Below are 56,617 nucleotides of genomic sequence, written 5' to 3'. Positions count from 1 at the left end.
GAGTGGCTGGAGTTGTCGGTGCCGGGGCGGGCAATCCGAATAAGTTGAGATGAAGGAGCCTGCGTCATAAACCAGCCATGTGTGATGAACCGTACAAAAGTACCGATTTGCGTATATTGCTCCCTTACTCCCAGAATCGACCTGCTATGAAAAAAACAATTACGCTTCTCTTTAGTCTCGTTGTGGCTACTGTCCAGGCGCAAAACGCCGACTCGGTTGCCATCCGATCTATTTACAACGAAACCCTGGCCCACGGCAAATCCTACGAATGGCTGCGGCACCTGACCAAACAGATTGGCCCCCGCCTGAGTGGCTCGACCGGGGCGCAGAAAGCCGTCGACTGGACCAAACAGCTGATGGAGCAGCAGGGTTTTGATCGGGTATTTTTGCAGGAAGTGATGGTGCCGCACTGGGTACGGGGCGCTAAAGAAGAAGCCTACTTCCGCATCGGGTCAAAGAAAACAACGGTTCCCATTGCTGCGCTGGGTGGCTCGGTCGCTACCAGCCCCAAGGGAGTCGAAGCGGGGGTTATTGAGGTCAAAAGCTTCCCCGAACTGCGGGCGCTCGGCCCTGAAAAGGTCAAAGGCAAGATCGTGTTCTTCAACCGGCCCATGGATCCGACCAAAATCAACACTTTCGAAGCCTACAGCGGGGCGGTTGAGCAACGCGCTAACGGGGCTACCGAAGCGGCCAAACTGGGCGCGGTGGGTGCTATTGTACGGTCGATGGCCAGCAACGCCGACGATAGCCCCCATACGGGCGGTATGCGCTACGCAACCGGTGTTCCCCTGATTCCGACGGCGGCCATCAGCACCAACGGGGCCGACCTGCTCAGTAAATCGCTCAAAGAAAACCCGGGTCTGACGTTCTATTTCAAACAGAACTGCGAGTCGCTGCCCGATGCCAAATCCTATAACGTGGTGGGCGAACTGCGCGGTAGCGAGAAACCCGACGAAATCATCGTCGTGGGCGGCCACCTCGACTCCTGGGACCTGGCCGAAGGGGCGCATGACGACGGTTCGGGCTGCGTACAGGCCATTGAAGTGCTGCGGGTAATGAAAGCGCTGGGCTACAAACCAAAGCGGACAATCCGGGCGGTTATGTTCATGAACGAAGAGAACGGGCTGCGGGGCGGTGTCAAGTACGCCGATCTGGCGAAGCAGAACAACGAAAAGCATATAGCGGCCGTCGAGTCCGACAATGGTGGCTTTACCCCGCGCGGATTCGGTATTGTCGGTACGCCCGCCCAGCGCGCCAAAGTAGACCCCTGGAAACCGCTGCTGGCTCCCTATGGCCTGGCCGAGATTGGCGCCGGTAGCGGTGGTGCCGACATTGGCCCGCTGGCGCAGCTCGGTACGGTGTTGTTCGGCTTTAAGCCCGACTCACAGCGCTACTTCGATTATCACCACGCGTCGGTCGATACCTTCGAAACCGTCAGTAAGCGGGAGCTGGAGCTGGGCGCTGCTTCGATGGCGGCTCTTGTATACCTGCTCGATACGCACGGCCTGTAGGCACAGATACCCTGCTTAGCCTAACCCCTGAAACGTCTTGCTGTAGACGTTTCAGGGGTTTTTGTTGCCAGATAAACAGCCGTTTTCGGGGGTGAGCCGTGTATCGAAGACATGGCAACGGGTTGTCAGGTGTTTTCGTTGCGGCTGGTTCTGATACCCCGGTCCCAGCGGGGCCAGATGTAAGATCAGGCGGATATTTTCTAGTGACATACCGCCCCTACCGGGACTTGATGGGGTAAATCAGGTGATTCGTGGGCGAATAACAAACCCCGGCGGGGTGAGCTGTTCGTAGAAACGCTGGGTGCTCTCCACCGATAAAGCCCCGTAGGGTCGTAATACGCTCCTGTAGAATTCTCGCAGGGAAAATCTCCCGATTGATGAAAGGCCGTGACTAGTTAAAATTTGCCTAAAATCAATATAATGTATTGTAGAAATGTTTATAATTAGATATATGTTTTGAAAAATTTTATGTAGACAGAATAATGTTAAAATTGCTTTTTGTAGCATTGTAGACCGGTAAGGTTTCACGCGCTGGCTGATCCTGCCACGCCATGCCTTTATCATACTGATACGCTCAGCCATACTTTTCTGTCTTTCCCTATGCGTCGACTTCTCCTGGTTCACATCCTCATTTCCTTGCTGGTTAGCGTTCATCGTCCGGCGTCTGCTCAGTCGGTTCCTGACCAGCCAGCATCTGCAACCATGGCCGCTTCGGTCATGAAAGCCATGCAATGGCGGCTGGTTGGCCCTTTTCGGGGTGGTCGATCGGTAGCCGTGGCGGGGCATCCGACCGAGCGGCTGGTGGCCTACATGGGTACAACAGGCGGTGGCGTCTGGAAAACCGAAAATGGCGGCATCACCTGGCAGAACATATCCGACGGTTTCTTTCGGATGGGGTCGGTGGGGGCCATTGCGGTAGCCCCGTCAAACCCGAATATCATATACGTTGGTATGGGCGAGCATACGCTGCGGGGCAACCTGGCGCCCGGCGATGGCGTGTATAAGTCGACCGACGCGGGCAAAACCTGGACCCATGTCGGCCTGACCGATACCCAGCACATCGGCTCGGTACTGATCGACCCGACCAACCCCGACATCGTCTACGTAGCCGCGCTCGGCCACGCCTTCGGACCCAACGAAGAGCGGGGCGTTTTCCGCACCCAGGATGGTGGCAAAACCTGGAAAAAGGTACTTTACAAAAACCCCAATGTAGGCGCCATCGACCTGACCATCGACCCCACCAATCCGAAAACCCTGTATGCGTCCACCTTCGAGTTTCGGCGGTTTCCATGGGGTGTTCGCAGCGCGGGGCCGGGGGCCGGTATTCATAAGTCGACCGATGGTGGCACCACCTGGACCGACATTACCCGCAATACCGGCTTACCGACCGGCACGAACCGGGGCCGTATCGGGCTGGCGCTGTCGCCCTCGAAACCGAACCGGATCTGGGCTATTATCGAAGCGGAAAACGAACAGACCGGCGTTTACCGGACCGACGATGCCGGCGCGACCTGGCAGCTGGTCAGCCAGTTTGCCGATCTGTTTCAGCGGCCCTGGTACTACCACCACCTGACCGCCGACCCGAAAAACAGCGAAACGATCTGGGTGCTAAATATCAATATGTGGAAGTCGACCGATGGCGGCAAGTCGTACAAACGCGTCGATACACCTCATGGCGACAACCACCAGCTCTGGATCGACCCGACCGATACCAACCGGATGGTACAGGCTAACGACGGGGGCGGCACGCTGACCTACGACGGCGGCAAATCCTGGTCGACCATCTATAACCAGCCCACGGCCCAGATGTACCACGTCATTACGGACAACAAATTTCCGTACCGTATCTACGGCGCCCAGCAGGATAACTCCACCATTTCGATCCCCAGCCGGTCCGACTACGGCGCCATCTACCCGGATCAGAACTACGATGTGGGCGGGGGCGAATCGGGTTATATAGCGTTTGACAAAAACGACCCCACCGTAATTTTTGCGGCTAACCACCACTGGCTGACCCGGCTCAACCTGAAAACCAACCAGCTCAAAGACGTGTCAGTCATACCGGACGATATGTACGGCTACGGCTCGGCCGATCTGGCCTACCGCTTTCAGTGGACCTACCCCGTTATGGTGTCGCCCCATAATCCGAAAGTGCTATATGCTACTTCGCAGTACGTACACCGCTCAACCGATCAGGGCGCGAGCTGGCAGGTGATCAGCCCCAACCTGTCCCGCTCCGACCCGGCCACCCTCGAAAAAACGCCCACACTCGACGATCAGTCGATCGGTAAGGACTGGGGCCCTATCAAGCGCGATAATACCGGGGTCGAGTGGTACGGGACCATTTTCGCCATGGCCGAGTCGCCGGTGAAGCCCGGGGTGCTATGGACAGGGTCAGACGATGGCTACGTGCAACTGTCGCTCGATAATGGCAAAAGCTGGAAAAACGTCACCCCCCGCGACATGCCCGCCTTTGCCCGGATCAGCATCATCGACGCGTCGCCCCACAGTCCGGGAACCGCCTACGTTGCCGCCCTCAAATACAAACAGGATGACTACCGGCCTTATCTCTACAAAACCAGCGATTACGGAAAAACCTGGACCAAAATCACGCAGGGCATTCCCGACGATGATTATATGCGGGTGATCCGCGAAGATCCTCGGCGCAAGGGCCTCCTCTACGCCGGGGGCGAAAAGGGGCTGTATGTCTCATTCAACGATGGCGGCAACTGGCAGTCGATGCAGCTCAATCTGCCGCTGGTTCCGATCCATGATCTGGCCATTCAAGATAACGATCTGGTAGCGGCTACCCACGGCCGGTCGTTCTGGATTCTGGACGACCTGACGCCCCTGCACCAGCTCACCGATGCGGTACGGAAGTCGGCTGTGCATCTGTTCAAACCCCGCCCAACCGTCCGGTTCAAGGCTGGTATGGACCCGGCCATAAAACCCGTACCGAATGGCGATACGGAGCTGGGCAAAAATCCGCCCAATGGCGTCCGCGTTGTTTATTACCTGGCTGAGACGCCTAAAACCCCGATTTCGCTGACTTTTCTGGACGCCAGCGGGCAGGTGATCAAGTCGTTCAGGAGCAGCGCGGCCGTTGCTACAGCGCCCCGGTCAGCATCGGCAACGGGTCGCAAAGATTCGGCGGGGGTGGCTGAGATGCGGCAGCCTGCACCCCCCGCCCGGCGGGAAATCAGTTTGCCGGCTTCGGCTGGCGGCAATGCCTTTGTTTGGGAAGACATGCGCTATCCCGATCCCATCGCGCTCCCTAACTCGGTTACCCACGGTCGGGCGCGGGGGCCGCTGGCCATGCCGGGCACCTATAAAGTACAGCTAACGGTCGACGGTAAAACCTACACCCAGGATTTTGAGATTGTAAAAGACCCCCGCATTGAAACAACCCCCGAGGAGTTCAGGCAGCAGTTCGATCTGCTCATCAAGATTCGGGAGCGGCTCAACGAACTTCGGAAAGGGGTCTTGTCGATCCGGCAGATGCGGCAGCAACTCGACAGCACCTACCAGTCGACGAATGATCAGGCGGTGAAAGAACTCAAAGACCAGCTGCTCCGGATCGAAGACGAGCTCTACCAGTCTAAAGCGAAAGCCACCCAGGATCTGACCAATCACCCCGTTCGGCTGAATACCAAATTCACCGCGCTGGGCGGTTTCGTGGAGTCCGACGATTCGAAGCCGACTCAGCAGCAGGGCGAGCAGTACAACGCGCTGTCGAAGAGCCTGGCCGAGCAGCTCAAAAAGCTGGACACGCTGAAACCGGCCATCCAGCGCAAACTCCGGCCAACGGGATAATCCGGCAGCGGCTACGACCGGCAGACTCTACAGTCCCGGTATCTGTACCCGACCGGGCCGCCGTTACGGGATAGTGAAGGACATTGCCAAACTAGAAGAAGCGACAGTATGATTATTCTTATTTTATCTATAAATGCAGATTTATAGTTTGTGAAAATTCATAATGAAGCTGTTTTATTTTGTTTAAAGCCTTGATAGTCTTGGTTTTATTCTGTATTTAGCTATGGCTTTAACAGGGCATCTTTTGTCTTCACTTTCAGTAACATGTACGTATGGATCGTCGGCATTTTTTGTACGCAGCAGGCCTGGGTTCGGTAGCCATGACCTCCGGTTGCGTGCCCAGCGCCAGAAAGTCGCAACCCCCCGTATTTCAGGTGCCCAGGCTGAGGCTTTCCCGAGACCGGATTGTCAAGGAAACCGTCGGGCTGCGGCCGTTCCGGGCGTCGGGGCCCCGGATCGAAAAAGAGATGCTGGGCAACAAAACCATTGTTCACAATTACGGCCATGGCGGCAGTGGCTGGTCGCTCTCGTGGGGAACGGGCCATCTGGCCCGGGAGCTGGTGCTGGTAACGGGCGTGAAAAAAGTAGCGCTGCTGGGTAGCGGCACGGTCGGACTGGCCACGGCCCGGCTGTTGCAGGAAAAAGGGTGCGAAGTCACAATCTATACCAAAGACCTGCCCCCCAACGTCACGAGCAGCTTAGCCACAGGAACCTGGTCACCGGCTTCGCGCGTGTGTGATCCTAAGGTGGCGACGGCCGCGTTTCGGCAGCAGTGGGAAGCGGCTACCCGCTACTCGTTCCGGACCTTTCAGTTTTTGCTCGGCATGAACGACATCGCGGCCTGGGTCGATGAATACAACGTCAGCCATCAGCCACCAACGGGCCAGTCCGACCCGTCGCTGGGGGGAGAGGTGTTTCATCTCGACGGGCTGGTGCCGGAACGGCAAACGCTGAGTCGCCGGCAGCATCCGTTCGGCGCTCCGTATGTCACGTGGCGCTCAAACATGATGTTCAACATCCCGAGTTACCTGCACTATCAGCTGAGTACGTTCATGATGCTGGGGGGTAAGCTGACCATTCGGGAGATCAAAACCCTCGAGGATATCGACGCCCTGCCCGAGACCTGCGTGGTCAACTGCATGGGGCTGGGTGCCAAAGCTATTTTCAACGATGAGGAGCTGACCCCCGTATCGGGCCAGCTGGCGTGTTTGATCCCGCAGAGCGAAGTAACCTACAAACTGAACGTGCCGGGGGCTAACATCATCTCCCGCAAAGATGGAATCTACCTGGGCGGCAATGGGCTGGTAGGCAACTGGGACACAACCCCAAAACGGGAGTATACCGAAAAATGGGTCGATGTTATTCAACAGGTCATGAACGAAATGCGCCACGCATGAAAAAAAGCATTACTTCACTGGGCATCTGCCTGTTTCTGCTGGTTGGTCAGCTACGGGCTCAGTCGGCGGAGGCCAAACTCAAAAGCCTGGGTATCGAGCTGGCTCCGCCTGCCAAATCACTGGCCAATTACATCAAAGCGGTACGCACCGGCAATCTGGTATTTCTCTCGGGCCACGTCTCGAACCGGCCCGACGGCACGGGCATAACGGGCAAACTCGGTAAAGACCTGGCCACGGAACAGGGCTACGAAGCCGCCAAACTGTGCGCCATCGCGCTGCTGTCGTCGCTCAAAGCCGAGATAGGCGACCTCGGCAAGGTAAAGCGGGTGGTCAAAGTGCTCGGCATGGTGAATTCGACCCCCGAGTTTACCGATCAGCCTAAAGTGGTCAACGGCTGCTCCGATCTGCTGGTAGCCGTATTTGGGGAGAAAGGCAAACACGCCCGCTCGGCGGTAGGCCTGGCTGCGTTGCCGTCTAATTATGCCGTGGAGATCGAAATGGTGGTCGAAATCGAGTAGGGGACCGACGCTACCGAGCAGCCTACCACCATCAGCCGACGGGTCGTTCTCAACTAAGCCAGCCGGGCCGTTGTCACCCGCCTGACCAAAAAAAGTAAGTCTGTCCGTACCGTGCAAGGCCGACCCCGCTCCGGGTCGGCTTTTTCGCGCAGGTCTGAGCCCGGAAGCCTACAGCTGCTTGTCAATTACTTTTCCGACCTCCTCATACGCGCCCGGCAAGGGGGCGTTTCGTTTCACGATCTTACCGACGCGGTTGATGACCGTTGCCGACAGGCTATCATCGGGGCGCAGCCGTTCCATCAGCTCGGGCAGTTGTTCGCCCGTCAGCAGCAGGTGATCACCGGCGAGGTTGTGTTTGGTCGAAAACTCGATCCAGAGACTGGGGTCGGTGCCGGGCACCGGAACGTAAACCAGGGCGAGATCGCGGCTGCGGTACCTGGCTCGCAACCGCTGGGCGTCGAGGGCGGCCTGCTGGCCGGCTTCTTCGGTGGCGGTAGTCATCAGTACGTACACGACTTTGCCCCGGTTAGTGCCGACAATCCGATCGAAGAGCGCGCCACCGGCCGGGAGGTCGTTTTTGGTGACGAACACCCCGGGCGACAACTCCGTACCGTCCAGCTTATCCCCGGCTTTCCGGAACGCCTGTACCGCTGCCCGGATACGAACGCTGTCTTTTACCTCCAGTGCATACAGTTCATCGAGTGATTGGCCCAGCTGGGGGTCGGTAATCTGCGGGCGGGCGTAGGCGTAGAGCAGCTTCGCAAAGTCGAGCGTGAGGGTAGGAAGCGAATAGGCCAGCCAGTACGCCGTCAGGTAGCTGACCGACGCGCTGTCGAACTGCGATTTGCTGCGCCGGATCATCGTTTCGTAGGTAGCCAGCCGCTGAATGGTATCGCTGCTTCGCTTCACCAGATCCTGAAAGAAGCGCAGGTCCGAGGCTTTGGCGCTGTTAGTGGTCTGGTAGCTCTGGAGCCGGGTTCGTTCGGTCTGGGTCAGGTTCCGGCCGTACCGGAGCAGCAGCGACGCCAGGGCATCGACGGGTAGTCCGTTGGTCGTCCGGCCCGTGCTGAGCGAGGTAGCATAGGTGCCAAAGCGGTTCATGGCCGTGGCCCGGGCGGCTGTCAGCAGCTGATCGTCGGGGGGGCGCAGGGAGTCATTCAGCGACTTGGCCAGGGTGGCTTCTTCGTAGCCGGCCTTATCGTACAGGAACGAGGCCGCGTTGTACCGATTGCTCCAGCCCACCCAGCGGGTCAGCAGCGGAAACGGTTTCTCTTTGGTCGAGAACGCCCGGAACGGAGCCTGAAAAGCCGTGGCTACCTGGCGGTATACGGCTTCGTCCTGTTTGCCGCTTACCTGTTCGCTGAGCTTGGCAGGGTTGGGCTTCCCACTAAAAGAGGCTTCAAAGGCTTTAAACCGGGCAAACTGCTGGTTCACCTGCGCATTGACGCCCCCAAACCGGAACGGAACATCGGCCGTGAAGAGCGAGTCGGCATTAAGTTCGATACTGAGGGTGCCGGGAGCGGCCAGGAAAGCAGTGGAGATTCGGCCGTAGGTAAAATACAGTTCTTCCTGCGGATAAATCAGTGGCAGCGACACTCGAAACGTACCGTCGACATTGAGCGGAGCCGGGCGTACCAGCTCGCGGCTGGCCTGCAAAATATTGTTGCGGCTGACCAGCACCGTGGGTGATTCGCGGTAGAGCTGCGCCGACAGGTTTCGGACGCGCCCGGTTACAATGACAGAGTCGACGGCCGTGCGCGCGGGCTGCGCGACGGTGAGCGATGAACTGAGGAGAACAAGCAGGCAGACGGTGCGCATACAACAACGAACAAATAGGGATTCCGGCATGATCGGTTCCGGAATCACGAATATCGAAGGAACGCGCGGATGCTCAACTACTGTACCCGATATTGGCCTACTTTGTTTGTATACCGTGGTACTGATCTTCTTCCCGATAGTCGGTCCGGAGCGGATGCCCAACCCAGTCGGCCGGGAGCAGAATCCGGCGCAGGTCGGGGTGATCGGTAAAGCGGATGCCCACCAGGTCGAAGGCTTCGCGCTCGTGCCAGTCGGCGGTACGCCAGAGATGGGCCAGGCTCGGCACCGCCGGCAGGGGCTGCGTTGTGCGCGGGACCACAACTTTCAGCATCAGATTATGCTCGAACGGAATAGACGTCAGGTTGTAAATAACCTCCATCGTACCGGCTTCGGGGCCATTATCGATGGCCGTAACGCAGGCCAGCAGGTCGAAGAAAAGCCGGTCGTCGTCGCGCAGAAACTGGCCGATCGCCACCAGCTGCTCAACCGGAACGGTAAGGTATGGCTGTGGGTTGGTAGTATTGGCCACAACGGCTTCGGGGCCGAAACGGGTCTGGAGCAGGCTGACGATAGCAGTAAAATTCACGTTAGCGGGGTTTGATCGACAAAATAAGCACCTCGTCGAATGGTTTGAAGCCGGCAAAGCCACACAACACCTCTTTTTTTCGCCCCGTTGGCTGAAACCGAACGGTGGCGTCGAGCTTAGCGACGGCGTACGAATACACAAGATACTGCTTAACCAGCGCCAGCGATGAGTCACTGACGGCATACTGGTCGGTGGTCGATGCGTTTCGTTTGATCGATAGCAACAGGCCGCATCCGTCAACAGCCGCCTGGTCAGACAGGGTTCCATCGGCTTCCTGAACAGGGCCGAGCAAGGGGTCGGGCTGGACCGCCAGCTGGCTCGATTCACTACAGGCCCCCAAACCGATCAGCAGGAAGAACACAAGCGCTTTTTTCATGATCCGTTTCGTTTCTGGATAGACCCGTTTCGACCGCCGATCGTTGGACCGGGATGCTACATCACGCCAGCCAGGCCAGCCACTGCATCCAGTTCTGCACCCAGAACAGAAATTTAGCGGCAAACTTGGCCGCCGGGGCCGATGCGGGTTCGAGCGTGAGGCTGTTGTTGTTCAGGTTGAGATCCATGTAGAGCTTCTGCTTCGGATCGACCGTGGCCCAGACTATGTCGGCATCTTCGTAGAGGGTAAAGGTACGCTGGCGGGCTTTCCCATCCCAGAACAGCAGCACCTCTTTACCCGTGTCGAGATGCACACGAACGTCTACCGGCATCTGGCCATCGCCCTGGCGCTGTACCGTGATGCGCTGCTGCCGCCTGCGGCCTTTCTGCGACGAGGCCGGGCTGTTTCGGATGCTCGCCAGTGCGTAGTCGATAACCTTGTCGCCGTAGAGGACCTGGTCGAAAAACCAGTTCATATCGGGACCGTATTTGCCGCCGAGCCGTTTCGGTACGACCTCGTTTACGATGTCGATAAAACTGCGGGCATTGGGGTGCCTGAACCGCCAGCGAACGAAGTAAGTGCGCATGATCTCATCCATAACGGGACGGCCAACGAGCCCTTCGAGGGTCCGGAGCCAGGTGGCGGTTTTGGTATAGGTCAGCACGCCATACTGCCCGTCGGGGAGCTGCCATGTGTTGCCGAACGAAGAGCCGAGGGCGGGGTTTTCCTGGTGTACGTAGCTGCTGCGCGAACTTTCGAGGTCGCCCATCCGGAAGCCGAACAGATCGACCTGCGCGCTGCGGGGGCCGTAGGTTTCGTCCATGATGCGGCCTTCGTAATACTGGTTGAACCCCTCGTCGAGCCAGGCTTCTTCGAACTCGTTGCTGGCCAGCAGCTGCATAAAGTACTGATGACCGAACTCGTGAACCGTTACCATCTCGGGCGCGCGAATGCCCTCGGGCAGGCCCCAGACGGTGCCGGCCGTAATAAACGTGGGGTACTCCATACCGCCCGAGCCGCTGGCGTGCAGGGGCGGGTCAACAATGGTCAGGTTCGGAAACGGGTAGGGGCCGAGGTATCTGTCGAAGTAGGAGAGGGCCGCTTTGGCCGCGTCGAGGTGCCGCTGGGCCTGGTTCAGGTGCTCGGGCTGCATCAGGAGCTCGATCGCCACGGCACCCCCCGACGGTCGCTTCCAGGTATCCTCGATCACCTGGAAATGCGGAGAGGCTGTCCAGGCAAAATCAACAACATCTTCGGCATGGTACCGGAGGGTCTTGGTGCCATTGCTGTGTATTTTTTCGGACTGATACAGGCCCGTGGCGCTGACCCAGTACGCTTTCGGAGCGGTGATGTTCACGTCGTATACGCCGTAGTCGGCATAAAACTCGGAGTGCGCATGAAACTGGTGGCAGTTCCACTGGCCGGTTTTGGCGTAGCGGGTGCCGGCCGGTTCGTACACGCCGATCTTCGGAAACCACTGGCCCACCAGAAAATAGTCGCGGCTGAATCCGGTACGGGCAAAAATCTTGGGGAGTTTGGCCTTGAAAACAATATCGAGCACGATCGTCTGGCCGGGTCCGACGGGCTGGCTGAGCGGCACCCGAATCACGGTTCGGTCGTCTTTGTTGAGGGTACCGGCGGCTTCATCGTCGGGCTGGATGAACTGATAGGCCAGGGTTTCGCCCCCGCGCACTTTCATGGACGTGATATCGATAGACCCGTACGGATCAACGGCCGCGTTCCGGTCCATCTGGTCGCCCCGAAGCTGGCCGCCCGATTCGCGCATGAAGGTGCTCTTCTCATTCCGGAATGCGTTCAGATACAGATGGAAACGCAGCTCCCGGATCAGGTCGCTGGATGGGTTTGTCCAGCTGAGGGTTTCGCGGCCGTTCAGGGTCTTACGGGCCGGGTCGAGCGTAACGTCGATCTGATAATTGGCGAGCCGCGGACTCAGCGGAACCGGAAAAATAGGTTTCGGCGGCTGGGCGTAGCTGGTCAGAACCAGGGCCAGGAAAAACAGCACGAGAGACGATCGGATCATGGGTAAACAGGCGGGCAAACCGGTTGCCGAATACGCATTCGGAGTGGTGCTGAGTCAAATATAAAGACTTTCTGCCCCGAATCCGCCAACCAACCGGAGGGAGGCCGGTTTCATAGAAACAGACCGCGCTTAGGCGTCTGTTTCTGATTATGACCCACTCGCCGGCTACGCCCCGCACCTTCAGTAACCCGTTACTTGCCTATGGACCCGACCCCTGGGTTATCTGTCACGACGGGTTTTATTATTACATGCATTCGATCGAAACCAACCTGACGATCTGGAAAACGACCGACCTCACCCAGCTCGCCAGGGCCGAACAGAAGATCGTCTGGACGGCTCCCGAAACCGGACCCTGTTCCCGCAATATCTGGTCGCCGGAGCTGCACTTCATCAACGGGGTCTGGTATATTTATTTCAGCGCCGACGATGAACGCGGTATCAACGAACGACAGCGCATGTTCGTGCTGGTCAACGAAACGGCCGACCCCTTCTCCGACCACTGGCACCTGGCGGGCGAGCTGCGTCTGCCCGACGATAAATGGGCCATCGACGGTACCGCCTTCACCTATCGCGGTCAGCTCTATTTCACCTGGTCGGGCTGGGCCGGTGATGACAACACCCGGCAGGATATTTACCTGTGTCGGCTGAAAGACCCGCTGACCGCCGACGGGGAGCGGGTTGTTCTGTCGGAGCCGGTGCTGGACTGGGAACGGCATAACTACGATCCGGACCCGGAAAATCCCCGCAATCATATATTTATCAACGAAGGCCCCGCCCCGCTGCTGCACGGCGACCGCCTGTTTCTGATCTATTCGGCCAGTGGCTGCTGGACCGACCAGTATTGCCTGGGTATGCTGACCGCCCCGACCGATACCGACCTGATGACACCTGGCAGCTGGGTGAAAAATCCACGGCCGGTTTTTCAGACATCGGTAGAAAATCAGGTATATGCACCAGGGCACAACAGTTTTTTTCGAACAGCCGACGGAAGCGACTGGTTACTTTATCATGCCAACCCGCGACCCGGACTGGGCTGTGAAAACGAGCGGTCGCCCCGGTTGCAACCCGTACACTGGCAACCGGACGGCACGCCCCATTTTGGTACGCCGGTGGCCGAAGGGGTTCCGATTACGTGGCGGCAGTAGCTGCGGATGATACCCGTTGGCCCGCAAATGTCCGGCTGGTTCTATGGTCATTGTGGGTGATTTCCCGTCCTTTGCGGCACGATTAACTGACTACAACGAATTGGGCATGAATGTCTCTTCTTTCCAGTCGCCTGACAAGCTGTTAGGCGAGCTGTTTCGCGCTGTGCAACTGGGCCGTGTTTTTTCTGATTCCAAAACCTTTGTCGACTGTGTTCCCAAACAGAGCCCGGCCGAGTTGGTGGCCCTGTACCAGGCTGACAAGGATAAAGAGGGGTTCGATCTGCACGCCTTTGTTCATGAGCATTTTGTGGTGCCTGAACCGGTAGCCAGTAATTACGTAAGCGACACATCGGGCACTACCCTCGCTCATATCAACGAGTTGTGGGATCGGCTGACCCGCCCTGCCGACGCGCCCGTATCGGGTAGCTCGCGGGTGCCGCTGCCGCGTCCGTACGTAGTGCCGGGCGGTCGTTTCCGCGAAATATTTTACTGGGATACGTATTTTACCATGCTGGGTCTGCGGGAGTCGGGCCGGGCCGATCTGATCCGCGACATGCTCGACAATTTCGCTCATCTGATCGACCTGTTCGGGTTCATTCCGAATGGCAACCGGTCTTATTTTCTGAGTCGGTCGCAGCCGCCCTATTTCGCGCTGATGGTTCGGCTGCTGGCCGATATGACGGGTCCCGAGGTGCTGATAACCTACCTGCCGCAGCTCCGAAAAGAGCATGATTTCTGGATGGATGGGTGCCAGACCGAACCCCGCGCCCTGACGCTTCGGGTGGTTCCTATGCCCGACGGTGGCTGGCTCAACCGGTATTGGGACAATACCCCCGCGCCCCGTCCTGAAGCGTACCGGCAGGAGGTCGCGCTACTCCCCGATGCCGAACAGCTTGGTATCCACTCCGACAGGCTCTACACCCACATCCGGGCAGCCTGCGAGTCAGGCTGGGATTTCAGCAGCCGCTGGTTTTCGCATCGCAATACGCTGGTCACCACCCGCACCGCCGATCTCATTCCGGTCGATCTGAACTGCCTGCTCTACGATCTGGAAACCACCCTGCGCGATGCGTATGTACAGGCAGGCCAGCCCGACGAAGCCCATTTATTCGATCAGCGGGCCACCCGGCGCCGGGATTATATCCAGGCGCTGTTCTGGAACGAGCATACGGGTTTTTATCATGACTACGACGCCCTCGCCAACGAGCCGGTTTCGTCAGAAACGCTGGCTGCTGCTTTCCCGCTGTTCTTCAAACTGGCCACTCCGCAGCAGGCACAACGGGTTCACGACCGGCTCCGCGATCATTTTTTGCAGGCCGGCGGCTGGGTAACCACGCTCGATCATAGTGGGCAGCAGTGGGACTGGCCCAACGGCTGGGCGCCCCTGCAATGGATCGTTTACCAGGGGCTACTGAACTACGGCTTTGCCGAAACCGCCCGTACGGCCAGTGAACGCTGGCTGGCCCTGAACGACAAAGTCTTTAAAGCGACCGGCAAGATGATGGAAAAATACAACGTTGTCGACGCGTCGCTGACAACGGGCGGGGGCGAATACCCCAACCAGGACGGCTTCGGCTGGACCAACGGCGTTTACCTGGCGCTGAAGAGTAAGTGGATGAGTGATTGAGTGAATGAGTGATTGAGTGATTAGGCTTTGTTCACCACTCAATCACTCAATCACTCATTCGCCAATTAATCATGGCACTGTATTTGTTTAGGGTTCCTCAAAAGAGGTAACAGTAGACGGACAGGTCATGAAAAAAATTATCCTAACTGTGTTGGCGGCCGGTATGACGACCGTTTCGTTTTGCCAGAAATCGTTTATCCTGTCGCATCAGGACAAGCGGGGGTTTTTCGCTGTTTCGGCGGGAGGCAGCCTGCCAGTAGGGCAATTTGCCAGCAGTTCTCCTGATGAAAAAGGGGCCGGTATGGCCAGGCGGGGCGTTGCGTTCAGCCTGGCGGGAGGGGTTCGGCTCGTTGGGCCGGTAGGGCTGATGGTTCGGGCCGAGCAACACCGGAACAGCGTACAGGCGCAGTCGCTGCTGGTCGATGGGTTTAGCAACGGAACCGTCGATGCAGGCAACTGGTCAACCACCACCTTCATGGGCGGTCCTTACGTTCACCTGCCGATCGGGCGCTTCTCCATCAATACGCGGCTGATGGCTGGCCAGGCGCAGGCAACCATGCCTACGACGAGTCTGACGGCGCCTGCCACCGAAACCGGAACCAGCGTTGAAACGAGCGGGTCGAAGAGTACCGCACTGGCGCTGGGGGGCGGGCTGGCCGTTCAGTATCGGTTAGGCCGCTGTATCTCGCTACAACTGGCTGGCGATTATACCCAGTCGCGCTTCACCTTCAGCGGACTTACGTCAACTACCTGGACCAATACGGGCCGTGCTCAAAGTTCATACTTCACCGGCGACCGGACCGTGGGGGCCGTGAGCGCCACGGCAGGTATCGTTATTCTTTTCGGCGACTGTTACCGTCCCTTCTGACAACCGTTTGTTGGTTCGGTCGACTCTTCATCCCGAACAACTTGCAACCCTGCGGGGTGTCTGGTAGTTTAGTAGTTGACTATCACAAATTTTGCTATGACACCTCTTCGTCGGCATGCCGTTCTTCGGCGCGTTAAAGACATTACACTGAGTACAACGCTCAGTCTGGCGCTGCTGAACGGGTCCGTACTGCTGCAAAGCTGCGGGTCTAACTCAAACAGTGACCAGCCCGAACGGACCGAAACCTCGTTCGGAAAAGGCGTTCGTACCTACATCACCGAAACGGCGCCGGGTAATTTCAAGATTACCGACGAGGTGCCCGCCCAACCCGGTCAGGCCGGAGCTATCGTAAACTATGCCGATGGCCACCGCGATACGCTCAGTGTCGAAGCCGCCCGCCGGCTTGTCGAAACCGATCAGTCGACCCGCACTTACCTGAACAACCCGAACGGGTACACACACCATAACGGACTGGCTAACGTGCTCCTGTGGGGGAGCCTGGGCTACATGCTGGGTCGGTCTACCGCCCCGCAGTATGCTGCCGACCGAAATCGATACGGGGCTGGCGTTTATGCCAATCCGGGTTTGTATAACCGGTCTACCCAAATCAGCGATAACATCCGGAACTCGCGCGTAACGCGTACAGTTCGCCCGTCGGGTGGCCGTAGCGGCTTCTTCGGCGGCCGCAGCCGTAGCTATTCGTCGTAAAAATAGCTGTTTACTAAATGGTAAGGACGGGGGGCTGGTTGGTAGGTCTACCTGTTTACTCTGGTAAATCTCCCTATCTTCGTGTATGAATCGACAAAGAAATCAGCAGCGGGTACGGCATGAATCGTTTGACGTATGTATAATTGGTGCAGGAGCGAGCGGGGCCGGAGCGGCTCTTGATGCAGCCCTGCGTGGTTACCGCGTTGTGCTGATTGACCGGGGCGATTTTGCGGGCGAAACCTCGTCCCGTTCTACCAAGCTGATTCACGGGGGCGTACGCTATCTCGAGCAGGCGTTCAAAAACGCCGATCTGGCTCAGCTCCGGCAGGTGCGCCACGGCCTGGCCGAACGTCGTACGGTCTTGCGAAACGCACCTCACCTGGCGCATCCGCTGGCCCTGCTTACGCCGGTATTCAGCGCGTTCGAAGGCCTGTATATGTCTATCGGCCTGCGACTCTACAGCCTGTTTGCCCGGCACGATTCGTTTCCGAAGGGAGAATGGCTCAGCCGCGCCAAAGCGCTCGAAAAGATGCCCACCCTGACGCCCGGACTTCATAGTGCTGTGCTGTATTACGACGGTCAGTTCAACGATGCCCGCTACGCGCTGGCGCTGGCCCACTCGGCCGATGAAGCCGGCGCTATTGTTCTGAACTACACCGCCCTGACCGGCTTTGAACGGGATGACCAGGGGCAGCTAACCACGGCTCTGACCCAGGATCAGCTGACTGGCGAAACTGGTTCGATCCGCGCCCGGGTGTTTCTGAACTGTGCGGGCCCCTACGCTGACCCCGTTCGGCTCCTGGCCAATCCCCGGCTCGAACCCCGCATCCGGCCCAGTAAGGGGGTGCATATCGTGCTTCCCCGCGACACGCTGAATAGCAACTGTGCCATGCTGATCCCGAAAACATCAGACGGTCGGGTTGTATTCGCTATTCCGTTTGGCGACAGCGTCTTTGTTGGCACCACGGATACTGATTATACGGACCTGGAGCAGGAACCGGTCCTGGAAGCCGACGAGGTTACCTACCTGCTCGATACCTTGCGGCCTTATCTGGCCAAAACCCCCGCGGCTACCGAGGTCCGGGCCGGGTTCGGCGGTATCCGGCCGCTGATCGTCAGCAACCGGGCCGATACCAAAACCCTGCTGCGCGACCACGAAGTAGAACACGACCCGGCCTCGGGCCTGCTGAGCCTGCTGGGCGGGAAATGGACAACCTACCGGCTCATGGCTCAGGACGCCATCGATCGCGTAGGGGAGCAGCTGAACCAGCCGAAGCCGGGCTGCACCGAGACCTATTATCTGGTAGGTGGAGAAAAGTACCGCTTTGATGACTGGAAGTCCCTGCAACGCCGGTATCAGCTGGACGATGACACAAGCCAGCACCTGATGCAGACCTATGGCGATCGCGCCGAATGGGTAACTCAGCTCATCCTGCAGGATGCGACCCTGTCTGACCGTGTGCACGAACGTTTGCCGTTTATCCGGGCCGAAGTGGTCTATCACGTTCGGGAAGAAATGGCGATGACAATTCGCGATGTGCTGGCCCGGCGCTGGCGCCTTGAGTTGTCGGACTGGCAGCTGAGCGCTCTGCTGGCCCAGCCCGTTGCCGACATCCTGGCCCGCGAGCTGAACTGGACCGACGACTACTGTGCCAGACAGGTTACGGCGTATCGGATGCTGGTGGCCTCGTTCCGCCACGATGCCGGCCTCAGTACAGCGCCCCCCGCCGAACTGCTGAAGATGTAGAAACCAGCAGGGAATACCAGCAACTTGCCGCACACGAGTTCGTAGCACCTGCTTCACCGCCGAATCGTCGGGCGGATTGCGGTGCTCTCATGGCTCATAGACCGACACTTCGCTGGTATCGGTACAGCTGGCCAGCAACGCCAGGCTGGTTTTGGCCAATACTGGATGCTGAAAGTCCGGTGCCACCTCGGCCAGCGGCACCAGCGTAAACCGCCGTTCGTGCAAAAACGGATGCGGCACCGTCAGCCGGTCGGTTTGTAGCCGCAGCTGGTCGTAATAGAGTAGATCGATGTCGATCAGGCGAGCGCCCCACTTGTTCAGTCGCACCCGTCCCAGTTCATGTTCGATGGCCTGCGTCTGGTCAAGTACCGCTTCGGGCACTAATGCCGTATCCACAACCAGTACCTGATTCAGAAACGACGGCTGATCCGTTACGCCCCAGGGCGCCGTTTCGTACAGGCGCGACCATTGCGTTACCGTACCAACCCGTTGAGCAATGAGATCCGCTGCCCGGCGCAGTGTAAGCACCCGGTCGCCCAGATTAGCACCGAGAAGAAGAAACGTTGTCAATAGGTAATTGAGTGAGTTAGTGATTGAGTGAGTTAGTGATTGAGTGAATGAGCGCCAGCCCACTCAATCACCCATTCGCTCATTCACTCAATAATCCTTGATGGGTTTGATGTCGTAGTAGGCCCGGATTTCGGCGGGGCTGGGCGTTTTGGCGGGGCGCACCACCCGAAAACCGACGAACGAGGCCGACGTTAGCCACCAGTCTGACTTGGGGCTTTGGGGGTCCAGCACTTTCCAGGCCGGGGCTGAGGGAGTACGGGCGGCCGAGCGCAGTACGGTTGGGTCGTCGTCCCAGGAACCGCCCCGGACCGAGTTCGGATAGAGCGAGGTAGTGGGGGCGTAGGGTTCTTTTACCGTGCCGGCGGCCTTTTGTTTGTAATAGTCCTCGATGTACTGATCCTGCGTCCACTCCATGACGTTACCATGCATGTCGTGCAAGCCGAATGAGTTGGGTTTCTTCGTGCCAATTTTCTTGTAGCTCCCGTCGCTGTTGCCATTGAACACGGCATACTCGCCCAGCTTCTTCACATCGTTGCCGAACGAGTAGGCCAGGCTGGCATTGGGTCCGGTACCGCGGCACGCATATTCCCATTCAGCTTCGGTGGGAAGCCGGTAAAAAATGCCCGTTTTATCGTACAGCCAGGCGCAGAACTTGATAGCCGCGTACTGGGTCATGTTGATGGCCGGGTAACCCGACCGACCCATACCGAACGACATATCGACGTACGACGGGCTGGGCCGGGTCGTGGCGTCGGTCTTCGACAGATCGGCTCCGTCGGGGTAACGGGTTGCCATTTCTTTCTCGATATTCTTGGTCGTAAACAGGTCGTATATATCCCAGGTAACTTCAAACTTGCCCATCCAGAACGGCTCTATCGTTACGCTATGGCGGGGGGCTTCGTCGGGTTTGTGTCCTTTTTCGGCGGGCAGACTACCCATCATAAATTTGCCGCCGGGGATGGCAACCATGGGATAAGTCTGATTGGAACCGGTAATAATCTGGGTGTACGATGTAAAAGCGGTTGGCGTTTGGGCAGCGGCCGTCGCTATGGTCAGGGCGATCAGGGCAACCGACTGAAGGAGACGTTTCAGGTCCATTCCGGGTTATGAAGGTAGAGGTTTCGGACGTCATTGACTGACCGGTAAAAGTACGAACGATTTCCTTTGTTGTACCTTTGTGTTTCAAACCGGAAGGCAATCCATAACCGACCCGGTTTATGCCAGTTACCTATGAATTTTCTTTCTGCAGAAAACTTAACCAAGACATACGGCGACCGTACACTTTTCCGGAACCTGACGTTCGGCGTCAACCGGGGCGACAAGGTAGCCATCGTGGGTGCCAACGGATCGGGAAAAACGACGTTGCTGTCTATTCTGGCCGGTGCCATGCCGCCCGATGCCGGCGTGGTCAGCCAGCGCAAGGACATTACAGTCGGCTACCTCGACCAGCAGCCCGAGTTCGATAATGCCCTGACGGTGATGGAAGCCGTACTGGCGGGCGAGAGCGCCCAGCTCGATGCCGTTCGCGCCTATGAGCATGCCCTGGCTACCGACGATCACGCAGCGCTGGAGCGGGCCATGGTCCAGATGGAGAAGCTCGAAGCCTGGGATTACGAGTCGCAGATCCGGCAGATGCTGGGCGAACTGGGTATTCAGGACGTTAACCAGCCGGTCAGTTCGCTGTCGGGCGGGCAGCGCAAACGGGTCGCGCTGGCCCGGGTGCTTATTCAGGCGCCCGACCTGCTCATTCTCGACGAGCCTACCAACCACCTCGACCTCGAAGCCATCGAGTACCTCGAAAATCACCTCAATACCAACAACGGTACGCTGCTGATGGTCTCCCACGACCGGTATTTCCTGGATCGGGTCTGTAACCAGATCGCCGAACTGGACGGCGGGCAGCTCTATACTTACAAAGGCAATTACGCCTACTTTCTGGAGAAGAAAGACGAGCGCGAAACCGCAGCCGCTTCAGAGCTGGCCAAAGATCGGAATACGTTCAGGCGGGAGCTGGAATGGATGCGCCGGCAGCCCAAAGCCCGGGGTACCAAAGCGCAGTATCGGGTCGATGCCTTTGAAGACCTCAAAGAAAAAACCAGCGGCAAACGCAACGACGGCGAACTGGACCTGAATCTGCGGATGACCCGGCTGGGCAGCAAAATTCTGGAGGTAGAAAACCTGAGCAAACGCTTTGGCGACAAGGTGCTGCTCGATCATTTCAACTACACCTTTAAACGGCTCGACCGGGTGGGGCTGATTGGCAAAAACGGCATGGGTAAAACCACGCTGATGAACATGCTGACCGGCCAGCTCCGGCCCGATTCGGGAAAAATTACCACCGGCGGCACCGTTAAGTTCGGCTACTACACCCAGACTGAACTCGATTTGCCCGAAAACCAGCGGGTCATCGACGTCGTGCAGGACGTGGCCGAGGTCATGAAGCTGGCCAACGGTGATACCGTTACGGCTACGCAACTGCTGAGCCGGTTTCTGTTCGACCGCTCCAAGCAGTACGATTTTGTGGCCAAGCTGAGCGGGGGCGAAAAACGGCGGCTGCAGCTGTTGCTGGTGCTGGTACAGAACCCCAACTTCCTGATCCTCGACGAGCCGACCAACGACCTCGACATCACAACGCTGAACGTGCTGGAAGATTTCCTGCTCAACTTTGCGGGTTGTGTGCTGATCGTGACCCACGACCGCTATTTTATGGATCGGCTCGTTGATCACGTCTTTGTGCTGGAAGGAGAAGGTAAAGTCCGCGATTATCCCGGCAACTACACCGATTATCGCGAATGGCGCGATTCGCAGCCCAAAACAACTGCCTCGTCACCGCAGGCTAAATCATCGGCCAACGGGGCGAAGAACCAAACCGCAACCGCTGTGGTTTCTCAGCCAGTGGCTCCTGCCAGCGCACCGGCCGCCAAACGGAAGCCGTCGTACAAAGAGATACGCGAATACGAAGCGCTGGAGAAAGAAATCGAATCGCTGGAGCAACGAAAAAGCGAGGTGCTGGGTCTACTCAACGCGGGTGGGCATCACGAACAGCTAACCGCCTGGGCCCGCGAGATCGAACAGCTCGATCTGGCCATTGCCGACAAGTCAGACCGCTGGCTTGAGTTAGCCGAATATATGTAGAACGGACGTCCAGTCTGCACCATGAACCAAATCGTCGAATTTTTTCAGTATCTGCTCAATTCCGAAGAAATTATCCGCACGGGTGGTCTGGTGCTGATTACGCTGATCATTTTTGTAGAGAACGGCATTTTCTTCGGGTTCTTTCTGCCGGGCGATTACCTGCTGTTTCTGTCGGGCGTTTTTGCGGGTACCCGCCTGCTCGATGTGCCGCTCTGGCTGCTGCTGGGCTGTATCTTTGGGGCGGCTGTGCTGGGCTCGCTGCTGGGCTACGGGACCGGCCACTTTTTCGGCGCCCGACTGCAAAACCGGCCCGATTCGCTGTTTTTCAAGAAACAATACATCGAAGATACCCGCAAGGCGTTCGAGAAATACGGGACCAGCGCGCTGATCGTGGCCCGGTTTCTGCCCGTCGTGCGCACGTTTGCCCCGCTGCTGGCCGGTCTGATCCATATGGATTTCCGGTTCTTTATGCTCTACAATATCATTGGCGGAGCCGTATGGGTCTTCACGCTGGTGGGCGGAGGCTATTTCTTCGGCGAACGTTTTCCGTGGATCGTCGACTACGTACACTGGATCATTATCTTCTTCCTCGCCGTTACGACCTTCACCGTGGTGCGGGGTTACCTCAACGCCCGGCGCGAAAGACGGGCTGAAAACGTGTAGCTATGGCCGGGACAGGCTGCGGGAGTGGTTTTTTGTCATCCCGACGGTAGGAGGGATCTTTTGTAAAGGGGTATTAACTGTACCGGGGGATAATCGTGAGGACCCGTATAAAGAAACCCCGTTGGGGCGACATAGTGTAAGCTTGAGCTACCATGTCGCCCCAACGGGGTTTCTTTATTAGACTACTACTGCTATGGACCTGTCGCCCTAATGGGTCTCAAATACGTATCAGTGGCATCGGGATGGCGCGGCTTAGTTCCGCAGCGGTTTGCCGCCGGTCAGCAGGCTCTGGATGCGTTCGAGGGTCTTTTTCTCGCCGGTCAGCGACAGGAAGGCTTCGCGCTCCAGGTCGAGCAGATACTGCTCCGATACGTTCTGTGGCGCACTGAGGTCGCCCCCGCAGATGACATAAGCCAGCTTGTCGGCAATCTTCATGTCGTGATCCGAGATGTATTTACCCATGCGCATAGCCGTCAGACCCGCTTTGAACAGCGCAATGCCCGTTTTGCCCTGCACCCGAATGTCGGTGCGTGGTTTGGGCTGGGTATAGCCATTGTCGGCCAGCTCAATAGCGGCCTGCTTGGCTTCGGCAATCAGCCGGCTGCGGTTCAGCACAATCTGATCGGTGGGGCGGAGGTAGTTCATCTCGCGGGCTTCCTGAGCCGAGGTCGACACCTTCGCCGTGGCAATGTTCATGAACACGTTCTGCACGATGTTCAGCTCCGGGTCACCAGCCTGGATAAGATCCGACGCCCGGGCGGCCATTTCTTTGGTACCACCACCGGCCGGAATCAGGCCAACCCCTACCTCGACCAGACCAATGTAGCTTTCGGCATGGGCCACAACGCGGTCGGCGTGCAGGACGGCTTCGCAGCCTCCGCCCAGCGTGAGCGTATGGGGCGCTACCACGACCGGGATAGACGAGTACCGCAGTCGGGTAATAAGTTGCTGGAACTGCGCAATCATCAGGTTGACCTCGTCAAATTCCTGCTCAACGGCAAACATGAACAGCGTACCGAGGTTGGCACCCGCCGAAAAGGCTTCGGTCGAGTCATTGCCGACAACCAGGCCCCGGAAATCTTTCTCGGCCAGCGTGATCCCTTTCATCAGGGCTTCGGATACTTCCTGACCAAAGGTGTTCATCTTGGACCGGAATTCTACGTTCAGAATACCATCGCCGAGGTCGATGATATTGGCGCCCGCGTTTTTCCAGACAATATTGTTGCTGAGGTTTTCGAGAATCGTAAAGGCTTCGGTCCCGGGAATGGCTTTGTAGGCGTTGGTCGGAATGTCGTAATACATCCGTTTCCCGTTGTCTACCTTGTAGAACTGCTCGATACCGGCGGCCAGCATGTCGTAGACCCACTGGGCTGGTTTTTTACCCTGCGCTTCGATGATCTCGACGCCTTTCCGAACGCCAATGGCGTCCCAGGTTTCGAACAGACCCATTTGCCAGCCGAAGCCGGTCGTGATGGCCGCATCGATCCGGTATAGTTCGTCCGAAATTTCGGGGATGCGGTGCGTAGCATAGGCGAAGCCATCGGCAAAAGTCCGGCGGTAAAACTCGCCTGCTTTGTCGGTACCGGCCAGCAGCACCGGAAAGCGCTTGCGCAGGTTGTCGATCGCTTTTGTGCTATCGAGCGTCGTAAAGCGCACCTTTTCCGATGGTTTATACTCGAACGACTTCAGGTCGAGAGCCAGAATCTGGGTCTGCCCTTTGTCGTCTTTTGTCTTTTTGTAATAACCCTGCCCCGTTTTATCGCCGAGCCATTTGTTCTCCATCAGTTTCTGCACCGAGGCTGGCAGTTCGAAACTGGCCCGCGACTCGTCATAGTCCAGCTTGACAAGATTGCTGGCCACGTTGACGGTGGTGTCGAGGCCAACTACGTCGGAGAGCCGGAACGTACCCGACTTGGGGCGCCCAACTACCGGACCGGTGAGTTTGTCGACTTCTTCGACGGTCAGTCCCATATCTTCGGCCACCCGAATGGTCTGAATCAGCGACTGAATACCGAGTCGGTTGGCAATGAAGCCGGGCGTATCTTTACAGAGAACCGTTGTTTTGCCGAGATACAGATCGCCGTAGTTCATTAGGAAATCGATAACGGCCGGGTCGGTATCGGGGCCCGGAATAACTTCGAGCAGGCGCAGGTAGCGGGGCGGGTTGAAGAAGTGAGTACCCGCAAAATGGCGCCGGAAATCGTCGCTCCGGCCTTCGGTCAGCAGGTGCATCGGAATACCGGAGGTGTTGGACGTGATCAGCGTGCCCGGCTTCCGGTACTGCTCCACGCGCTCGTAGATCGAGCGTTTGATGTCGAGCCGTTCAACAACCACTTCAATTACCCAGTCGTAGGCGCTGATCTCTTTCAGGTTGTCATCAAAGTTGCCCAGCTTGATCCGTTGGGCAAATTTGGGACTATAGAGTGAAGCCGGGCTGGCTTTCAGCATGGTCTGAAAAGCGTCCGTAACGATCCGGTTGCGAACGGCGGGGCTGTCGGTCGTGAGGCCTTTGGCCTGTTCGGCCGCACTCGGTTCTTTCGGAACCATATCCAGCAGCAAAATATCGGCGCCAATATTGGCGAAGTGGGCCGCAATACGGGACCCCATGATGCCCGACCCCAGCACCGCTACGCGCCGGATGGTTCTATTCTTGATGGTGGTTGCTTTGGGTTTTTCCAGGGTTGTTTCCATGGTTCTGGTTGATGAAAACAGGCCGCTGCCCGGCGGTGCCAGTCAGGCATTCCGTGACCACAGCCTGTCTTTTTCGGTTTTTAGGTTCTTACTCCAGGGTTAACTCTTCCGCTTCGTTGGCTTTGATTTTGGCGTTTTCTTCCTCAACAATCCGGTTAATGTCTTTCATAACCTCGAAAAACAGCACGAGCTTGTCGAGCGGAATACGCTCACGAATCATGTTGTTGAACTGAATGACGCCTTCGCGGGCGGTTTCCCGTTTGGCGCGGCCCTCTTCGGTCAGAAAGATGCGGACAAACCGTTTGTCGTTACCGTCGACCTCGCGCCGGATCCAGCCGCGTTCTTCGAGGCTTTTCAGCATCCGAACCAGCGACCGGGGTTCCATACCGAGCAGCGGCCCGATTTTGGTGGCCGGCGTACCCTCGTCGAGGTCAATATTGAGCAGGACGTAGCCAATGGCCATCGTCATGTCATAGCGGGCTGCGTAGGCGTTGTACATGCGCGAAATGGCATGCCACCCCCACTTGATGTGAAAATCAACGGTTTTCTCCTTCTTCATAGCTGGCGTCGTCCTGTTCACGTTCTGTGATGTAAAGCTACTATTTTTTCAATAAATGGTATGCATGCATACGGTTTTATCGAAAAAGCAACGCGGCCGGTTTTTCCGTAGTGTTAACGTCAAACGATACCGGCTATAGGAGAAGTCGACAGAAGGTAATCTATACCATGTTTTCGCGGTCGCCCCGGCTAAACCACAGGCCAATGGCCGAAAGCACCGAGAAAATAACGAACAGGCTGTTGTTCAGATTCCAGTACGAATCGAAGGTGGCGTCGTCGACCTGACTGGGGTCGAACAGGAATTCGATGAAGAGGCTGACAAAGAAGGTGCCCGTGGCGTAGATCAGCAGGCCGGAGCTAAACCAGAACATGGTATGTTTCAGGATGTGCTTGATTCGCAGGTCCTGAATAATTTTATTGAAGTAGGAGAGGGAGAGGCCGATGGCAAAAAAACGGAACGCGAGCAGGTTCATGAATGAAACGCGTTCACTATCAAACGTCAGCACGATGACGCCGATGGCCAGGGCGCAGCTGTAGACAATAAGTTGCCTGGGTAGGCGATTCGAGAAGCAGTTGTAATAAATCAGCGCAATGAATAGCGTGGCAAAAAACGTCTCAGCGTTCTGAATATACAGGTTACTGGTGACGTGGTAGGTATGATAGAGCGAAAGAGAATCCTTGCAGAAGAAGAAAATAAACAGGAGCCAGATATAACGCCGAACGACAGAATGGTAGCGAAAGGTTAGTATGCCCACCAAAATAGGAAGGCCACTGGACAAGTGAGAGACGAAATCGAGGGGGTATTTCTCTGCTAATTCCAGTAGCCTTTCCATGCTATATATGCTTATTGACCGCAATGACGAGGGCAGGTATGACCATCGCCCAGCGTCTCGTCGTCGCCATCTCCCGGCATATCTTTCAGACCTGATTGACTGGCCCGGATGGGCATATCGTGACCATTGGCGTCGACACCAGATAAAAGTACGCGGGGAATCAGCTGTCCCTGGCCGGGTTCGGTCGGGTTGCCGTCGGCATCTTCCCAGCGTTTGGCGTGGTGAACGCGCAGCCCTACGCAGCCGGGCTGTTTGAGCAGATGCATAACCTGGTTGATCCCGAAATACTCGGAACGAATATAGTCGTCGGGTTTCAGACCAACAGATACTTTACGGTCGCGGTAGGCGCCCGTCATGGTTTTGGTTTCGCGGGCGTTCAGAAAACGGCCGGCATCTTCAGTAAAAACGGACATATACAGAAAAAGGAAAAGAAGTAAACGAGATGAGCTGCATCCAGCTACCAGTTGCAGCCCGTCACGAACATACAACGTCTTTTTCTATTTATACAAGCGGGCTTACGATACTATAGACGCTTCGTTGCTTACTAGTCAGCTGTTTAGACCGGTTTCGGGCTCGTTAATACGTAGAAATACGCAGTAGAATGCGGAGTTATGCTGTATTGCAGTGGCTAGCCAAAAAGCAGGGTTTTCGCGCTAGACCGGTTGCCGAAGCGGCTCTACCTTTGTTGTGTATCAGAGAGCATTCTCTGAAACGAATTTGCCGCTACGGCGGTCCGAATATCTCATAGGTTAGGTTAATGAAAACGCCGGAGCAGATGCCCCGGCGCTTTTTTTGTAGCCAGCAGGTAAGACAGGCTGGCTTATTTCAGCAGGTTCAGCAGATATTGCCCGTAGCCGCTCTTGACGAGTGGTTTGGCAATTTCGGTCAGTTGCTCGGCCGTGATAAACTTCATCCGGTAGGCAATCTCCTCAGGACAGCCAATTTTCAGGCCCTGGCGCTCTTCGATGACGTGAACAAACTGACCCGCCTGAATCAGCGACTCGAACGTACCGGTATCGAGCCAGGCCGTTCCGCGGTCCAGTACGCCTACTTTGAGTTTGCCGCGCTCCAGGTAAACCCGGTTTACGTCGGTAATTTCCAGCTCGCCCCGGGGCGATGGTTTTATGTTCTTGGCAATGGTAACGACCTCGTTGTCGTAGAAGTACAAACCTGGCACGGCATAGTTCGACTTGGGACTCTCCGGCTTCTCTTCGATCGACAAGACGTTGAAATCATCATCGAACTCAACGACGCCGTAACGCTCGGGATCGTGAACCTGATACGCGTACACCACGCCCCCGTCAGGATCGTTGTTGGCCTGGAGGAGCTTGGACAGGCCCGACCCGTAAAAGATATTGTCGCCCAGTACCAGCGCTACCTTGTCAGCGCCGATAAACTCTTCGCCAATGATGAACGCCTGCGCCAGTCCATCGGGACTGGGCTGTACGGCATAGCTGAACCGGCATCCCAGCCGGGCGCCGTCGCCCAGCAACTTTTCGAAGTGAGGCAGGTCATGGGGCGTCGAAATGATCAGGATATCGCGAATACCCGCCAGCATCAGAATCGAGAGGGGGTAATAAATCATAGGCTTGTCATAAACAGGCATAAGCTGTTTACTGACGGCCAGGGTAAGCGGATGGAGTCGGGTACCTGACCCACCGGCAAGGATAATACCTTTCATTTTAAGGTAGTTTAATTATTGATTATGTTCAAGTGTTGTTAAGTGTTAATGTGATCAACGAACTCACAAAAAGAGGGACATCGCTGACTGTCTCGCAGATCGATGTAGTCTTGCAAAGAAATACGACTTACAATCGACTCAACCTCACCCTTATATTTCTTATAAGATTGGTGTCTTGATTGGAGAAGCTTATTTATTAGAGTGGCTGGGTGAAAAACGGATTCCGGCCTGGTAAAAGCATCAGCAAACTGGTTCTGAATTGTAGAATCGAAACTATGCCAAACGGTGGGTATACCAAGCCACCATGCTTCAATTTCCATAATAGCGAAGCAAAGCTTCATTGAGTCAGGTTGCTTTGCCCTTTGGTAAATTGTAACGGTAGCACCGTTTTTGAACAGCTCGCTTATTGCTGGATCAACAGTTTGGTTTTTTACCTTTTTTTTGTACTCCTCAGAATACATGTCTCTTAAGCCGATGATTGTTTCGTAACCGGCGTTGTGTAAAAGTTGCTCTCGTCCGAGCATCCTTGATAAAACATTCCCGTCTCCGCCTACATTGATAACCTGAACATGGATAGGTGCAGTGGAGATTGGAAAATCGAATTCTGCCTGATGAGACTGACCATCAGTAAATAAATTACGGCACTCCAAATCAATGTTGTAGTTGAACCACTTTAACAAAAACTCCCGAACAAAAATTAATTCAGCCTGTCCTTCTACAAAAACTGCAATTTTTCTCATTTCAGGTGGGTATCAATATAATCTGATGAGAAAAAGTCAAAGTTAGAAAGCCCGGTGTAAGCGAAATTCTGGAAGAGTTCAAGATGATTTTCAGCGTTCAAAGCGGTAATTTCAGTTCCTGTTCGCCGTAAGACATTCCAGTATTCAATTGGAATGGCGTCCATTAAAAAACCGTCGTTGGAGGTGGCAATCAACTGCACTCCGGCTTTTTGACATTCATCAAAGAGGAACTTACCTAGTTTAACGGACCTGCTATAGTCAAGCCCTTCGCCAAGATCATCGATCAGAATGAGTTGTGGCTTTGCTGTGTTGACTAGACGAAGGAAATAAGCCAGAAGGATAAATACCCTGAAGGTACCTTGTGAGGTGAGCGTGATGTCATATGGTCGAGCCCAGCCTTTTTCACGATACTCAACACTTTTCGGATCAGTAGTACCTCTAGATTTCAGAACCTCAAAACGGTAACCGAAGTCTTGCATCAAATCAAGAATCTTCCACTGCTGCTTATGCTCTAAATCATTAAACAAATCGCCTGGCGTATAATCGGTTTTTGTTTGATCTAAAGGCGAGAAGTTAAACTTTGACAACTTCCTGTCAATATCCTCTACCTCTGGAACAATCGTGCCGAAGCGGAAACTGTAACAGGATTCGGCCCAGTGAATCAACTTCTCAAATTCTGGATGAAGTTTTGTGTCCCGGCGAACGTTGATAACCAGTTTTGTTTTGGGCGGAGTGACTTCTTCTCTTTTATCTGTAACACTAGAATAGACAAAGCAGCCATCCTGATTACGCTCAATTAGAATTATGCCGTCCCATACTAGTTGTTCGTATTGAATAGAAACCCCCTTTTCAGTCCACCCAAAAGAATAAGCTAACTGTTTACCTGCTTCATCTTCAAATTCAGCTTTCCATTCCCGAACAACGGGATGCCAGCTTTTTTCTGAAATGACATCGGCCAATCTTTCAATAGAGCGCAGCGCGTATGATTTGCCACTTCCATTCCGCCCTACAAGCAGATTAACCTGCTGTAGATTGATTTCTTGGATCGAGTGACCATAGGCCTTGCACGAAAAACTGACCAGCTTCATTAGAATTATCGGTTAGTGTACATGCTTTCGTAATACTTCTGGTAGTTACCCGACGTTACGTTGTCGAGCCACTCCTGGTTTTCGAGGAACCAGTCGACCGTTTTTTCGAGGCCCTGCTCGAACTGGAGTGATGGCTGCCAGCCCAGCTCGTTCATAATCTTATGGGCGTCGATGGCGTAGCGGAGGTCGTGTCCGGCGCGGTCGGTAACGTAGGTGATCAGCTGAGCCGAGGTACCTTCGGGCCGACCCAGCTTACGGTCCATGATGGTACACAGCAGGTGAACGAGGTCAATGTTTTTCCACTCGTTGAACCCGCCGATGTTGTAGGTCTCGCCCAGGCGGCCGTTATGAAATACGGCATCGATAGCGCGGGCGTGATCAACTACAAACAGCCAGTCCCGAACGTTCTCGCCTTTGCCGTAAACCGGCAGCGGTTTGTTGGTCTGGATGTTGTGAATCATGAGCGGAATCAGCTTCTCCGGAAAATGATTGGGACCGTAGTTGTTGGAGCAGTTGCTGAGCACAACCGGCAGCTTATAGGTGTTGCCATAAGCGCGAACGAAGTGATCCGAAGCGGCCTTGGAAGCCGAATAGGGCGACTGCGGGTCGTAGGCGGTTTCTTCGGTGAAGAACTCGTCGGGGTTGTGCAGCGAACCGTATACCTCATCGGTCGAGACGTGGTAGAACCGCTTGCCGTCGAAACCCGACGCCCCGGCTGCCCAGGTGTTTTTGGCCGCGTTGAGCAGGTTTACTGTGCCCACCACGTTGGTCATGACAAACGACATGGGGTCGGTAATGGACCGGTCTACGTGCGACTCTGCTGCGAGGTGGATGACGCCATCGAACGCCAGCTCGGCGAACATGTCGTCGATAAATTTGGCGTCGGTAATATCGCCTTTGATGAAGGTGTAGTTCGGGGCGTGTTCGATGTCTGACAGGTTAGCCAGATTACCGGCGTAGGTCAGTTTGTCGAGGTTATAAATCTGATACTCCGGGTATTTGGTAACAAACAGCCGGACTACGTGTGATCCGATAAAGCCGGCCCCGCCGGTGATAAGAAGTTTCATGGTAGTTATATTCGATTTGCCATACCGGGCGTTCAGACAGGCTGGCAATACTGGCTGCCAGTCTGAATACCCCGTAACCAACTAAGATAAACTGAGTTTTTCCTGCCAGCGCCAGGCATCGCGGAGCGACTCGGCCAGGGTTCGCCGGGCGGTCCAGCCCAGTTCGCGACGGGCTTTCGTTACATCGGCGTACACCTGTTCTACATCGCCTGCCCGGCGAGGTCCCATGGTGTAGTTGAGCTTCACGCCTGTTTCCTGCTCAAAGGTATTGATAATGGTCAGGACCGTTTCGCCCCGGCCGGTGCCGATGTTGATCACGTCGTAGCTGGCCTCGTTTTCGGCTTCGTTGAGTTTTTTGAGCGCCTGAACGTGGGCTTCGGCCAGATCCATCACGTGTATATAATCGCGGATACAGGTGCCGTCGGGGGTGTTGTAATCGCTGCCGTATACGGTCAGGCTCTGGCGTATACCGGCGGCCGTTTGCGTAATGAACGGAACCAGGTTAGCCGGAACGCCCAGCGGCAGTTCGCCGATCTGGGCTGAGGGGTGGGCCCCAACGGGGTTGAAATACCGCAGCGCCAGCGCCCGGATGGGCACCTGAGCCTGTACGGTATCGCGGATGATATCTTCGCTGATGGCTTTGGTGTTGCCGTAGGGCGACTGAGCCGGGAGCCGGGGTGTTTCTTCGGTTACCGGAAGCTGCTCGGGCTGGCCATAAACGGTGCAGGACGATGAAAAAACCAGGTTCTGCACGCCGTAGGCCGGCATCAGTTCGAGCAGCAGCAGCAGCGAGTCGAGGTTGTTGCGGTAGTACTTCAGCGGCTGCTGAACCGACTCGCCAACCGCTTTATAGGCCGCAAAGTGAATGACTCCGCGGAGCTCTTCTTTCTCGAAGATCTCGGTCATAGCCGCCCGGTCGTTACAGTCGACCGAATAGCAGGTCACGTCGCGGTTCAGGATGGCGCGCAGGCCATCGAGAGCCGATTGCTGGGAGTTGGAGAAGTTGTCGACAATAACCGGTTCGAAACCGGCTTCGACCAACGAAACGACCGTGTGGGAGCCAATAAAACCGGCTCCGCCCGTCACTAAAATTCTGGGTGCCCTACCTGTAGGTGTCAAACCGTTTTTTATAAAAATTTTGTTATTATTTTACTAAGGCGGCTCATTGAGCGCAACAAAAGTAGTATATTCGATAGGTTTCCAAAAGCAGTATTTATCCTGGGGTCACCCAGTCAAGTTGCTGAAACGTATGAATGATAACCAATTAAAAGCCCTCATTTCTCTTTTGGACGACGAAGACCAGGAAGTGGTTGAGCACGTCGAGCAGCAAATCCGGCAAATGGGCGGAAAAATGATTCCGCTGTTGGAAACCGAGTGGGAGGGCAGTTTTAACCCGGCTCTTCAGAAACGCATCGAAGAAATTATTCACGATCTGCAATACGAGTCGGTGCTGGAACGGATGCGCGACTGGAAAAACGGCGGAGCCATGGACCTGCTCGAAGGACTCTGGATCGTGGCCACCTACCAGTATCCCGACCTCTCGCTCGATAAACTGAAGCAGGAAGTTGAGCAGCTTTACTACGACGTCTGGATCGACTTCAAGCCCGACATGCACCCCGACGAGCAGGTGCGGGCTATCAACAATGCGTTTTTTACCAAGCTGAAGTTTGCGCCCAACACCAAGCATTTTCATTCGCCGGCCAACTCCATGATTAATCAGGTGCTCGAAACGCGCCGGGGCAATCCGATTACGCTGTGTGTGCTGTATATGCTCATCGCCAAGCGGCTCAACATGCCGATCTATGGCGTGAACCTGCCCAATCTGTTTGTGCTGACCTATAAACACAATGGCGTCCAGTTCTACATCAACGTGTTCAACCGGGGGCTGGTCTTTACCAAAAAAGACATCGATCAGTACATCGACCAGCTCAACATCAAACGACTCGATACGTTTTATCAACCCTGCACCAATGCCGATATCGTACGGCGGGTGCTGCGGAATCTGACGCTGGCCTTCGAAAAAAACGGCGATACCGAACGGGTAGAAGAAGTGGAGCGGATTCTGGAAACCGTTAAAGACGACGGCGACGGCCTGCCCCTCTCCGACTATACGCAACGGTGATACAGAACGAATAACGGGTAATGGATAATGAAAAATGAGGTGGCTCTATTTTTCATTATCCATTATTTAGTTAGAACGCTACGGCCAGCAGGCCGGGACCGATGCGGAAACAGCGGATCGTCAGCTGCTCTTCGTGATCCGGTAACCGCACATGGCCAGTCAGCTGCTCGGCGCCGTCGGCGAAGGGGTCGATGAGCAGATGCTGACGGAAGGTGAGCTGCCGCTTTCCGTATAATTTGTACAAGCTCTCTTTCGCACACCAGTATACGGCCAGCCGGGCTGCGTTACCGGCGGCATGATGAATCTCGGCGGCTGACAGAATACGGGGTACCACCCGCGTAAACTTGTCGCGCATGGGTTCGATGTCGATGCCTACGGGCCGGGTTCGGTGCAGTACGGCGGCAGCCCAGCCGCCGGTATGGGAAATCGATATGTGCCAGGCTGAGCCGACCAGGTGCGGTTTGCCGTACTCATCTTTCTGCAAACCTGCATAGGTCCAGCCTGCTGCTTCGACCAGCTGCCGAACGGCCACCCGGCAGGCCAGCCACTCTACCCGTTGTTCGGGGTGCGTAATCCGCGCCAGCTCCTCCTCTTCGCCGGTGGTCAGCGTCAGGCGCTGGCGGAGGGTGGGCTCCGTGTCAGAAATGGGGTGCAGCACCGCCGTACAGTCGGGCGTGATGCTGAGAACGGTTGGCGAAGGCATTAATAATGTTGAATTTTGACTGCCGACCCGCGAAAAACGGTGCGCCTTTCCTGGCACTTTAGTCGCCTGTCGGTCTTCAGTGTTCAATATTCGGTATTCTTTTTCATGCTCGTACAAAAAATTGACACCTTCGGTGGGCACCGCGATAGTGTTTATACGCTCGAACACGGCCTGACCCCCGAGCAGTTCTTCTCATCGGGGGGCGATGGGCAGGTGGTGCGCTGGCAACTCGACCGGCCCGACCGGGGCGAGCTGGTCGCTACGGTGCCGGCTTCGGTCTACGCGCTGGGACTGCATCGCGACAGTGGTTTGCTGTGGGTGGGCCAGAACTACGACGGTGTACACCTGATCGATGTGCTGCAGAAACGGGAAGTGGCCTCCCTCAAACTGACCTCATCCGCCATTTTCGATATCAAGTTCTACCGCAACGATGCGTTCGTAGCCCTGGGCGATGGTGTGGTTGTGGTACTCGATACCAGGGAAGTAGCCGTAAAGAAGCACTTGAAAGCGTCTGATATGGCGGCCCGCTGTGTAGCCATCAACCCGGTTGAGCGGGAGGTCGCCGTAGGGTACAGCGACCATAGCGTCCGTATTTTTGACCTTGGTACTTACGAGCTGAAGCGGGTCATACCGGCCCATACCAATTCGGTCTTCGCGCTGCTGTACGCGCCGGATTTCCGGCACATGATCTCGGCCGGGCGCGATGCCCATCTGAAAGTGTGGGATGTTGAAGCCAGTTATGCCCTGCATCAGGACGTAGTAGCTCATCTGTTTGCCATTAATCACCTGACATATTCGCCGGATGGCACCTTATTTGCTACGGCGAGCATGGATAAGTCGATCAAGATATGGGATGCGGCCACCTACAAACTGCTGAAAGTGGTCGATCGCGCCCGGCATGCGGGTCATGGAACCTCGGTGAATAAACTACTCTGGACCGATAGTAACCGTCAGTTGCTGTCGGCGAGTGATGACAGAACCATTTCGGTCTGGTCGTTGACCTGAAAAGCCAGTAAGTAGACCAGTAGCATGGTTTTCTACCCGTAATTTTGTTAAATCCACAGAATGGACGTTACTTCACCCTCAACCGGTATGTCTGTAAATACCTAAACCGAAGCGCACCGATGAAAATCACAGCCATCGAAATTCGCCAGCACACATTTGAACGGGTGTTACGCGGCTATAAACCCGAAGATGTCGACGCATTTTTAGTGTCGCTCTCGCAGGAATGGGAGCGTGTCACGGGCGAATATAAAATGTTGAAGATGCAGCTTGAACTGGCCGAGAAAGAGCTGGGCAAGCTGAAAGAGGTAGAGATGACGCTGTTTCGGACTCTGAAAACGGCAGAAGATACCAGTGCTCAGATTACCGATCAGGCTAACAAGGCCGCCGAACAGTATGTGTCGGAGGCTCGCCAAAAGGCCGACGAGATGCTGGCCGAAGCCCGCAAACGCTCCGTCCTGATGGTGCAGGATGCCGAAAATCAGGCTCGCTACCTGAAAGACAACATCCTGAACGATCTGAAAGCCATGGAGAGCGACTTCAAGGCGCTGGAGAACTACAAGGAAAACCTGGCCGTTCAGATTCGGTCGCTGGCCAGTCATGCCGTTGAGAGCGTTGACCGCTTCGAGAAGAAGTTTGCCAAACAGAACCTGAAGGGTAAAATTGACGAGGTAGCCACGCAGATCACCTCCGATATCGAAGCGCGCGATGCCCAGCCCGTAGCTGAACTCCCGGCCCCTGCTGCCGAGCCCGACCCGGCTGAGCTGCCTCCGCTGGTCGAGCGCGAAACCGCCGTTCCGGAAGCCATCCCGGTCGATGATGAACTGGTTGCCCGACTCAACGATGCCATAGAGGAAACCCCCGAGCCGCAGCCGGATCCCGAACCAACGGCCGACGAAACCCCCGTTGCCGAACTGGCTGAACCCGCCGAACCCGTAACCACGCCAGTTGCCGACGCTCAGCCGCAGGCGGCTGAACCGGTCGAGCTTACGGAGAAACCCAATGAAGTAGCGGTTGCGACTGAGCCGAAGAAAAGCGGTTCGTTCTTCGACCAGATTTAATGAGAGCCGGCTCAACAGACAGCCGGTATCTACTCGCGTTATTTATGGGAACTATAGCCCTGGAAGGCCTCGAGTTTTTTTCGTACCACGGCTTCTACGACGAAGAGCAAAAGATCGGTAACAAATATGCCGTCGACATCGTCGTCACCGCCGACTTCTCCGAAGCGGCCCGTCGCGACCGGCTCAGCGCTACCGTCAATTACGAAGCCCTCTACCGCATTACGGCCAACGTCATGCAGCGGCCCGCCCGCCTGCTCGAACACCTGGCCCACAGCATCATTGTCGATATTCGCCAACAGTATCCGGATGTCGACTCGGTTGAGGTCAGTGTCTCCAAATTCAATCCGCCCATCGGGGGGGTGTGCCACCGGGCCCGCATCACGCTCAGAGAATAGGGTCTGAAACGAAGAATGGTTAATGTAGCATGTAAAGCCTGGGGCTTCCTGCATGTACATTAACCATTTTACGTATTCTCAGGGGCTGGCCTTATATGGCCTGCTGCAAACCGGCAAACGAAATAGCCATGTGCGAAGCATCATATACGCACTGCCCGTTGCGGATCAGCAGAACCTGGGGCGACTCGTGTTCGACACCAAATTCGTGCTCTATCTTGTTCGAAATGGGGCGGTTAGCCAGCAAATCCAGATAATAAGGCTTTACGCCGAGTTGTTCGTTCCAATTGCGTTCCATACGGCTGAGCGCCATAGCACTGATGGAACAGGTTGTGCTATGTTTGAAAATCAGCACGGGATGCTGCGCCGACTCTTCTTTAATGTCAGCGAGTTGAGCGTCGCTAGTGAGTTTATTCCAGTTCATTGTACCAACACTGATTCTGTTAGCACAAAAGTAAATTACAGCGTAAAAAGTTCGTTTATTCCTCGGGCGAATAGCGTAGCTTTTCTGCCATTTCTGACGATACGGCATCGGCGTAGGGGCCATAGGCGTCGACCAGCGTGCCTTTTTTGCCGGTCTCTGTTTCCTCGATAGCGTACAGTACGGTCGAGTCGCCGGGGTCGGTCATGCCCTCGAAGCGGTACACGTCTACGATATCGAAGTCGGCCGGTCGCATCTCTATGCCGTCCTGCTGGCATTTGAGGCAGTCTGACTTCAGGTTGTAGTCTCGGGTGAAGCCTTGCTTACGGAGGGCGTCAAGTGCTTCGGTCAGGGTGTCGTACGTTTGCATGCGCGTAGTCGTTAGTTCTCGGGGCGGGTCATCCTCGTTGGATGATGTACCTTTACGCAGTCATTAACCAACCACGTATCGGCTTGTTTTCCCGAGTATACAACACTGGCTTATCTGCCTATAAAACGTTGCTGCGGCTGGTAGCGCCGTTCAACCCTAAAGCCCGGCAATGGCTCACCGGCCAGCAGGATTTGCTTTCACATATTGCCCGTAGCCTGGCCAGCGAGTCGGCAGCTGGTCCGGCAAAGCCGCTGGCGTGGTTTCATGCGGCTTCGCTGGGTGAGTTTGAGCAGGGCCGTCCGGTTATCGAAGCGTTTCGGGAAACCTATCCGGACTACCGGATCCTGCTGACGTTTTTTTCGCCGTCGGGCTATGAGGTGCGGAAAAACTACGACGGCGCCGACTACGTCTTTTACCTGCCACTCGATACAAGCCGGCAGGCGCGGGCGTTTGTGGCGCTGACGCAGCCCCGTATTGCCTTCTTCATCAAGTACGAATTCTGGGCCAATTACCTGCAGACGCTGAAAGCAGCCGGGGTGCCAACCGTCCTGTTTTCGGCCATTTTTCGGCCTGATCAGCTTTTTTTCAAGCCCTACGGCGGCTTTTACCGCAATCTGCTCACCTGTTTCGATTATATTCTGGTCCAGAACCAGGAATCGGTCGAGCTACTACGGAAGATTGGTGTGCAGCACGCGCGCCGAGCTGGCGACACCCGGTTCGATCGCGTAGCGCAGGTGGCGGCTGGCAAGAAAGCGATTCCGGTGGCGCAGGCGTTCAGGCAGGGGCAGCCGGTGCTGGTTGTTGGGAGTGCGTGGCAAGCGGACATGGATGTGCTGATTCCGTTTCTGAACCAGTTCGACAAGCCGCTCAAAGTGATCATAGCCCCCCACGAAATAAACGCCGAAGCGATTGAGCAATGGCGCAAACAACTTCAGAAGCGATCGGTTCGGTTTTCGCAGACGAACGAAGCCGACGTGGTGTCGGCCGATGTCCTGTTTATCGATAATATCGGTATGCTTACCTCGCTTTACCAGTATGGCGAGTTTGCCTTCATTGGCGGGGCCTTCCGGCAGGGGCTGCATAATAGTCTGGAAGCCGCCACCTTTGGGATGCCGATCTTTTTCGGGCCGGTATATGGTAAGTTTCAGGAGGCTGTTGACCTGGTCGAAGCGGGGGGCGCTTTTCCGGTTACCAGCGTGGCTGAGCTGACGGCGGCCTTCGACCGGCAGTATGCTGACCCCACCGTAGCCGCTGCCATCAGCCGGGCGTATGTACAGCGGAACGTTGGCGCAACGGCGCAGGTTATGCAGGTGGTTCACACGCTATTGCCCCATTGATATGCTCTCGAAACTACTGCTCGTTGTGGGCATTCTGCTGGTTACGTTTATTGTGCTGGCCCTGGTGGTCGGCTACGTCATTTCGGCGCCCCGCTATACCGGGCCCGTCAGCGACCATTTTGATGGCAAGGCGTTTTTTACCCCGGGTGCGCCATCGCCCAAAGGCCTCCGTGAGGTGATTGGCTGGCAGCTGAACCACGAACGAACCCAGCCCTGGGGTGCTTACCATACCGACAAGCCCGGCCCGCCACCACCCGCCCACGTAGACGGAGCCGCTGTACGAACGACGTTTATCAACCATTCAACGGTACTGCTTCAGTTCGACGGCCTGAACGTTCTGACCGATCCAATCTACGACGAGCGGGTCAGTCCGTTCCAGTTTGCCGGCCCGAAGCGCAACCGCCCGCCCGGTATCCGGTTCGACGACCTGCCTAAAATCGATGTGCTGCTGCTGAGTCATAACCACTGGGACCATCTGGAGATTGGCACGGTGCAGAAACTCTGCGCCCGCGATCAGCCTAAAGTTTTTTGTCCGCTGGGGGTAAAAGCGTTTCTCGAACAACACGGGTGCCGCAATGTGACCGAACTCGACTGGCGGCAGTCGGCCCCGATCACTGACAGCACAACCCTTCATTGCGTACCGGCTCAACACTTCTCCGGGCGGGGTATTTTTGACCGGAATGCTACGTTGTGGGCCGGCTACGTGATTGACAGCAAAGCCGCCGGTAAATTGTACTTTGCCGGCGATTCGGGCTACGGACCGCATTTTCGGGCTATTGGCGAGCAGTTCGGGCCGTTGCGGCTGGCGCTGATTCCGATCGGAGCCTACAAACCCAACTGGTTCATGTCGCCCGTCCACTGTAACCCGGCCGAAGCCGTGCAGATCCATCAGGACGTCCGGTCGGCCCAGAGTGTGGCGATTCACTTCGGCACATTTCCTCTCGCCGACGATGGCGAATCGGAGCCTGTTGATGATCTGCAGCGGGCACTGAGCCAGCAGAACATACCATCGGACCGGTTCAGGGCGTTGAAAGCAGGAGAAGCCGTCACGTTTTAAACGTAGAGACGCGACCGCAACGGCGGACCGCCCTCGCGTCTCATACGCGTCAGCAACAAACCATCCCGATAAGTAGTCCGACTACGCGTCCCTGTGCGGACACGGACCACGGTGGTGGATCGGAGCGCCGACCGTACGAACCACTTGGCCAGGTTGTCTGGTGATCAGGGCGATTAACGATTATTAACTTTTTTTACAACCCTTCGCCACAGAGCAGGGTCTATAAGCGTAGTAATTTTTGTCTGTCTGTTAATTTATTTTCATGCGTATTATTCAAATAGCACTGTTCGGTCTCCTGGTAATGGGCGGACTGGTTTCGTGTAATCAAAGCGCGGTTGATCCGGTAGAGGCTGAATCGGAAGCGTTCACCAAGAACATCGACGACATCAAATCGTACGCCACTACGAAAGGCCTGTCGCTGTCGACAACGGCATCCGGGTTGCATTATGTCATTACGGCACCCGCCAGTGCTACCGCTAAGCAGCCGGTCATTGGCGAAGAGATCGAGTTCAGCTATGTGCAATACATCCTGCAGTCGCCGACCAGTGGTACAGGCGTAGTTACCGACAAAGTGGTTGATACTACCTATGCCACCAAATCGGTGTACTACCCGTTTGTCAACAACTCGTTGCTGGCCGGTTTGCAGGAAGGTATTCTGCTGATGCGCGAAGGGGCGTCGGCTACGCTACTCATGCCCGCCCGGCTGGCATATGGGTCACAGGGCTCGGTTAGCGGTACCATTCCGGCCAACACGCCGGTTCGGTTCGACGTGAAGCTGAAGCGGTCGCGTTCCGAAGATCAGCAGATCAGCGAATACATCACCCGTACCAACCTGGGTACGCCGGAGGTGACGTCGAGCGGATTACGGTTCATCCGGACCAGTTCGCCTACCTCAACCACGTTCGCGCCCGGTGCTACCCTGGCTGTTCGGTATAACGGTCGGTTGCTGCGGAGCGTGGCTGCGTTCGACAGTACATCGGGAACAACCACGCGCGATTTTACGCTCGGCAACTCGTCCATTATCAAAGGATTTGAAGAAGGTCTGGCGAAGCTGAAAGTAGGCGAGAAAGCGACTCTTATTTTTCCGTCGTCGCTGGGGTACGGTGCCGCCGGTCGGGCCGCGAATGGCGTTTACGTCATACCGCCCGGAGCGCCCCTCCGCTTTGATGTCGAAGTGGTGTCGGTCCGGTAATTTTGCGCTTCGTTTTCCCGTTCTTTGCGGCCCATGTTTCTGCATGGGCCGCTTTTTTTATGAAGATACGTCAAACCCTGGAGCACGGGCCGGTGCGGGGCTATCGGTTTGGGTACTCACCCGTTCGCTGGATGCGGGCGGTGCCGGTCTGGTGTTATTACCTGGATGGCCTGCTGATCGATACGGCCCAGCGCCACATGCAGCAAGAGGTGTTGCAGACGTTTGCCAGCCTACCCATCGATCAGATTGCGCTGACCCATTTTCACGAAGATCATTCGGGCAACGCAGCTGCGCTGCGCCAGCGTCATAACTGCCCCGTACTGGCCGGTCCGCTCACCGCCGAGCGGGTTGCCCGGCCGTTTTCGCTGCTGCCGTACGAGCGGTTCTGGTTCGGCCAGATCGATGGATGTCCGGGCGTAGTACCGTTTCCGGCGCCGTTTCGTACGGGGGCGTATGCATTACAACCGATCCCGACCTATGGCCATTCTGACGATCATCATGTGCTGCTGGAACCGAACGAAGGCTGGCTGTTTGCCGGCGATTTCTACATCGGCAACCTGAAGATCTTCCGCCGGGGCGAAAATATCTACCAGATGATCAACTCAACGCGGCAGGTGCTTGGCTACGACTTCGACACGCTCTTTTGCGGACACAACCCCGTGCTGACCAACGGGCGCCGGGCGGTTGAGCAGAAACTCCACTACCTCGAAACCCTGGTTGAGCGGGTGCTGACGGCTTACCGGCGGGGTGTGCGCGGGGCGGCCCTGCTGCGGGCCGCCGGCCTGCGCGAAACGTGGTGGCTGCGGGCGTTTACCTCCAACGATGTAAGCGCCCATCACCTGATCCGGTCGATCCTGACCGATGCTGAAAAACCGCTGTAGTACTGACCGCGTCTGCTTATTTCGGGGCCATCCGGATCGCACCGTCCAGCCGGATCACTTCGCCGTTTAGCATCGGGTTTTCGAGTATGCTTTTGACCAGCATGCCGTATTCGGCCGGGCGACCCAGCCGCGACGGAAACGGTACCTGCTGACCCAGCGACAGCCGCGCTTCTTCGGGCAGACCCAGCAGCAGGGGCGTTTCGAACAGACCCGGCGCAATGGTCATGACCCGAATCCCGGAGCGTGCCAGGTCGCGGGCTATGGGCAGGGTCATTCCTACAATTCCGCCTTTCGATGCCGAATAGGCGGCCTGCCCCATCTGCCCGTCATAAGCGGCTACGGACGCCGTGTTAATGATGACGCCCCGCTCCCCTTCTGTGTTGGGCTGGTTCTGTTCCATGGCCAGGGCCGACAGCCGAATAACGTTGAACGTGCCGATGAGGTTGATGGCAATCGTTTTCTGAAAAACCGCCAGCGAGTGGGCACCGTAAACGCCGTCTACTTTCCCCAGCGTTTTGCGGGCTTCGACAATACCCGCGCAGTTGACGTTAATATGCAGCCCGCCGAAGGTCTCGATAGCGAGATTGATAGCTGTCTGCACATCGGTTTCGCTCGTGACGTCGGTTTTCTGAAACCGGACGGTATCGCCCAACTCGTCGGCCAGGGCTTTGCCGCGTTCTTCGTTGAGATCGACGATAACCACGTTGGCACCGTTGGCTGCCAGCATCCGGACCGTGGCTTCGCCCAGACCGGAAGCGCCCCCCGTAACGAGCGCCGTCGCGTTTTGTATAGTCATGTCAGGTATGTTGATTTGTATTGACTGTGGTTTGTTACCGAAGTAGCTGTTGCTCGCAGTATTGACGTGGCCACCGTGGTCCACGCGGACGGATGGTATGACTACTAACCCTGAAGCAACGGTTTTTGCGTTACAAAATAGCCAGCAGTTCTTTCCAGTGTTTGATGTTGTAGGTTGGCTGGTCGTCGACGATCAGGCCCTGCTGGTTGTAGAAAACAGTATCCAGGCCAACGCCTTTGGCCCCCATGATATCGGCTTCGTAATTGTCGCCGATCATCAGACTTTCTGAAACATGGGCGCCGGCGGCCGACAGGGCATACTCGAATACCAGCGGATCGGGTTTTTTAGCGTTGGCGGTTTCGCTGGTAACGACCAGGGTGAAGTAATGAGCAATTTCGGCGCTGTCCATCTTCACGGCCTGAATTTCGGCAAAGCCATTGGTAATGATGTGCATAGTATACCGACCTTTCAGGTACTCGAGTACTTCCCGCGCCGAGTCGAGCAGGTGGGGCTTGCGCGGTAACAGCCGCAGGTACTCGGCGTTCAGATCGTATTTCACCGCCGATGCATCGATACCCAGCGACTGATACACCAGCGGAAACCGGTGCTGGCGGATGTAGCCATGCTCAATCAGATTCCGGTCGTAGTCGGCCCAGAGTTTTTTATTGACCGCAATGAAATGACGGCTAAACTCCTCGGCCGATGAGATGCCTACCTCGGCCAGCCGAAAGGTATCGTATAACTCAGTCAGCGACTCGGCCGAGTTGCGGTCAAAATCCCAGAGCGTATGGTCGAGGTCGAAAAAAAGATGGCGATATTTCATAAAAGCAAAAGCAGGCCCAAACAAGGGCCAGCTGCGATGAATCGGTTCGGACGGGGGGCGGGTTTAGAAGTCCAGCTTGAGCCGCTCTACGGGCTGGTCGTTGACCAGATGGCTCTCCACAATTTCAGCTACATCGGCCGGTTGCACGTTACCGTAGTAGGTACCTTCGGGATAAACGACCAGTGCCGGGCCAAAGGCGCAGGCATCGAGGCAACCCGCCCGCTGCGCCCGGATGTCACGCTGTAGGCCGCGCTGGGTCAACTCCTGCTTAAACGCTTCTACCAGGGCCAGGCCGTGTTCGGTGCCGCAGCTTTTCTTGGGCGCATCTTTCTGGTTGGTGCAGATGAAGACGTGTTTTTTGAATTTCATGGATAAATCTTGTTTTTGAATGAGTGCGTATCTGTACCGCTGCCGGTCAGGGTATGAACTACGGCAAAGTTCCGAAACTTTACCTGAAGTTAGGTCCGCTGCCGACCGGTGTTTATTTTTTCGCAACGACCATGGCCCGGCCGGGAACGGTGCGGTACCGGACAACCTTGTGCGGTTTGAGACCGGCTCGCTGCTGCCATTCGCTGATTTCATCGATCGAATAGTTGCCCGCTGTGCTGCTGAGACCGTAAAAAAGATCGGTGCTGCTGCCGAGCAGTTCGGGCCTGGCACCGGTTTCGGGCCGGATAAACTCGTTGACAATAAAAACCCCGCCGGGCCGCAGCGCCCGCGCTACCTTGTCGGCCACCTGCTGATTCTGTTCCGGCGTAAAGTGGTGGGCCAGGCTTGAGAGCAGCACAATGTCGTACTGCGCATCGCCAAAGTCGTCGGTGAGGGCGTTGCCGGGCTGATGTCGGACGCGGTCGCCCATGTTCTGCCTGGCCAGCAGGGGAGCCGCCTGGTCAATGGCCTCCGGCAGATCGAGAATAACCGAGCTAAGCCCTGACAGGCGCCGACACAAAGCTGCCGAGTGCTGCCCGTGTGAGCCGCCAATATCGAGCATGGTGCGGGCCTGTTTCGGGACGGGTGCCCGGCGGCCAAACTCGGGCGCTTCGGTATTGCTGGCGGCCACCATCGCTTCCTGATAATAGCGCCATTGTTCGGGCGTCAGTTTGTCGTGGTAATGAACCCCTTCGCCCGTTTCGAGGTACGTACCCAGCTGACTCATCCAGTCCCAGACGACCCGGTTGTTGAAAATCATCATGCCGTATACCGACCTCGGATCATCTTTGAGCGTAAACCGCCGGGCCATGCTGGTCAGGCTGAACAACCCATCCTTGTAGGTGAAATAGCCCAGGGCCGTCAGCAGGCCCAACAGTTCGCCCAGTGCTTTTTTGTTGAGCCGCAGCTCGGCGGTCAGGCTGTCGAGCGATTGTGGCCCGTTCTTTGTGGCTTCAAACACGCCCTTGTCAGCGGCTTCGAGCACGGCTTTGGCCAGTACCGGCATGATCTGAACGTGCAGAATGGGAACCGCAACCAGATTGGCGCGCAGGGCAAACCACTCAAGCGGGTTCTCGGGAGAAATGGTAAGTTGCATGTAAGCGTATACTGTATAAACATACAACCCACAAAGCAGGCATACGGCCCGGATTACCAGCTTATTTTTTTAATGAAAGAAGGAAGCTAGTATATAGGTCGAATATGATTAACCTTGTAAAACCTTTCCATTCATACTTAGTTTACTGGTAGCTACATATGAATAGAAAAGGGGCGATAAGTTGATTATTCGGCCTTTTTACGAAAAATAACCTCAACAACGTACCCGAATGCTGTCACCTGTCTTACGATCGAAGGAGTTTGCGCTGGTTAGCGAACTGAAGACCGGCAAGACCGAAGCGTTTACCCGTTTGTACGATCAATACGCCCCTGTACTGCTCGGCGTGATCAACCAGATCGTGTGCGACGATCAGAAAGCGGCTGGGCTGCTGATCGAAACGTTTACGGATATCCGTTCCGCTATTGAAACCTACCGCCCCGAAAAGCAGCCGTTCTTTGTCTGGCTCCTGACTCGGGCCCGGCAAACGGCAAACAATGCGGTGGCCGCCCCAAAGAACACCAGCCAGGCTACTATTCGGCTGTCGGCCAGCGGCTCGGTTGTAGTTACCCAACCTGCTCACTCGTTCGACAAGTCTGTAGCGGTGGCCCAGAGTCCGGAAGAAAAACAAAAGCAGTTTCTGAACTCAGTCCTGTTCGGCAATTGTACCCCCGAAGAAGCCGCCGGGTCGGTGGGGTTGCCCGTTGCCAGTGCCCGCCAGCAGCTGCGGGAAGCATTGCTGAAGCTCCGCCAATGAGCGACTCTTATCGACGTACTTCTTTATACAACGACGCCCAGGCCTGGTTCAGCGCTTGCTCAATCCGTTGCCAGTCGGTTTCAGTGGCCCCGCCCGCCTGCTGCCCTGCTTCATCACACAGGCGCATGGCTTCGGCCCGCTGCCGGGCATAGCGGCCAAATACGGCAGGCGGCTGGTTGTACTGAACGGCGGCCGTCTGCGCGAGCGCGTCGGCCAGATCGGCGTAGGAGTAGCGATCGCGCTGCCGGTGTACGATCCACCAGTTAAGCTCAGAAGCCGCCAGTTTGCGCACGTTGAAACGATCTTCGCTCAGGTTCTGAATCGATTCGTAATAATCGATAAGGATCGGTAACGCCTGCTCATAGTCGGCCCGCGACCGACCCTTCTTAAAGACAAACGCAGCTCGGGTTGCCTGAATGGCCAGCCCCACCGAGCGCCAGAACGGCGCATGAAACTGTTGCTGCAGGCCACCCCTCAGCTGTCCGAACAGCAACACCGGTCGCCTATCATAGTACGAGCGCCACATGGCCGTTTCGAGCCGGGCTACCTCGGCCGGATCGAACTGGCGGATGCTGTGCTGAACCGGCACGAACACGTCGACCAGTATCCACAGCAGTAGCGCCAGCAATGCCCCTCGCCAGATCCATCGGCCGGGCTGGCGGTAACGGGTGGTGGCTTGGGGCACAGGCGTTGTCGGCATAGCCATTCGTTCGTTCACAAAAATACGTCACTATGGCGCAACGGCTGGCTGGCCACAGTGACGTATGGACTATCATACTGCTGAAAACGGCTGGCTGGTCTAGGTGCGCCTGGCTTTAGACGTAACCGGTTTTTTGGTGGTAGCCGTAGGTGCGGGGCTCTTCCTGGTCATGGTAACGGGGTCCCAGTGAACCACTTTCTGCTCGAAGTAGCTTTCGTTGCAGGCCAGTACCGGAGCGGCTGCCCGGAAACCGAAGACCGGATCTTCGATGGTGCCCTGGCTGCCTTCGCGAACGTTCTTGAAGAAGTCGGCGAAGTGACGGGCGTGGCCGTCTTCGTTCTTGGGCGCTTCGAACCGAACCTCCTTAACCGGCTCGGCCGTACGGGTTTCGGGCGGGTATTGCGCGTCGTACTTTTTCACAAACTCCTGCTGAACCTCCGGAGTGAAGGTAAAGTAGCTGTCGTAATTGCCGTAGCCGGGTGCTACGGGTAGTTTCTTTTTGGTCAGGATCAGGTTCTCTTCCGAAAATTCGATCTGCCCTTCGTTGCCGATGATGCGGGTTACGTTCTGGATTTTACCGGCATTGGCAAAGTTAACGCGCAGTACCATCTGAAAGGCATCGTGGACGTCGGTTTTGGGGTAGTCCATGACGCTGGTCATGACATCGGGTACGTCGCGCCCGTCTTTCCAGTAGGCCAGGTTACCCGACGAGTAGATGCGGGTTGGGCCGAGCGAGTTGGTTACAAAATGAACGCCCGTGATGAGGTGTACGAACAGATCGCCCGCTACGCCGGTGCCGTAATCTTTGTAGTTGCGCCACCGGAAAAAGCGCTTGGCGTCGAACGGCCGTTTGGGCGCGTCGCCCAGGAAACGGTCCCAGTCGAGGGTCGTCAGCGAGGCATCGGGTGGTACCGAGTAGTTCCAGGCTCCGATGGCGTTGAAACGGTCGTTGTTCGATTCGATGTAGTTGATCTGGCCAATGTCGCCCGCCTGAATCATTCGTTTCGCTTCCTGAAACGACGAGCTGCTGATGCGCTGGCTGCCGACCTGCATGGTTTTGCCTGATTTACGCCAGGCGTCAATGACAGGTTTGCCTTCGTTCATGTGCTGCACCATCGGTTTCTCGCAGTACACATGTTTACCGGCTTTCAGGGCCGCAATGGTAATATGGTCGTGCCAGTGGTCGGGGGTAACGACCAGTACGGCATCTACGTCGGGACGGGCCAGTACCTCCCGGAAGTCGCGGGTGGCGAAGAGTTCTTTATCCTTGCCGAAGGCCGATTTGGCGTGGGCGAGTCGGCCGTCGTACAGATCGGCAACGGCTACCAGTTCTACATCCGGATTGCGCAAAGCCGCCATGGTGTCATAATTGCCCTGGATACCCATGCCGATGGTTGCAATCCGTATTTTATCGTTCGGGCTGATGCGGGCCAGGTTAGGAATATAAGCGGGGGCGCCAACGTTGCCCAGAACCGTTTGAACTCCCCCCGCAGCGGTCAGGGCCGAAGCCGCCGAAAGGGTTTTAATAAACGTACGACGAGTAGATTGCATAAGCGTGACGGGTTTTATTCCACAGATCTAAAGCCGGCTGTTTGCCAGATTTACCCGACTGTATCTATGCCGTTTGTTTCTCGTCGTTACTTTCTGCGTTCGTCGGCTGTGCTGACCGGGGGCCTGCTGACACCGCCTGTTCCGGCGTTTCTGACCGAACAAAAACCGTTACGGCTGGGTGGGCCTGTCTTCCTCAACAGCGACGATCCGGTCGAGCTGGCGCGGGAACACCGCCGGTTGCGTTACAGCGCGGCCTATATTCCCGAGGTGAAGCTGACCGACACGGCCCGCATCGACGCCATTCGGAAAGCGTTTGCCGAACAGAACGTGATCATCGCGGAGGTAGGCGCCTGGGTGAACATGCTCGATCAGGACGCGACCCGACGCGCCAAGAATCTGGCGTACGTAACAGAACGCCTGGCCCTGGCCGAAGCCGTTGGCGCGCTGACCTGCGTGAACATTGCGGGTTCGTACAACCCTACCCACTGGGACGGTCCTGATGCGCGGAACATGAGCGCGCAGTTTTTTGAGGAGACCGTGGAGAATTGCCGCCGGATCATCGATGCCGTAAAACCGAAACGCGCCAAATTTGCGCTCGAGATGATGGGCTGGAGCCCGCCCGACGGGGCCGACGCCTACCTGAAATTTATCCGGGCTATCGACCGCCCGGCTTTCGGCGCGCATATCGATATAGCCAACATCATCAACTCGCCGGATCGGTATTACAACAACACGGCGCTGATCAACGATACGTTTCGCAAGCTGGGGCGGTGGGTCGTATCGGCCCATGCCAAAGATATTACTGGCAAAGACGGTCATTTTACCGAAACCATGCCCGGTCGGGGCGGTATGGACTATACGACCTATCTCCGCAACGTAACCTCGCTGCCGCAGTCGGTGCCGCTCATGCTCGAACACCTGCGCACGGCCGCCGAATACGACGAAGCCCGGCGCTACGTGATCCGCAAAGCCGACGAAGCCTCGATTCCGCTGGCCTGACCACCTACTTCCTGAATACGACCCGCTGTAGATTGTCGACGGCATAGCTGCTGACGCCGTTGGCCGGATCAGCCAGTTTTTTGCCCGATGTTACCTCAAAAATCAGCTCGTTGCCGCGCAGTTCATAGGTAGCCGTCAGCAGTATGCCCTGCACCTCGAAAACATTGAACAGCTTGTTGCCGAACAGATAGTTGGTCAGCACCGTGCCACCCCCTTCGTCGGTGATGTAAATGCCTTTGGCCGCGTCTTTGGTAACGAGGGTATAGTCTTTGGTCATCGGCTGCTTCGGCGACAGGTAGTCGGTACGCCAGGTCAGCACACCGGGTTTATCGGATGGCTTAATCGTTAGCCGCACCGGTACACTGTCGACCAGCGCCTGCTGCCGGTAGATGTGCATGGTCCCCGCCCAGGTTCCGTGCCATTGGGTGGGTAGCTGCGCCTGAACAGACGGGAGCCGGAAGAACAGGAAACACAGGATCAGTACAGGCCGTACCCAGTAGCGTGTTTGTCGCATAGGTTGATAAGTCAGTTAAGTGAATACAGGATTCTGGAACCCTCCCGTCAGACCGATCGAAATGACGAAAAGGTGATAAAGTCATTGCGGTAAATGAGTCTGCGCATGTACGCAAGTGTTGTCTGGTTTATCTGTGTATATCATTGGCGGTCAACGGTTTGTTTTTTCGGTTGGTAAGCGTATTTATTTAATTCATTACCATTTGTTTTTCGATTTCGTCTCAGGGATCGTTTTCACAGCCGAATCCATCGGACTGGTAGAAACCAACACCGGATGAATCGCAAAATAGGGTATAGAATTGGTTTGGCTATAGGGCTGCTGAGTGGTTTTCTGACGCCGGGCCACGGGCAGGAAGATCCGCTCTTCACCAGAAAGTCCGTTTTCGGCTCGCTGGCCGAGCGGTGGGAGCTGGATTCGGCCTCGCGCAAGAGTACATTTCGGGTAACGCCCTACAAACCGCTCAACATTACGGGTGGTCGCTGGTCGAACCGCCCGAACGAGCAGCCTGTGAGCGAGAATCCCATGTACTCGCTTCCTTTTCAGGTCGACTACGGTAACTACGAAGCCAAGTACCAGATCAGCATGAAGATAAAGGTCGTGCGTGGCCTGCTCGGTAAACGGGGGGACGTATGGATCGGCTACACGCAGAAGTCGCACTGGCAGATCTACAACACTCGTTTTTCGCGCCCCTTCCGCGAAACGAACTACGAGCCGGAGGTTATCCTCAACTTCGCCACCAACTTTCCGGTCCTGGGCCTTCGGAACCGCATGCTGGGCATCTCCTTCAACCACCAGTCGAACGGTCGGTCGCTGCCGCTCTCGCGTAGCTGGAACCGCGTCATTGCCCATGCCGGTCTGGAGCGAGGCAACTGGACCCTGATGCTGCGGGGCTGGTACCGCCTGCCCGATGCCGATGACGAAAATCCGGCCATCACCGACAACATTGGCCGGGCCGATGCCCTGCTGGTTTTTCATACCAACCGTCATCTGTTTGCCGTGCTGGGAAGTCATTCGCTCCGGGGGGGCAACCGCAACCGGGGGCAGGTGCAGTTCGACTGGACCTATCCGGTCTGGGGCAACCTGCGCGGTCATTTTCAGGTGCTGAACGGCTACGGCGAAACCCTGGTCGATTACAATCATTTTCAAACCACGATCGGTTTTGGCATCTCGCTGGTCGAGTGGCTCTGAGGACCGATGCTAACCGTCTGCCTGTCTATGCGTTTACCCGTTACGCTCGCTTACTTCTGCTTCCTGTTTTTTGTAGTCCTGGTCAGCCAGCCCTGTGGGGCGCAACGGCTGCAGACGATCAGTCCCGACGGTTCTGTTTTTGAGTCGGTTGTGGTGGGCCAGTACGTGTCTATCATGCTGCCGAACCGGTTCGGAACCACCGCTCGCTACGCAGCCCGCATCACCGATATTCGGCCTGATTCGATTACGCTGGCCCTGTTTGGCCGGACGCAGGTGGTACCCGTTCGGGATATTCTGGGGCTTCGGCGGGTGTCGAAGGCCAGCGCAACCATCCGTCGGTCGTCGAAGCTGCTCGTGCCGGGGGCCATCAGCCTGACCGGTAATATAGTCGGGGGCCTGACCAAAGAACAGCCGGGCGCGACCCGACTCCTGCTCACCGTGGGGTCAAGCGCGGCTGCCGGTACCCTGCTGCTGGCCGTAATCCGGATTCCCGGCCTCAAACGGGCCAAAAATGGGTATTCGTTCCGGGTCGAGTAGCGAGGGCAGCCGGGGTTAGCCTGCCCAGTTTTCGCGGTCCAGGCTCCGGTACTGGATAGCTTCGGCGAGGTGCTCGATGCGGATTTCGTCGGTGCCGGCCAGGTCGGCAATCGTACGCGACACTTTCAGGATGCGGTCGTAGGCGCGGGCCGACAGACCAAGCCGTTCCATAGCCGTTTTGAGGAGGGCGCGCCCGGCGTCGTTGATCTGACAGACCTCCTTCACCATCTGCGACGACATCATGGCGTTGGAGTAGATGCCGCTCTGGTCGGCAAAACGGGCGGTCTGCTGCGCCCGCGCCCGGATAACCCGCTCCCGAATGGCTTCGCTGGTTTCGGCGGGGCGGTTGGCGGTCATCTGATCGAACGACACAGGGGTTACCTCAACGTGCAGATCGATCCGGTCCAGCAGGGGGCCGCTGATCTTGGCCAGGTATTTCTGCACAACGCCCGGTCCGCAGACGCATTCTTTTTCGGGGTGGTTGTAGTAACCGCAGGGGCAGGGGTTCATGCTGGCAATGAGCATGAACGAAGCCGGAAACTCCACTGCCCATCTGGCCCGCGAAATGCTCACCTTGCGGTCTTCGAGCGGCTGGCGCATCACCTCCAGCGCCGATCGTTTGAACTCGGGTAGCTCATCCAGAAACAGTACCCCGTTATGCGCCAGGGAGATCTCGCCCGGTTGCGGAAAACCGCCCCCGCCCACCAGGGCCGCGTCGCTGATGGTATGGTGCGGAGCCCGGTAGGGACGGGTTGCAATCAGGGTGGCGCGGGTACCCAGCTTCCCCGCTACCGAATGAATCTTGGTTGTTTCGAGCGCTTCCTGCAGGGTCAGGGGCGGCAGGATACTCGGCAGTCGCTTGGCCAGCATGGTCTTGCCCGCACCCGGCGGACCAATCATGATGACGTTATGACCACCGGCAGCCGCTATCTCCATGGCCCGTTTGATGTTCTCCTGCCCCTGCACGTGGGAGAAATCGACTTCGTACGCATTGATCTGGTGCTGAAACAGGTCGCGGGTGTCGGTAACGAGGGGTTCGATATCTTTTTTGCCTTCGAAAAATTCGGCCGCATCCTGTAAGGTTTCGACCCCGATGATGTCGAGATTGTTGACAATAGAGGCTTCCTGCGCGTTTTCGGCGGGCAAAACGAACCCTTTGAACCCTTGCTTACGGGCTTCGATGGCAATGGGCAACACCCCTTTGATCGGCCGCAGGCGCCCATCGAGGGATAGCTCACCCATGATCACATAGTCGGCCAGGTTGCGCTGGGGAATCAGCTGCTCGGACGATTGCAGCACGCAGAGACCAATGGGCAGGTCGTAGGCCGACCCTTCTTTGCGGATGTCGGCCGGCGCCAGGTTGACCACAATTTTCTGCCGCGGCATCCGGTAGCCCAGGTGCTTCAGCGAGGCTTCGACCCGCTGTTCGCTTTCCTTGACGGCGCTGTCGGGCAGGCCTACCAGGAAGAAGTGAAGCCCCTGACTAACGGTTACTTCAATGGTAATCAGTGTGGCATTGACACCGTACACGGCTGCGCCGAATGTTTTGGCTAACATACAGAGTTACGAAATTGACTGCTGGAGAGCGCCAAAACTACGGAACAGACCGGCAATAAAAAACCAGACGCCGGCAATAAGTAGGCGCTTTCTTTGATTGTGTTTCCATGAGTTCAGCGCTTCAGGGGCTGGTGTTGCATGAGTTCGTTGATGCGCTGTTCGACCTGACGGGCGGGTACCCGTTCAACCAGGTACTGATGCCCCCGACCCGACGCATCCCAGCCGTTGGAGCCGTCGGGGTTCAGCGTGAGCCGCCCCGTTCGAACGGTGTAATAGGGCGTGTACCCTTCGGCAGCTACCAGCACGGCGGTCTGGTCCCAGCTCATGCGGCCACCGGCATCATTCTTGTCGAGCGGTATGCTGATGCGGAATACGTCTTTGACGGGGCTGTTCCGGATACGGCTGTTCTGGATGAGGGGTAAACCGCTGTGGATTTTCTCGCCGATCTCGAAGCCACTCAGCAGCATGGGCGTTGGCCAGTCGCTGTAAACGATTTTCGAGGCCGGCGTGTCCATGTGGACGTTGAACTCGCGGCCGGCCGGAAACCGGCCAGCCATGCTGACCAGTTGGTTTACCTTACGGCGAACCAGGTCCCGACCCGAAAGCGGTGAGTACTGGTCAGGACCGGAGGTTAGCAGATTGGCCAGATTGGTCAGGAACCCGACCGAAATAAGGGTTACGCTCTGGTCAGGCTGTCTGGCCAGCAGCTGCCGGTACAGCGCAACGGCATCGGGGGCGTCGCTGTTCGAGCGGATGGTATGGGGGTAGCGGGCCACGAGCGTATCGGACCAGTGCTGCCGGTCCTGATCGGTAACGGCTTTGCCTTTGGGAACGCCGATGGGAAGATCGGGCCGGCCGAAGTACGTGTTCAGCACATCGAGTACCCGGCCAACGTTCGGGTAGCTGGTGCTGGCTATGGTGGCCAGAATACGGACCCGCCCGCTGTCGGCATAGGCGTGGAGCAGGGCTATGGCGCCTACATCGTCGTAGTCGGGACCCATGTCCGTATCGAAAATAACCGGAATTGTGCTCGAATGGCGGTTTTGGGTAGTGTTAGCCACTGTTTGCGGGACAGATTGCGCCTGGGACTGACCGGCTATCAGCCCCATGAACAATCCAAATAAAATAGCTAGGCAACAGCCCCCCGGGCTTATTTCTTTGGTATAAAAGTTAGTAGTCATTTGTTTCCACCAGTTGTTATATACCCTAGAAAGCTACCAGCCATACCAATACTCATGATCTCTCTCAAAACTCTCGCTATTTCGCCCGACGTTCAACTGCGTAATCTGGGCTGGGACTGGATGCTGGGGCAGGATACGCTACCGTATCTGAGCAACGAAACGGTGATCATTACCCCGGCTCAGGCCGACGCCTATTACGAAGCCGCCAACGAATTGTTCGAGATGTTTGTAGCGGCCGGTCAGCACGTGATCGACGAGAACCGATTTGCCGAACTGGGTATTCCCGAGAACCTCGTTGAGCTTATCAAACTGTCGTGGGACGATGATCGGCACATTCATCTCTACGGGCGGTTCGACCTGGCCGGGGGCGTGGACGGGCAACCCGTCAAGCTGATCGAGTTCAACGCCGACACCGCCACCTGCCTGCCCGAAACGGCCGTGGTGCAGTACGCCCACCTGAAGGCCAACGGTCTCGACGAGAGTCATCAGTTCAACGCCGTGTTTGAGACGCTGACGGGGCAGTTTGAGGAGCTGCTGGCGCTGAATCCCGACTTACAGCCCACGTTGCTGCTGTCGGCCATGCGGGGATTTCCGGAAGACGACGCCAACGTAGCGCTCATCGGCGAAGCCGCCCGCGAAGCCGGTTTTGAGCAGGAGTTCGACTTTATCGATTCGGTTGAGTTTTCGGCCGAGGAAGGTATTTTCTGGCAGAATCCTAAAAACGGAGAGTTCGAAAAGCTCGACTTCTGGTTTAAGCTCGTTCCGTGGGAAACCATTGCCGAAGAAGAACCCGACCTGACGGCGATCCTGACCGAGATTGTCCGGAAACGACTGGCGGTGGTGCTGAACCCGGCCTATACGCTGCTTTTCCAGTCCAAATACATGCTAAAAATCCTCTGGGAGATGTACCCCGACCATCCGCTCCTGCTCGAGACCGACAGCCAGCCCCTGGCCGGGAAAGCCTGCGTTGAAAAAGTGCTGTTTGGTCGCGAAGGCGCCAACGTACGCGTGCTCAACGCCGATGGCAGCGAGCGGCAGGCAGTAGGGGGCGACTACGGACACTTTCCGAAAATTTATCAGCAATACGTTGAGTTTGCGAAGGATTCGGCGGGTCATACCTACCAGGCCGGCGTCTTCTACGCGGGCGAAGCCTGTGGACTCGGTTTTCGGCGTGGCGAACTCATTCTCGATAACGGCGCCGGTTTTGTAGGCCATGTGGTCGAATAAAAACGAATTGACTGCACCATGATCTCGATACAACGATGTACGTCTGCCGACCCGCGCTTTCAGACGCTGGTGGGTGAGTTGGATGCCGACCTGCTGGTCCGGTACGGAGCCAAGCAGAGTGAGTACGATGTGCACAACAAGGGCCTGGCCGACGCCCGGGTAGTAATTGCCATGAACGAAGGGGCCGCAGTTGGGTGCGCCTGTTTTAAACCGCTGGATGCCGAAACCATCGAGATCAAGCGGATGTATGTGCAGCCGGGCATACGGCGGCTTGGCGTAGCGCAGCATATCCTGGCCGGGCTGGAGCAGTGGGGCCGGGAAGAAGGGTACCGAATCGCGAAACTCCAGACGGCCATTAAACAGCCCGAGGCTATTGCCCTTTATCGGAAAGTTGGTTACCGACCCACGCCAGCCTACGGACCCTACGTTGACGATGCCGACAGCGTGTGTCTGGAGAAAGAAATCTGAGCTAGTCAAAAGAGTTGTCAGATAGAAAAAATAGACGGGTATAGGCCGTTTGGGCTATTCTGGCTAATCTTGTATTTCGATTCTGTCATATGTTTAGACTGGCTGCGTTTTTCCTGCTCAACGTTATCTGTATTATTTGTCCGGCCCAGACCATCCGGTTTGCCTTCGTTACCGACACCCACGTAGGGGCGACGGCCACTGCAGCCGAAGACCTGCAGCGAACGGTCAGCGACATCAATGCCCTCCCAGACCTCGATTTTGTCGTCATCACCGGCGATATAACCGATTTTGGCACCGAACAGGAGCTGAACCAGGCTAAACAGATTCTCGACAAACTGACCCGTAAGTGGTACCTGTTTCCGGGAAATCACGATACGAAATGGTCAGAAAATGGCTGTAACCGCTTTCGGCAGGTATTCGGAGCCGAGCGCTTCGTGTTCGATTACGGCAAATACCGTTTCATCGGCTGCGGCAGCGGACCCAACATGCGCATGTCGCCGGGGCTGGTCTCGCGCGAAGACGTTCTCTGGCTGCGGTCCGAAACCGACAAACTGGCCGGCACCGACCGACCCGTTATCTTCATGAACCACTACCCGCTGGACGATGCGCTGGCCAACTGGTACCTGCTGATCGACGATCTGAAAAAAACCAACGTGCAGGCGGCACTATGTGGTCATGGACATGCCAACAAAGCCATGGATTTTGAGGGGATACCGGCAACGATGGGCCGCTCGAACCTACGGGCCAAAGACGCGGTAGGGGGCTATAACCTGGTTACCATACAGAACGATACCATGACGTTTGCCGTCCGCACGCCCGCCGTTGGTGAGCAGCCCGGCCAGACGGCGGCCCCCTGGCGAACAATTGCGCTTCAGAATCACCGGTTCGGGCAAAAACCAGCCACCGCTCCCCGACCTTCGTACCAGATCAACGAGCAGTACAGCAGGGTTCGGCCGGTCTGGGTCAAACAGGATAGCAGCGACATTGGCGCCGGCATCATTGCCGACAAAGAGATGGCGTTCTACCCAAACACCCGGGGCGAACTGGTTGCCTTGTCGCTGACCGACGGCTCGGTGCG

At 56.5% G+C, this 56,617-nt stretch carries 54 protein-coding genes (2 of these 54 cut by a window edge); 26 read left to right on the top strand and 28 right to left on the bottom strand.

Going from position 1 to position 56,617, the window contains the following annotated elements; all coding sequences use genetic code 11:
- Positions 1-68: the 5' end (the start) of a hypothetical protein gene (locus EQG79_RS17105; RefSeq protein WP_129602790.1), read on the bottom strand. Its footprint begins 934 nt before the window's first position; 68 of the gene's 1,002 nt are visible here — the first part of the coding sequence; it begins with the start codon at positions 66-68; the stop codon falls past the left edge of the window.
- Between the two features lie 78 nt (positions 69-146).
- Here EQG79_RS17105 and EQG79_RS17100 point away from each other — a divergent pair, with 78 nt between their 5' ends.
- From EQG79_RS17100 to EQG79_RS17085, 4 genes are all read left to right on the top strand, one after another.
- Complete coding sequence (locus tag EQG79_RS17100) at positions 147-1,511, top strand: M20/M25/M40 family metallo-hydrolase (protein WP_129602788.1); 1,365 nt, start codon at positions 147-149, stop codon at positions 1,509-1,511.
- 600 nt (positions 1,512-2,111) lie between these two features.
- A complete protein-coding gene (locus EQG79_RS17095; RefSeq protein WP_129602786.1) occupies positions 2,112-5,324 on the top strand; it encodes a WD40/YVTN/BNR-like repeat-containing protein in 3,213 nt (1,070 codons plus the stop codon).
- 272 nt (positions 5,325-5,596) lie between these two features.
- Positions 5,597-6,721 (top strand): FAD-dependent oxidoreductase, encoded by a 1,125-nt coding sequence (locus EQG79_RS17090; RefSeq protein ID WP_129602784.1) that lies wholly within the window; start codon positions 5,597-5,599, stop codon positions 6,719-6,721.
- The gene (locus tag EQG79_RS17085) at positions 6,718-7,239 is read left to right on the top strand and encodes a RidA family protein (protein ID WP_077922583.1); all 522 of its coding nucleotides are present in this window, start codon (positions 6,718-6,720) and stop codon (positions 7,237-7,239) included. The genes EQG79_RS17090 and EQG79_RS17085 overlap by 4 nt, the downstream gene beginning before the upstream one ends.
- Before the next feature lie 168 nt (positions 7,240-7,407).
- Here the strand turns inward: EQG79_RS17085 and EQG79_RS17080 are convergent, their stop codons facing one another.
- The 4 genes from EQG79_RS17080 to EQG79_RS17065 form a co-directional block, all read right to left on the bottom strand.
- The gene (locus EQG79_RS17080; RefSeq protein ID WP_129602782.1) at positions 7,408-9,057 is read right to left on the bottom strand and encodes a hypothetical protein; all 1,650 of its coding nucleotides are present in this window, start codon (positions 9,055-9,057) and stop codon (positions 7,408-7,410) included.
- Positions 9,058-9,154: 97 nt separating this feature from the next.
- Positions 9,155-9,643: an NADH-quinone oxidoreductase subunit C gene (locus tag EQG79_RS17075; RefSeq protein ID WP_077922581.1), complete on the bottom strand. Its 489-nt coding sequence runs from the start codon at positions 9,641-9,643 to the stop codon at positions 9,155-9,157.
- Between the two features lies 1 nt (position 9,644).
- Positions 9,645-10,019, bottom strand: a complete 375-nt coding sequence (locus EQG79_RS17070) for a hypothetical protein (protein ID WP_077922580.1) — start codon at positions 10,017-10,019, stop codon at positions 9,645-9,647.
- A 61-nt stretch (positions 10,020-10,080) separates the two neighbouring features.
- The gene (locus tag EQG79_RS17065) at positions 10,081-12,060 is read right to left on the bottom strand and encodes a M1 family metallopeptidase (RefSeq protein WP_129602780.1); all 1,980 of its coding nucleotides are present in this window, start codon (positions 12,058-12,060) and stop codon (positions 10,081-10,083) included.
- A gap of 149 nt (positions 12,061-12,209) precedes the next feature.
- Between EQG79_RS17065 and EQG79_RS17060 the strand changes: the two genes are divergently transcribed.
- The 5 genes from EQG79_RS17060 (at position 12,210) to EQG79_RS17040 (ending at position 18,155) form a co-directional block, all read left to right on the top strand.
- Entirely contained in the window at positions 12,210-13,205 is a 996-nt protein-coding gene (locus EQG79_RS17060) for a glycoside hydrolase family 43 protein (protein WP_129602778.1), read from the top strand.
- A 106-nt stretch (positions 13,206-13,311) separates the two neighbouring features.
- A complete protein-coding gene (gene treF / locus EQG79_RS17055; RefSeq protein WP_129602776.1) occupies positions 13,312-14,832 on the top strand; it encodes an alpha,alpha-trehalase TreF in 1,521 nt (506 codons plus the stop codon).
- A 127-nt stretch (positions 14,833-14,959) separates the two neighbouring features.
- Positions 14,960-15,700, top strand: coding sequence for a hypothetical protein (locus EQG79_RS17050; protein ID WP_129602774.1), 741 nt, complete (start codon positions 14,960-14,962; stop codon positions 15,698-15,700).
- Between the two features lie 96 nt (positions 15,701-15,796).
- Positions 15,797-16,408: a hypothetical protein gene (locus EQG79_RS17045; protein ID WP_129602772.1), complete on the top strand. Its 612-nt coding sequence runs from the start codon at positions 15,797-15,799 to the stop codon at positions 16,406-16,408.
- 85 nt (positions 16,409-16,493) lie between these two features.
- Entirely contained in the window at positions 16,494-18,155 is a 1,662-nt protein-coding gene (locus tag EQG79_RS17040) for a glycerol-3-phosphate dehydrogenase/oxidase (protein ID WP_129602770.1), read from the top strand.
- Between the two features lie 87 nt (positions 18,156-18,242).
- Here the strand turns inward: EQG79_RS17040 and folK are convergent, their stop codons facing one another.
- Together folK and EQG79_RS17030 are read right to left on the bottom strand one after the other, a co-directional pair.
- Positions 18,243-18,725 (bottom strand): 2-amino-4-hydroxy-6-hydroxymethyldihydropteridine diphosphokinase, encoded by a 483-nt coding sequence (gene folK, locus EQG79_RS17035; RefSeq protein WP_129602768.1) that lies wholly within the window; start codon positions 18,723-18,725, stop codon positions 18,243-18,245.
- A gap of 87 nt (positions 18,726-18,812) precedes the next feature.
- Entirely contained in the window at positions 18,813-19,823 is a 1,011-nt protein-coding gene (locus EQG79_RS17030; protein WP_077922572.1) for a formylglycine-generating enzyme family protein, read from the bottom strand.
- Between the two features lie 132 nt (positions 19,824-19,955).
- Between EQG79_RS17030 and EQG79_RS17025 the strand changes: the two genes are divergently transcribed.
- Positions 19,956-21,860: an ABC-F family ATP-binding cassette domain-containing protein gene (locus tag EQG79_RS17025; RefSeq protein ID WP_077922571.1), complete on the top strand. Its 1,905-nt coding sequence runs from the start codon at positions 19,956-19,958 to the stop codon at positions 21,858-21,860.
- Positions 21,861-21,881: 21 nt separating this feature from the next.
- The gene (locus tag EQG79_RS17020) at positions 21,882-22,523 is read left to right on the top strand and encodes a DedA family protein (RefSeq protein ID WP_077922570.1); all 642 of its coding nucleotides are present in this window, start codon (positions 21,882-21,884) and stop codon (positions 22,521-22,523) included.
- 252 nt (positions 22,524-22,775) lie between these two features.
- Here EQG79_RS17020 and EQG79_RS17015 read toward each other — a convergent pair whose 3' ends face one another.
- The 9 genes from EQG79_RS17015 to galE all read right to left on the bottom strand — a co-directional run bounded on the left by EQG79_RS17015 (position 22,776) and on the right by galE (position 32,300).
- A complete protein-coding gene (locus EQG79_RS17015; protein WP_129602766.1) occupies positions 22,776-25,214 on the bottom strand; it encodes a 3-hydroxyacyl-CoA dehydrogenase/enoyl-CoA hydratase family protein in 2,439 nt (812 codons plus the stop codon).
- A gap of 88 nt (positions 25,215-25,302) precedes the next feature.
- Positions 25,303-25,773 carry a MarR family winged helix-turn-helix transcriptional regulator gene (locus tag EQG79_RS17010; RefSeq protein ID WP_077922568.1) on the bottom strand — a complete coding sequence of 157 codons (471 nt, stop codon included), beginning with the start codon at positions 25,771-25,773 and terminating at the stop codon, positions 25,303-25,305.
- A 160-nt stretch (positions 25,774-25,933) separates the two neighbouring features.
- On the bottom strand, positions 25,934-26,605 hold the full coding sequence (locus EQG79_RS17005; RefSeq protein WP_129602764.1) for a hypothetical protein: 672 nt from the start codon (positions 26,603-26,605) through the stop codon (positions 25,934-25,936).
- An 11-nt stretch (positions 26,606-26,616) separates the two neighbouring features.
- Complete coding sequence (locus EQG79_RS17000; RefSeq protein WP_077922566.1) at positions 26,617-27,018, bottom strand: hypothetical protein; 402 nt, start codon at positions 27,016-27,018, stop codon at positions 26,617-26,619.
- Positions 27,019-27,425: 407 nt separating this feature from the next.
- Entirely contained in the window at positions 27,426-28,286 is an 861-nt protein-coding gene (gene rfbA, locus EQG79_RS16995; RefSeq protein ID WP_077922565.1) for a glucose-1-phosphate thymidylyltransferase RfbA, read from the bottom strand.
- Between the two features lie 38 nt (positions 28,287-28,324).
- The gene (locus tag EQG79_RS16990) at positions 28,325-29,026 is read right to left on the bottom strand and encodes a DUF4276 family protein (RefSeq protein WP_129602762.1); all 702 of its coding nucleotides are present in this window, start codon (positions 29,024-29,026) and stop codon (positions 28,325-28,327) included.
- Positions 29,023-30,114: an AAA family ATPase gene (locus EQG79_RS16985; RefSeq protein WP_129602759.1), complete on the bottom strand. Its 1,092-nt coding sequence runs from the start codon at positions 30,112-30,114 to the stop codon at positions 29,023-29,025. The genes EQG79_RS16990 and EQG79_RS16985 overlap by 4 nt, the downstream gene beginning before the upstream one ends.
- 5 nt (positions 30,115-30,119) lie before the next feature.
- Positions 30,120-31,181 (bottom strand): dTDP-glucose 4,6-dehydratase, encoded by a 1,062-nt coding sequence (gene rfbB / locus EQG79_RS16980; RefSeq protein ID WP_077922635.1) that lies wholly within the window; start codon positions 31,179-31,181, stop codon positions 30,120-30,122.
- Positions 31,182-31,262: 81 nt separating this feature from the next.
- A complete protein-coding gene (gene galE, locus EQG79_RS16975) occupies positions 31,263-32,300 on the bottom strand; it encodes a UDP-glucose 4-epimerase GalE (protein ID WP_077922562.1) in 1,038 nt (345 codons plus the stop codon).
- 130 nt (positions 32,301-32,430) lie between these two features.
- On the opposite strand from galE, the gene EQG79_RS16970 reads away from it, so the two are divergent.
- Positions 32,431-33,303 (top strand): transglutaminase-like domain-containing protein, encoded by an 873-nt coding sequence (locus EQG79_RS16970; RefSeq protein ID WP_077922561.1) that lies wholly within the window; start codon positions 32,431-32,433, stop codon positions 33,301-33,303.
- Positions 33,304-33,373: 70 nt separating this feature from the next.
- Here EQG79_RS16970 and EQG79_RS16965 read toward each other — a convergent pair whose 3' ends face one another.
- Complete coding sequence (locus EQG79_RS16965) at positions 33,374-34,006, bottom strand: 4'-phosphopantetheinyl transferase family protein (protein ID WP_129602757.1); 633 nt, start codon at positions 34,004-34,006, stop codon at positions 33,374-33,376.
- Between the two features lie 105 nt (positions 34,007-34,111).
- Between EQG79_RS16965 and EQG79_RS16960 the strand changes: the two genes are divergently transcribed.
- From EQG79_RS16960 to folB, 3 genes are all read left to right on the top strand, one after another.
- Positions 34,112-35,011 (top strand): WD40 repeat domain-containing protein, encoded by a 900-nt coding sequence (locus EQG79_RS16960; protein ID WP_129602755.1) that lies wholly within the window; start codon positions 34,112-34,114, stop codon positions 35,009-35,011.
- Positions 35,012-35,130: 119 nt separating this feature from the next.
- Positions 35,131-36,069, top strand: a complete 939-nt coding sequence (locus tag EQG79_RS16955) for a DivIVA domain-containing protein (RefSeq protein WP_077922559.1) — start codon at positions 35,131-35,133, stop codon at positions 36,067-36,069.
- Positions 36,070-36,113: 44 nt separating this feature from the next.
- Positions 36,114-36,464 carry a dihydroneopterin aldolase gene (gene folB / locus EQG79_RS16950; protein WP_077922558.1) on the top strand — a complete coding sequence of 117 codons (351 nt, stop codon included), beginning with the start codon at positions 36,114-36,116 and terminating at the stop codon, positions 36,462-36,464.
- Between the two features lie 91 nt (positions 36,465-36,555).
- Here the strand turns inward: folB and ytxJ are convergent, their stop codons facing one another.
- On the bottom strand, positions 36,556-36,885 hold the full coding sequence (ytxJ, locus tag EQG79_RS16945) for a bacillithiol system redox-active protein YtxJ (protein WP_129602753.1): 330 nt from the start codon (positions 36,883-36,885) through the stop codon (positions 36,556-36,558).
- Between the two features lie 55 nt (positions 36,886-36,940).
- Positions 36,941-37,252: a phosphoribosylpyrophosphate synthetase gene (locus EQG79_RS16940; RefSeq protein WP_129602751.1), complete on the bottom strand. Its 312-nt coding sequence runs from the start codon at positions 37,250-37,252 to the stop codon at positions 36,941-36,943.
- Between the two features lie 83 nt (positions 37,253-37,335).
- Between EQG79_RS16940 and EQG79_RS16935 the strand changes: the two genes are divergently transcribed.
- The 4 genes from EQG79_RS16935 (at position 37,336) to EQG79_RS16920 (ending at position 41,719) form a co-directional block, all read left to right on the top strand.
- On the top strand, positions 37,336-38,589 hold the full coding sequence (locus tag EQG79_RS16935) for a 3-deoxy-D-manno-octulosonic acid transferase (RefSeq protein WP_129602749.1): 1,254 nt from the start codon (positions 37,336-37,338) through the stop codon (positions 38,587-38,589).
- A 1-nt stretch (position 38,590) separates the two neighbouring features.
- Positions 38,591-39,646: an MBL fold metallo-hydrolase gene (locus tag EQG79_RS16930; RefSeq protein WP_129602747.1), complete on the top strand. Its 1,056-nt coding sequence runs from the start codon at positions 38,591-38,593 to the stop codon at positions 39,644-39,646.
- Between the two features lie 262 nt (positions 39,647-39,908).
- The gene (locus tag EQG79_RS16925) at positions 39,909-40,838 is read left to right on the top strand and encodes an FKBP-type peptidyl-prolyl cis-trans isomerase (RefSeq protein WP_077922553.1); all 930 of its coding nucleotides are present in this window, start codon (positions 39,909-39,911) and stop codon (positions 40,836-40,838) included.
- Positions 40,839-40,897: 59 nt separating this feature from the next.
- Entirely contained in the window at positions 40,898-41,719 is an 822-nt protein-coding gene (locus EQG79_RS16920; RefSeq protein WP_129602744.1) for an MBL fold metallo-hydrolase, read from the top strand.
- A 16-nt stretch (positions 41,720-41,735) separates the two neighbouring features.
- On the opposite strand, the gene EQG79_RS16915 is transcribed toward EQG79_RS16920, so the two are convergent.
- The 4 genes from EQG79_RS16915 to EQG79_RS16900 form a co-directional block, all read right to left on the bottom strand.
- Positions 41,736-42,515: a 3-hydroxyacyl-CoA dehydrogenase gene (locus EQG79_RS16915; RefSeq protein ID WP_129602742.1), complete on the bottom strand. Its 780-nt coding sequence runs from the start codon at positions 42,513-42,515 to the stop codon at positions 41,736-41,738.
- Between the two features lie 130 nt (positions 42,516-42,645).
- The gene (locus EQG79_RS16910) at positions 42,646-43,338 is read right to left on the bottom strand and encodes a YjjG family noncanonical pyrimidine nucleotidase (protein WP_077922550.1); all 693 of its coding nucleotides are present in this window, start codon (positions 43,336-43,338) and stop codon (positions 42,646-42,648) included.
- A 63-nt stretch (positions 43,339-43,401) separates the two neighbouring features.
- A complete protein-coding gene (locus tag EQG79_RS16905; protein WP_077922549.1) occupies positions 43,402-43,707 on the bottom strand; it encodes a (2Fe-2S) ferredoxin domain-containing protein in 306 nt (101 codons plus the stop codon).
- Positions 43,708-43,819: 112 nt separating this feature from the next.
- Positions 43,820-44,863, bottom strand: a complete 1,044-nt coding sequence (locus tag EQG79_RS16900) for a class I SAM-dependent methyltransferase (protein ID WP_077922548.1) — start codon at positions 44,861-44,863, stop codon at positions 43,820-43,822.
- Positions 44,864-45,092: 229 nt separating this feature from the next.
- Between EQG79_RS16900 and EQG79_RS16895 the strand changes: the two genes are divergently transcribed.
- Entirely contained in the window at positions 45,093-45,617 is a 525-nt protein-coding gene (locus EQG79_RS16895) for an RNA polymerase sigma factor (RefSeq protein ID WP_077922547.1), read from the top strand.
- Positions 45,618-45,624: 7 nt separating this feature from the next.
- On the opposite strand, the gene EQG79_RS16890 is transcribed toward EQG79_RS16895, so the two are convergent.
- Positions 45,625-46,317 (bottom strand): hypothetical protein, encoded by a 693-nt coding sequence (locus tag EQG79_RS16890; protein ID WP_129602740.1) that lies wholly within the window; start codon positions 46,315-46,317, stop codon positions 45,625-45,627.
- A gap of 99 nt (positions 46,318-46,416) precedes the next feature.
- Positions 46,417-47,868 (bottom strand): Gfo/Idh/MocA family protein, encoded by a 1,452-nt coding sequence (locus EQG79_RS16885; protein ID WP_077922546.1) that lies wholly within the window; start codon positions 47,866-47,868, stop codon positions 46,417-46,419.
- A 66-nt stretch (positions 47,869-47,934) separates the two neighbouring features.
- Between EQG79_RS16885 and EQG79_RS16880 the strand changes: the two genes are divergently transcribed.
- Complete coding sequence (locus EQG79_RS16880) at positions 47,935-48,867, top strand: sugar phosphate isomerase/epimerase family protein (protein WP_077922545.1); 933 nt, start codon at positions 47,935-47,937, stop codon at positions 48,865-48,867.
- Between the two features lie 4 nt (positions 48,868-48,871).
- Here the strand turns inward: EQG79_RS16880 and EQG79_RS16875 are convergent, their stop codons facing one another.
- The gene (locus EQG79_RS16875) at positions 48,872-49,381 is read right to left on the bottom strand and encodes a hypothetical protein (RefSeq protein ID WP_206445595.1); all 510 of its coding nucleotides are present in this window, start codon (positions 49,379-49,381) and stop codon (positions 48,872-48,874) included.
- 273 nt (positions 49,382-49,654) lie between these two features.
- Here EQG79_RS16875 and EQG79_RS16870 point away from each other — a divergent pair, with 273 nt between their 5' ends.
- On the top strand, positions 49,655-50,569 hold the full coding sequence (locus EQG79_RS16870; protein ID WP_129602738.1) for a phospholipase A: 915 nt from the start codon (positions 49,655-49,657) through the stop codon (positions 50,567-50,569).
- Between the two features lie 27 nt (positions 50,570-50,596).
- Positions 50,597-51,106, top strand: a complete 510-nt coding sequence (locus EQG79_RS16865) for a hypothetical protein (RefSeq protein ID WP_129602736.1) — start codon at positions 50,597-50,599, stop codon at positions 51,104-51,106.
- 15 nt (positions 51,107-51,121) lie between these two features.
- Here the strand turns inward: EQG79_RS16865 and EQG79_RS16860 are convergent, their stop codons facing one another.
- Positions 51,122-52,663, bottom strand: a complete 1,542-nt coding sequence (locus EQG79_RS16860) for a YifB family Mg chelatase-like AAA ATPase (RefSeq protein WP_129602734.1) — start codon at positions 52,661-52,663, stop codon at positions 51,122-51,124.
- A 113-nt stretch (positions 52,664-52,776) separates the two neighbouring features.
- Positions 52,777-53,724, bottom strand: a complete 948-nt coding sequence (locus EQG79_RS16855) for a nucleoside hydrolase (protein WP_236648824.1) — start codon at positions 53,722-53,724, stop codon at positions 52,777-52,779.
- A gap of 174 nt (positions 53,725-53,898) precedes the next feature.
- On the opposite strand from EQG79_RS16855, the gene EQG79_RS16850 reads away from it, so the two are divergent.
- The 3 genes from EQG79_RS16850 to EQG79_RS16840 all read left to right on the top strand — a co-directional run.
- Positions 53,899-55,071, top strand: coding sequence for a glutathionylspermidine synthase family protein (locus tag EQG79_RS16850; RefSeq protein WP_077922540.1), 1,173 nt, complete (start codon positions 53,899-53,901; stop codon positions 55,069-55,071).
- 18 nt (positions 55,072-55,089) lie between these two features.
- Positions 55,090-55,539, top strand: coding sequence for a GNAT family N-acetyltransferase (locus EQG79_RS16845; RefSeq protein WP_129602732.1), 450 nt, complete (start codon positions 55,090-55,092; stop codon positions 55,537-55,539).
- 89 nt (positions 55,540-55,628) lie between these two features.
- Positions 55,629-56,617 carry the 5' portion of an outer membrane protein assembly factor BamB family protein gene (locus tag EQG79_RS16840; RefSeq protein ID WP_129602730.1) on the top strand. 871 nt of this gene lie beyond the right edge of the window, so only the first 989 of its 1,860 coding nucleotides appear in the window; the start codon lies at positions 55,629-55,631; its stop codon lies beyond the right edge, outside the window.

The sequence above is a fragment of the Spirosoma sordidisoli genome (assembly GCF_004138325.1).
GTDB lineage: Bacteria > Bacteroidota > Bacteroidia > Cytophagales > Spirosomataceae > Spirosoma > Spirosoma sordidisoli.
The sequence above is the reverse complement of the archived record's forward strand: the minus strand, read 5'-3'. Positions and strand labels throughout refer to the sequence as shown.

Excerpts from the sequence above, each read along its gene's own strand:
- EQG79_RS17040 (WP_129602770.1), top strand. The coding sequence starts at position 16,494 with ATGAATCGACAAAGAAATCAGCAGCGGGTACGGCATGAATCGTTTGAC.
- EQG79_RS17005 (WP_129602764.1), bottom strand. The coding sequence starts at position 26,605 with ATGGAAAGGCTACTGGAATTAGCAGAGAAATACCCCCTCGATTTCGTC.
- EQG79_RS16890 (WP_129602740.1), bottom strand. The coding sequence starts at position 46,317 with ATGCCGACAACGCCTGTGCCCCAAGCCACCACCCGTTACCGCCAGCCC.
- EQG79_RS16965 (WP_129602757.1), bottom strand. The coding sequence starts at position 34,006 with ATGCCTTCGCCAACCGTTCTCAGCATCACGCCCGACTGTACGGCGGTG.
- EQG79_RS17080 (WP_129602782.1), bottom strand. The coding sequence starts at position 9,057 with ATGCGCACCGTCTGCCTGCTTGTTCTCCTCAGTTCATCGCTCACCGTC.
- EQG79_RS16930 (WP_129602747.1), top strand. The coding sequence starts at position 38,591 with ATGCTCTCGAAACTACTGCTCGTTGTGGGCATTCTGCTGGTTACGTTT.
- EQG79_RS17010 (WP_077922568.1), bottom strand. The coding sequence starts at position 25,773 with ATGAAGAAGGAGAAAACCGTTGATTTTCACATCAAGTGGGGGTGGCAT.
- EQG79_RS16960 (WP_129602755.1), top strand. The coding sequence starts at position 34,112 with ATGCTCGTACAAAAAATTGACACCTTCGGTGGGCACCGCGATAGTGTT.
- EQG79_RS16850 (WP_077922540.1), top strand. The coding sequence starts at position 53,899 with ATGATCTCTCTCAAAACTCTCGCTATTTCGCCCGACGTTCAACTGCGT.
- EQG79_RS16905 (WP_077922549.1), bottom strand. The coding sequence starts at position 43,707 with ATGAAATTCAAAAAACACGTCTTCATCTGCACCAACCAGAAAGATGCG.
- EQG79_RS17045 (WP_129602772.1), top strand. The coding sequence starts at position 15,797 with ATGACACCTCTTCGTCGGCATGCCGTTCTTCGGCGCGTTAAAGACATT.
- EQG79_RS17100 (WP_129602788.1), top strand. The coding sequence starts at position 147 with ATGAAAAAAACAATTACGCTTCTCTTTAGTCTCGTTGTGGCTACTGTC.
- EQG79_RS16915 (WP_129602742.1), bottom strand. The coding sequence starts at position 42,515 with ATGACTATACAAAACGCGACGGCGCTCGTTACGGGGGGCGCTTCCGGT.
- EQG79_RS17020 (WP_077922570.1), top strand. The coding sequence starts at position 21,882 with ATGAACCAAATCGTCGAATTTTTTCAGTATCTGCTCAATTCCGAAGAA.
- EQG79_RS16940 (WP_129602751.1), bottom strand. The coding sequence starts at position 37,252 with ATGCAAACGTACGACACCCTGACCGAAGCACTTGACGCCCTCCGTAAG.
- EQG79_RS16860 (WP_129602734.1), bottom strand. The coding sequence starts at position 52,663 with ATGTTAGCCAAAACATTCGGCGCAGCCGTGTACGGTGTCAATGCCACA.
- EQG79_RS17050 (WP_129602774.1), top strand. The coding sequence starts at position 14,960 with ATGAAAAAAATTATCCTAACTGTGTTGGCGGCCGGTATGACGACCGTT.
- EQG79_RS17065 (WP_129602780.1), bottom strand. The coding sequence starts at position 12,060 with ATGATCCGATCGTCTCTCGTGCTGTTTTTCCTGGCCCTGGTTCTGACC.
- EQG79_RS16920 (WP_129602744.1), top strand. The coding sequence starts at position 40,898 with ATGAAGATACGTCAAACCCTGGAGCACGGGCCGGTGCGGGGCTATCGG.
- EQG79_RS16880 (WP_077922545.1), top strand. The coding sequence starts at position 47,935 with ATGCCGTTTGTTTCTCGTCGTTACTTTCTGCGTTCGTCGGCTGTGCTG.
- EQG79_RS17090 (WP_129602784.1), top strand. The coding sequence starts at position 5,597 with ATGGATCGTCGGCATTTTTTGTACGCAGCAGGCCTGGGTTCGGTAGCC.
- treF (WP_129602776.1), top strand. The coding sequence starts at position 13,312 with ATGAATGTCTCTTCTTTCCAGTCGCCTGACAAGCTGTTAGGCGAGCTG.
- EQG79_RS16845 (WP_129602732.1), top strand. The coding sequence starts at position 55,090 with ATGATCTCGATACAACGATGTACGTCTGCCGACCCGCGCTTTCAGACG.
- EQG79_RS16865 (WP_129602736.1), top strand. The coding sequence starts at position 50,597 with ATGCGTTTACCCGTTACGCTCGCTTACTTCTGCTTCCTGTTTTTTGTA.
- EQG79_RS17030 (WP_077922572.1), bottom strand. The coding sequence starts at position 19,823 with ATGGACCTGAAACGTCTCCTTCAGTCGGTTGCCCTGATCGCCCTGACC.
- EQG79_RS17015 (WP_129602766.1), bottom strand. The coding sequence starts at position 25,214 with ATGGAAACAACCCTGGAAAAACCCAAAGCAACCACCATCAAGAATAGA.
- EQG79_RS16990 (WP_129602762.1), bottom strand. The coding sequence starts at position 29,026 with ATGAGAAAAATTGCAGTTTTTGTAGAAGGACAGGCTGAATTAATTTTT.
- EQG79_RS16895 (WP_077922547.1), top strand. The coding sequence starts at position 45,093 with ATGCTGTCACCTGTCTTACGATCGAAGGAGTTTGCGCTGGTTAGCGAA.
- EQG79_RS16875 (WP_206445595.1), bottom strand. The coding sequence starts at position 49,381 with ATGCGACAAACACGCTACTGGGTACGGCCTGTACTGATCCTGTGTTTC.
- EQG79_RS16970 (WP_077922561.1), top strand. The coding sequence starts at position 32,431 with ATGAATGATAACCAATTAAAAGCCCTCATTTCTCTTTTGGACGACGAA.
- rfbA (WP_077922565.1), bottom strand. The coding sequence starts at position 28,286 with ATGAAAGGTATTATCCTTGCCGGTGGGTCAGGTACCCGACTCCATCCG.
- EQG79_RS16885 (WP_077922546.1), bottom strand. The coding sequence starts at position 47,868 with ATGCAATCTACTCGTCGTACGTTTATTAAAACCCTTTCGGCGGCTTCG.
- EQG79_RS17085 (WP_077922583.1), top strand. The coding sequence starts at position 6,718 with ATGAAAAAAAGCATTACTTCACTGGGCATCTGCCTGTTTCTGCTGGTT.
- EQG79_RS16985 (WP_129602759.1), bottom strand. The coding sequence starts at position 30,114 with ATGAAGCTGGTCAGTTTTTCGTGCAAGGCCTATGGTCACTCGATCCAA.
- EQG79_RS17060 (WP_129602778.1), top strand. The coding sequence starts at position 12,210 with ATGACCCACTCGCCGGCTACGCCCCGCACCTTCAGTAACCCGTTACTT.
- folB (WP_077922558.1), top strand. The coding sequence starts at position 36,114 with ATGGGAACTATAGCCCTGGAAGGCCTCGAGTTTTTTTCGTACCACGGC.
- EQG79_RS16955 (WP_077922559.1), top strand. The coding sequence starts at position 35,131 with ATGAAAATCACAGCCATCGAAATTCGCCAGCACACATTTGAACGGGTG.
- EQG79_RS16925 (WP_077922553.1), top strand. The coding sequence starts at position 39,909 with ATGCGTATTATTCAAATAGCACTGTTCGGTCTCCTGGTAATGGGCGGA.
- EQG79_RS17095 (WP_129602786.1), top strand. The coding sequence starts at position 2,112 with ATGCGTCGACTTCTCCTGGTTCACATCCTCATTTCCTTGCTGGTTAGC.
- EQG79_RS17025 (WP_077922571.1), top strand. The coding sequence starts at position 19,956 with ATGAATTTTCTTTCTGCAGAAAACTTAACCAAGACATACGGCGACCGT.
- EQG79_RS16910 (WP_077922550.1), bottom strand. The coding sequence starts at position 43,338 with ATGAAATATCGCCATCTTTTTTTCGACCTCGACCATACGCTCTGGGAT.
- EQG79_RS17000 (WP_077922566.1), bottom strand. The coding sequence starts at position 27,018 with ATGTCCGTTTTTACTGAAGATGCCGGCCGTTTTCTGAACGCCCGCGAA.
- EQG79_RS16900 (WP_077922548.1), bottom strand. The coding sequence starts at position 44,863 with ATGCAACTTACCATTTCTCCCGAGAACCCGCTTGAGTGGTTTGCCCTG.
- EQG79_RS17070 (WP_077922580.1), bottom strand. The coding sequence starts at position 10,019 with ATGAAAAAAGCGCTTGTGTTCTTCCTGCTGATCGGTTTGGGGGCCTGT.
- ytxJ (WP_129602753.1), bottom strand. The coding sequence starts at position 36,885 with ATGAACTGGAATAAACTCACTAGCGACGCTCAACTCGCTGACATTAAA.
- EQG79_RS16870 (WP_129602738.1), top strand. The coding sequence starts at position 49,655 with ATGAATCGCAAAATAGGGTATAGAATTGGTTTGGCTATAGGGCTGCTG.
- rfbB (WP_077922635.1), bottom strand. The coding sequence starts at position 31,181 with ATGAAACTTCTTATCACCGGCGGGGCCGGCTTTATCGGATCACACGTA.